The following is a 45,247-nucleotide window of genomic DNA, read 5'->3' on the forward strand; positions in this document are numbered from 1 at the left end:
GTGAAACTCATAAGTGGTTCTTGAGATTCTTGATCAAAATGAGTTTGCCGAAAATATCCGCATTATAAATGCTACATGTTGGGGCTTAGAAAGAAAATAGGAACGCATTACGCTTTGCTAAATGCGCTCCAGAGCCTGCTCGACTGCAACTCTCACCTGGCGTACATATAGCGATAGCATTACGTGTGCAGGTTTAGGAATAGGATTACAACCGTAAGGAATTTTGACGGGTGCAGCAGTTTCTCCATTCTAAGGAGATTACCACGGCTTTTCTGCACTAAACACAGCCATACACAACAGCCCTTGGATACAGTGCCAACTCGATAATGCTGCAACCAGTTAGTACCGAAAATATGAAACAAAACCGGTCCTCATTTTAAAATATCAATCGTCATTAAGGTAAATCTTAAAACTTGGTGAAATGAAAGTATTAAAAATTAACTCCAGTGCAGCAAAAGGAACCTCCATTAGTCGAAATGAGGTAGAGGCCATTATTTCAGAAATACTGGCCAAATACCCCAACGCGAAGGTAACGGATAGAGATGTAGCCTACGATAACTTACCCTTTCCTGATGATACGTTCGTAGATGCTATTTTTCATCAGGGAGAGTTGAATGAAGAGCAACAAAAAGCTATACAATTGTCTGATAACCTTGTAAATGAATTTATGGAGAGTGATATTTTAGTAATAGGCGCTCCTATGTACAATTTTGGGATACCGGCGTGTTTGAAAGCTTATTTTGATTTAGTAGCAAGGGCGGGGAAAACATTTCAATATAGTGAACAGGGTTATCCTGTCGGATTAGTTGAAAATAAAAAAGCCATTATCGCGATAACTACCGGAGGTGTCTCCTTAGGAAGTCCGATGGATTTTTCTAAAGGCTATATTTCCACTTTTTTAGGTTTTTTAGGGATACGGGATATTGAGTTTATAGAACTGGATGAAAATAGATTTAGGTATGAAGAAAAAAGAAAGATGGCCAATGAAAAGTTAGCGTCAATCTTCCAATAAAACGGCCGTGTGTTACAGACATCCCTACATTACTATTACGAGCAATGTTCAAATGGCGGTTGAAAGATTAAAGTTGGCAGTAGGCAATAATCAGTAAGCAACCTACTGATTTTTTTGCCTACTGCTCCTTGCCAACTGATCAAATAGCGTTCATCCTCTAACCCTATACGTCCGTGAGGATTAACCGGACACTTGACTCAAAAGACCATCAGGGTGAGCCACAAGCCTGTAATGTAATAAAGGTAATACCTGATGTACTGGTCTGCCTTATACACTCAAAAATGACCAAGGTTGGTCATTGTATCAGCTTCATGTTATAGCTTACTTTGCGGGTTAGTAATTAAAGACGTCAAAAAAGCCAATAATCAAGTCCGGCATAGCAATTAGTAAAATGTAACCTTCCATACTGATTTTTGTAGAAGTAAGACAAACCAGATTTTGACAAGAAAGGAATTTATACACATTTGCGGACTGTTCGGGCTTGGGTTACCGTTTCATACTGCATTAGCTTCGGGAAGCACCCCATCAAAATCAACCTTTTCAGGAAAGGTCATCATTATCGGAGCCGGGGCAGCAGGGTTATCGGCGGGATATTTACTGAAGCAACGGGGAATTGATTTCAAAATCCTTGAAGCAGCTCCCGGTTATGGTGGTAGAATGAAAACCAACCATGACTTTGCAGACTTCCCTATTCCATTAGGTGCGGAGTGGGTCACCTCAAATACCCTTCCTTTTAATCAAATTGTTGGTAACAGAACTGCAGTTGAAAAAATTGATACCGTAGGATACACACAAAACGATGAATATGGGGTTTGGTATAATGATAAACTGGTTAGAGGAGACCTTGGCAAACTCAATTATCGAAAATTTATCAATAGCTCCTGGCTCAATTTTTTCGAAGAATTTATTATCCCTGCGGTAACACAGCATATTCACTATCAAACTGCAGTCCGGTTAATCAATTATTCTGATAAGAAAGTAATAGTAAAAACACAAACATCTGAATTCACAGCAGATCGGATAATTGTAACCGCTCCAATCACGATGCTTCAGAATGAAACCATACGCTTTACACCTGCATTATCAAAAAAGAAATTAAATGCGATCAACAATGCTTCGATGTGGGACGGCTTGAAAGTGTTTATGGAATTTAAAAAGAAATTTTATCCCGCATTTACAGACCTCATCATTCATCCTGAAACGGATGGGCAGGTATCTTACTATGACGCCTCTTTCGGGCAGAACAGTAAAAAAAATGTGCTGGGGCTATTTGCTGTTGGCAAACCTGCGAAAAAATACGGAGCATATCATCAAGATGATCTGAAGGATCACCTGTTAAGTGAGCTGGATGAGATCTTTGAAGGCCAGGCCAGTCCCAACTATCTCAAACACATTACTCAAAATTGGTCAAATGAACCCTTTATTGAATGTGCCTACCTCAACGATTATGAAGACAGTAAAATAATTCGCACACTTCAGGAGTCAGTAGCAGATAAGATATTTTTTGCCGGAGATGGTTATACTTCCGGTAATGATTGGGGAAATGTACACAATGCGATAGAATCAGCCAGGCAGAGTGTTAATGAAATCCTGGACGAGTATAATTAGTAAGTTACATGAAGCATTTTTTAGCACTTTTTTCGTTCTTTATCACTGGTAATCTATACGCACAAAAAATAGATAAAGAAGACTTGTACAGAACGTGGTATCTGGATAAATATTCCGATGCAACTGAATATTATCAGCCACCCAAAAAGGAAACGGATGACTTTATCACCTTCCATAAGAACATGACATTCAATGCAAAAACGGAAGGTGAATTGAGTTCAGGAACGTGGATGCTGAATACAAATGGTAATTATCTCGAATTGAAATATGAACGTAACGACTCAGAAAAGTTGTACATCTACTTCCTTTCCACAAGGTCTTTAGTGTTGATGTATGATACAGATGAATACAGGATCTGGGAAGTCCATTACGTATCAGGCAAATGACCATTTGAGAATGAAATCGCTTTTTTTATTTATAGCGTTTTTATTAACGCAAGTTAAGGTTTACGCCCAGGAAACTGTCGCACTAAGGGCTGTCGGATTTGATGCAGGCGTACATCGCATTCATGTGGCAGACGTCCTGGATGACCGGGATGAACAGTATTTAGGTACTCATAAAAATCCGAACGGCAATGAAGTGAAATTATACCTGGACAAGGGAGCGGCAAGTTCGATCAAGCAGTTCTATGCTATTTCATTACCCCATCAAGAACATAGCAAACCTATCTACATTAAGATCTTAGCGCTAAATGTCCAGGAATCCAAAAGAAGGATGAACGATGGTATTGCCAGAATTGCCAGAGCACATATAGATGTAGTCTTTCTTGAAAAGAATGGAGGAAAACTTCATGAAGTCTTCAGTATAAAACATAATGAGGACCAGGTTTTTGGACTAGAGGATAAGCAGGGGTTGTATGTAACACACGAGAAAAGGATCAGGGCCGCTCTTGAATACTGCATGTTAGCTTTTTTAAACAATTATCAAGTGAGTGACCAAACAACCAACCATTTTACAAAGCCTGAAGAGGGTTATGTAGTGGATACAAAGTTGGGCCAATGGTTCAACCTGGTAACCATAAAAGGAATGCGGAGTTCGTATTTTGAAGGTTACGGAATAAGCTATACTGGCTTCGTGGACAATAAAAAAGGGCTTATTAAACCTTATGAAGCCTCTTTTGAGGTCACCTGGGCACGCCCCGGGATAGCCGCTGAAAATGGCTTTAAAGATGTTAACTCATTTGTGTTCAGACCGGAGTTGTATTTTATTTACAAAAGGTTGGCACGCGGCATCTACGGATCTTTAAGTGCTAACATACCCATAGGATATGAGATATTGGAAGATTTCGAGCAGAATAACTCATTCAACTTTGTGATCGGCTTAGGGGCAAGTCAAGGCATTCGATGCATACCGTGGGAAAAACAAGGTATTGTTTTTGGCGTAGATTTTTTCCAGCAATTTGAGACATCTAAAGTCTACAGCACCGACTTTGGTGTAGAGCTTGTATTGGGAATTAATTTTTGACGATACGTCAGAACAGAACTGATATCAACTGTAGCAAAGGCCCATTACTTTAAACCGATGTATGGTTCACTTTCCCACCCGATGCAGATAACAACAGCGTAAAGCAAGTTGGTGCAGAAATAAGTAAAATCCAGGTATTTTATATATACATATGCATTCTCTTTGGCGGATGTTTTATCAAGAGACTTTTCCACATTGGTAGTAGAGTTTCGAACAAACCTTGAAATGAAAATTGACAGTCAAACGTCTTTTTAAAAGTACAAGAAAGAGTCATACCAACACCTGAAGAGATAAAAGCATTACACCATCCTCAGTGTTACTATAGCGTATTTAGAAAGTAAGTCAAGAATCTGATCATCGATAGGTCATCAATCCGGAAAAATCTAATGACACCTAATTATGCTTTTAGGCAAAGAAAATGCAGTCCGAACGAAGATTCCATCAAGTTATGAGAGATAATAATGTTACACTGTTTTAATCACCAAAGTGGAATTTGCTGGATTAACTATAAACACACTATGGATGTATGATATATTGAGTCATACATAAATGTCCTTGCTAATTTACACGAATACCTGACTTCTGACTGTAATGGCTACCAAAGTTTCACTTTAGTGCAACAATTATTACCTTTGAATCGTGAGTAATAAACAAAGAACTGTTATTTTCTACAAAGACTATTTTGAATCCTTCTATCTAAAACAAGCAGAAAAGGTTCAAAAGAAAATAGTTTGGACGTTGAGTTTGATAGAAGAACTTAAGGTCATCCCAGAAACTTATCTAAAACACTTGAAAGGTGCGGAAGGGCTATATGAAGTGAGAGTTCAAGTAGGAAGTAATATATTTAGAATCTTCTGTTTCTTTGATATGGGACAATTGGTGGTTCTGATGAATGGATTTCAAAAAAAGACACAGAAAACACCGAAAAATGTGATTTACAAGGCATTGAAAATAAAAAAAGAATATGAGCAAGAAAGAAAATAACACTATGACATTGGATCAATTTAAGGATAAACATATTGGTCAAGTCGGAACATCTAAGCGTGACAATCTGGAAGAGGGGTATGAGAACTTCAAACTTGGCGCATTAATCCATGAAGCGAGACTAGAGAAAGGACTTACCCAGACTCAGCTAGCTGAAAAAATAGGTACTAGCAAATCTTATATTTCAAAGATTGAAAATAACCTTAAAGAGGTTCGCCTTTCAACGCTGAAAAAGATAGTAGAGCTTGGCTTAGGTGGGCAAATTGAGCTATCAATAAAATTCTAGAAAAAAGCTGATAATCGAGCACACAGGTCACCCTGCCCCTGTCTCACTCTGATTATGATTTTATTCTGTCCAAGCTACCTTTAATAGCACCCTATTTAGCCCAAGCAGCTACATACTAACTCTATCGAAACAGAAATCAACTTCAAATGACCAAAAGTACGTACCCCCATAGATGTCTGGAAAGGTTTAATGTCACTTAAGTAACTCTCGCGAAAAAAGAAAAAAACAGTCAAATTGACTATGAACAGCTGGACTTCTCAGATAAGTCATTGAACCTATTAAAAAAGCCAACGAATCTATTTCTCACTTAATTTGTAAAGTGAATCAACTCACTTGATCATTGATGTGTATCATCCGGATTACGGGAAGCCATCCGGGTCAAAAATGAGACCTGGTTATGGAGAAATCTTTATGAAAGCCATTGTATGTACAAAATACGGATCTCCGGCCACGCTTCAGATAAAAGAGCTGGCAAAACCTGTACCTCAAAAGAATGAGGTACTAGTAAAAATACATGCTACTGCAATAAATGACTATGACTGGAGCATGGTACGAGGTAAACCCTATCTATACCGCCTGATGTTCGGGTTGTTCAGCCCCAAAAAACAAATACCCGGTATGGAGCTGGCAGGCAAAGTTGAGGCAGTTGGTGCAGGTGCAACGTCTTTTAAGCCGGGTGACCTGGTCTATGGAGATATATCTGACTACGGTTTCGGCAGTTTTGCCGAATACATTTGCATCCATGAGAAAGCACTTGCCCCTAAACCTGATAAGATGACTTTTGAAGAAGCTGCCTCTATTCCTCATGCCTCTCTGCTTGCCGTACAGGGGCTGATCGATGTTGGGGAGATCCTGCAAGGGCAAAAGGTATTGATTAATGGAGCCGGCGGCGGAATGGGTATCTTTGGCTTCCAGATAGCCCGGCTGTATGGGGCTGAGGTCACCGGAGTGGATACCGGTGATAAGCTCAATCGAATGAAGTCCATTGGTTTCGATCATATCGTTGATTACAAAAAAGAGGATTTTACCAAAAATGGGCAGCGCTATGATCTGATCCTGGATGCCAAGACCAACCGTCAGACATTCGCCTATTTGAGGTCTTTAAAACCTCAAGGTAAATATGTTACCGTTGGCGGATACCTGACTAATCTTCTGCAATTATTCTTCCTGAAGCGATGGGTTTCCTTATTCAGTAATAAAAGTATGCATATCGTAGCCCTAAAACCCAACAAAGACCTCACCTATGTCAGTAAGCTTTTCGAGGGAGGTAAGGTAAAGCCGGTGATAGACGGACCATATGCGTTGGACGAAGTCCCTCAAATACTTCAGTATTTTGGCGATGGGAAACATACCGGAAAAGTAGTGATATCCCTGTTGCACTCCTAAGACACTGTAAAATGAGACTCGAAGCCACCAAACCCTGCATAGTGAAGAACTGAACAGCTACAAGCTTTTAGTAATGATCAACAGAGCAGCGGTGAATTCAATGGTCAGCCAAGCCATTTCCATAGATTTTCCAAAAATATTTGCGTAACCGAACGATTACACTTATACTTATAACCGATAAGCCGCACAACTTATGAGAAGAGACGTTTTTCAAGCGATTGCAGACCCGGTAAGGAGGGACATTATTGATTTGCTGGCAGAGGATTCTTTAACCGTCAATGCCGTAGCGGAAAAGTTCGAGATAAGCCGACCTGCCATATCCAAACATATCAAGATACTCAGTGAGTGTGGTCTGGTAAAAACTATATCCAAAGGAAGAGAACGCCATTGCATCATAGTTCCTGAAGAATTGAGCAGGGTTTCTGCCTGGGTAGAACGACATCGCAAACTATGGGAGCAAAAACTGGATTCCTTTGAAGAATACCTGAATGAATTAAAACGAAAAAATGAAGCAGATGAACGAGACAAATGACATTGAAAAACGGACGCTTACCATTAAAAGAACACTGAAGGCTCCGCGGAAACTGGTTTGGGAAGCCTGGACCCAACCGGAACACATCGCCCATTGGTGGGGACCGCATGGCATGAAAACCACCATCAGGAAACATAATTTCACAGTGGGTGGTGAATGGGAGTACTCCATGACCATGCCGGATGGTAAGGATTTTATCTCACACGGAATCTATTCCAATATTAAAGTGCCCGAGCTTATCGAAACATCTGCCAATTTTATACCTATGACCGAAGGAGTCACCATCGTGGTCAGCTTCATTGACGCACAAGAAAACACCGAATTTGTTTTTAAGGTGATCCATCCTACAGAAGCGTATTGCAGGCAGCAGGAAGAAATGGGTTTCATGAATGGTTGGGGGTCTGTTTTTGATGGAATGGAAAGGTATTTAAGTACGTTGGCAGCATAAAAGGACTGTTGCGAATACTGCACGTAAAATAGCTCCTCCTAAGAACCTGGAAAGGAGAACGCCATACAAACCGGCCCTTATAAACAAGCTATACGTATCTGCCGAAGTGTTGATAAAGGGATAGAACTTACCATCATTGACTGGTCCGGATTACCTGTTACTAACGTTAAGCAAAGATGGGAATCCATTTGCCAACAACTACAAGCATCTAGTCCACGAATAAATGATGAAGCTAAATCTTTTCAAGGGTTGCTAATAATTATTTTAGTGAAGGAACACCTGTTTTATTGTTATTTACCAGTAAGCAGTAGAATTACTATTAAAAATTGGACAAGCTCAAAGAAGTAATCAGACATATGATCAACATTTCAGAAAGTGAGATGGAAAACTTTCTGAAGAACTGCCTATCTAAAAAATTTAAGAAAAAAGAAATACTGAGCTATCCTGGTTCCCTTCCGAATGAGGTCTTTTTTATTGAATCCGGGCTGGTTAGAGTATGCTTAACGGATCAAAACGGAACGGAGCATACCATTCACCTGGCACTTGAAAATGAATTTATTTGTGATTATTCCGCATTCATACGAAAAGAGCTTTCAATTTATTCACTGGAAGTCCTGGAAGACACTCATGCCATTATTTTACCAAGATCATCTATCGATTGGGGCTACACGCATATGAAGGAAGGCAACAAACTAGGCCGATTGATCGCAGAATTTTATTTTATCTACCAGGACAACCGGATCAAAAACCAATTCATTAGAACGCCAAAGGAACGATACGACTCCATTACAGAAGTATTTCCGAATATCCATAACCGAGTACCCCAACATATGATTGCCTCCTACCTGGGGATAACCCCCATTCATCTTAGCCGGTTAAAAAAGTCTGACCGGTCCAAATCATAAACATATGTTATCGTTTTTGTAGCTCCGTGCAGCTGATCTTTGCCAAAGATTAAATGTTATGCTATGGTAAGATCGATCCTGTTTTCAGTAGTTATGTCCGTTTCGTTATGTGGCTGTTACTCTCTGAAAAAATCAGTTGACAATGGAAAGCCCTACAATGATCAAATTGATTGGCCTCCGGCTTACGAGCTCGATAAAACCGTATTTTACATTCACAATCGAATTGACATAAATGCCTCACCTCAGACTGTTTGGAACATTTTAATACAGGCCGAGGCCTGGCCGGATTGGTATCAGGGTATGCATGAAGTTAAAGTACTCAATGGCTTTGAAGGCGCTATCAAATCCAATTCAAAACTTACGTTTAATACCATGAATAGAGATTTCAATGGTATTATCAGGGAGTTCAAACCTTATGAAAGACTGGCCTGGGAAACGATCCATGAAGAGCTTAACGCCTATCATGCCTGGCTGATTATTCCAACCGAAAACGGATGCAGCGTAATCACGGATGAATCTCAGTATGGTAAACTTGCTAAACTTCAAACCATTTTTGTCCCTAACAAACTAAGAAGGTTGCACGATGAATGGTTAGAAGGACTGAAAAAGAAAGCTGAGTTGTGAATCAGTAAACGGACAGAAAAAGGCTATGAAATTTTCAAAAAAACAAAAAGACCTGTTCAAAGATAAATATGGCCCCTGGGCTGTGGTAACAGGAGCATCTTCTGGAATTGGAAGAGAATTAAGTCTTCAAATTGCACAAATAGGTATGAACACAGTAATTGTAGCTCGAAACAAGGAAAAGTTAGAAAGGTTGAAATCGGAAATTACAGAAAAACATTCCGTTGAAGTTCAAGTTGTTTCAGCTGATCTTTCCGACGGGGGAGTGCAAAAAGTGATTGAGGCAATTGCGAACAGGGAGATCGGATTATTTGTGGCATCGGCTGGATTTGGAACCTCAGGCCCCTTCTTAAAAAACTCTATGCACGAAGAAGTGAATATGTTGGATGTCAACTGTTCATCTCTACTGGCATTGACCCATTACTTTGCCCAAACGTTTTCGAATAAGAAACGAGGAGGTATTATCTTAATGAGTTCTATTGTGGCCTTTCAAGGTGTCCCATTTTCCGCAAATTATGCAGCAACGAAGGCTTATGTACAATCTTTGGCAGAAGGTCTTTATCATGAACTAAAACCACATGGTGTAAGCGTGCTTGCAGCAGCGCCAGGTCCGGTCAATAGTGGATTTTCATCCAGGGCAAATATGAAAATGGGTAATGTGTTAAGGCCGGAAGACATTGGTATACCTATTTTAAAAGCACTCGGCAGACAAACTACCGTTTTGCCGGGAAGGCTGACTAAAATACTTGTATATGCTCTCAGAACAGTTCCAAGATGGGGTAAAGTGAGGATTATGAAAATGGTGATGGGTGGAATGACAGCACATCAGGGGGATTGAAACACTTTCCTACTCAAATTGTCTACCATGGCCTCAAGTCTGACAGCGACCAGAACTCAAAATCGAAGCCTTTATATAAACAAATGAAATGTCAGGCCTGTCCAGCTATGGAATGATAGGTATTTGGAAATTTCAGCAACAGTAATGAATTTAAAATATATTGTAGATTTGAAAAATGGGAATTTTCCAATACGGATTCATCACAGTCAGACGTTATAGCTCAATCAAACGTTTTTTAAAAAATAGAATTCTCATATCAGCAGACCACACCCTATATTAATGCCCACCAACAATTGTCTTTTCCTCTTATTGGCGCTATGCTTCCCAAAAATAGTATTATCCCAGGCTGGTACTAAAGCCTATACGGCAGGATTTACCATTCATCGATTAATAGATGAAAGCAGAACTTACAAGCCGAATACAAGGGCTGATGACAGTTTGCATTACAGACCCGTTGATCTGGATATATGGTATCCTTCCTATAAGGTGACAGGTCAGCCGTTGGTTTTTAAAGATCTATTCCAGCTACTTGAAGATCGTGCCGTAAGATATCAGGATGGTGAAGATTATACCGGTTTTACCAATGAAATGGCCCAATTCTTTGTGGCAGAATTGGGGATAGAAGGCAATAGCGAAACCCTGCTGAACATAAAAACGGAGACCTATGCTGACCTGGGAAAATCAAAGGAAAAGCATCCGCTCATTATTTACATGGCTGGATTTAATGGGATGGGATTTGAAAACTACAAGGTCCTGGAAAAACTGGCCCAAAATGGGTTTGTCGTGGTTTCCATATGGTCCGTAGGACGGTATCCCGGAAATATGACCAATGAAATGACCGATATGATGGAACAGGTATATGACGCAGAATTCGCCATGAAATACCTTCGGGAAAGGCCGGAATTTAACATAGATTTTACAAAGGTAGGAGTACTTGGGTGCAGCTGGGGCGGTATGAGCGGAGGAGTATTAGCAGATAGAAATCCCAACATTTCCGCTATGGTTTCATTTGACGGAACAGAGACCACTTACTTTGGTGAACCTGGCGAAGCCGAAAATGATCACTTTTTAAAAGACATTCATGACAAAAACCTATTAAACCCTGCTGCACAAACTCTCAAATACATGTACCTGGAAAGTGGTGATAAATTGGATGAATACACGCCTTCTGCATCCTATAATTATTTTGAAAAACTAAATGCTGAAAAGTATTACCTACGGTATAAAGACAGTAAGCATGTTGACTTCCTGTGCATCCCCTCTATTTTGAATGTATCTGAAAATTCTGTCCGTACGTATTCTGCACTTTCTGAGGCTACCGTTCTTTTCTTTAATAAATATTTCAAGGATAAAAGCGGTTTCAATGAATACTTTGATTATCTGATAACACTGGATAACACAACGGACCAAATCTTTAACAAGAAAAAACCTGAGAACTCCCATATGGGGATTTCAGGTATAATCATAGATTCAAAATCAAAAGCACCACTGCCATACGTAAACATAGGTATCTTGAATAAGGAGGTCGGGACTGTTACCGATACAAGTGGTGAATTTATACTCAGGTTAGAAGATGACATGCTCAAAGATACAATCAGGGTTTCTATGATAGGATATCAGCCTATTGTGTTTGTTGCCGGAGAAAAGGTCGGTCATAATGAATATTGTCAAATCGAACTGGAAGAAAAGATAGATGAGTTAAAAGAAGTAGTAATAACCGCAAAAGCCTACAAAGAAAAAACCCTGGGAAATAAAACCGTTTCAAAATTTTTGAGTACAGGTTTCGGTTACAACCAATTGGGTGCGGAAATGGGAATAAAAGTTAACATCAAAAAGAAACCCACATATGTAGACGCATTTAATTTTAATATTTCATATAACCGGCTAAGTGCGAAATCAATCTTTCGCCTTAATTTCTATACCATCAAAAAAGGTAAGCCCGCATATAATGTCCTCAAAGAAAATATTTTGATCCCATTAGAACCAAAAGAAACCGGAGTTAAACGTATAGACTTAGGAAAGTACAACATCATTCTCACCGAAGACGTGTTTGTAACCCTTGAATGGGTGGACAATGAAGGACAAAATGATAAGGGAGAGGCAATCTATTTTTCCCTGGCTTTACTATCAAATGGCACAATTTACAAAGCGTCCAGTCAGTCAAAATATAAAAAGCATAGCAGCCTGGGGGTAGGGTTTAATATTGATGTGAAATATTGAGATATAAGTCAGGGGGTTTTATCAATATTGCTGGTATAGGTATACTGATCATCAGATGAAGAGCAGCAAATTCTGATAGTACCCTGATCAATAGTTAGTATATTTACACCAAAATAGGAAAGGGAAAGAGTCTTTCAACTTATAAGATGATCAGGTTTATTGTTAAGTAAGAAAATAAAGCTTTGTGCCCTATATTTTCTCATAAAGACGTTATAAGCAAGTAAAATGAGCAGTATAACTTAGCTTAGAGCAATTATTCTTACAAAGTAATCATGTCCGAATATCAAGCCACCTGTAGACCACTCTCATTAAGCAAAAACTACTTATTATTTAGTATAATCTTTTTAATCTGTTTTTGTAACACTTCTGCCTCGGAATTACCGAAACATTTTGTAACAGACTTTGGGGCTGTCGCAGATGGTAAAACCTTGAATACAGAAGCAATACAAAATGCCATTGATGCAGCTCACAAACTGAAAGGCGGCATTGTTGTGTTTACCGAAGGAAAATTTTTATCGGGAAGTCTTGTACTAAAAAGCGATGTGAGACTATTGTTTGAAAAAGGCTCCGTTTTGCTTGGGAGCACCCATCCGGGGCATTATAGGAGATTGGAGATCAAAAACGCGCTAACCTCCCCTAAAACCGATGATAACTCAAAACTAGCTTTACTGGTCGCCTACAATGCAAACAACATTTCCATTACCGGGAAAGGTACAATTGATGGCCAGGGAAGACAACTGGCGTTAAACATCGATAGCCTGCACCATACCGGTATCGTGATTGATCCAAATTATGGCACCAGGCCAAGCGAGCTCATGCGACCAAAAATTATAAACTTTTGGGAATGTAAAAATGTGATTGTTTCTGGTATCACCATTAAAAACTCATCTAATTGGGTTCAGACGTATGAATTGTGTGAAAATGTCACTGTTAAAAATATTGTGGTTAAAAGCCGTGCTTATTGGAATAATGACGGACTAAATATTACAGACAGTAAACATGTCAAAATAAGTAATTGTGACATCAATTCTGCCGATGATGGAATCACCCTGAAGTCTTATTATCCCGGCAGATTTAATGATGATGTCCGGATTTCAAATTGTACGATTCGAAGTAGTGCAAGCGCAGTAAAGTTTGGCACTGCTTCAGTAGGTGGATTCAAAGACATTGTTATCGATAGCATAAGCGTTTTTGATACTTTTCGTTCTGCCATAGCTATCGAAACCGTGGATGGAGGGTTTATTGAAAATGTTGCTGTCTCAAATATCTATGCAGAAAATACGGGTAATGCCATTTTTGTAAGACTAGGGCATAGAAGCGGCGATACGCCCGGCACCATTAAAGGGCTTTCTTTTAAGAACATAAAAGCCCAAATTCCATTCGGACGGCCAGACATCGATTACGATCTAAGAGGACCGGAAGTTTGTTATTTTCATAATCAGTTCCCTGCCTCGATAGCAGGGATACCCGGATCTGATGTCAAAGGCATCTCATTGGAAAACATAGAGATCACCTATCCGGGGCGTGCATCAAAAGGAATGGCTTATATACCTCTTTGGCGGCTAGATGATGTACCCGAAAAAATAGAAAGCTACCCTGAATACACCATGTTTGGAGAATTACCTTCATGGGGCTTTTTCATCCGTCATGTTAAAGGGATCTCATTAAAAAATGTGAAATTAAACCTTCAGGATACAGACTTCAGGCCTGCTTTTGTTTTTGATGATGTTAAAGACCTTACGATTGAGCAATTAAGTTTACCAGACAATGTAATACATCCAGTTATATTAAAGGAAATTAAAAATGCACGGATCGACAATGAAGCCAGGAAATATGTAAAAGAACTTTAAGGCTCTTATAGCCCCGTTATATACAGTATCGTTTTAGGTTACAATGATACCGGTACCTAACGCTGTGTATAAATAATGGCGAAAAAATGTTAAATTCAGTTTCTAAAGATAAATTCAGAAAGCGTTATGTACTACCTTGTATGCAATTCTGAAGGACATTAGCCAGGCACATGGGAAAACATCGCAAATGTCTTCGATAGAAACAAAAACAAAACTACGATGACCTCAACAAAAAACATTTCGTACCAAGTTTTGTTGACCGGATTAATCGCTTTGATAGTAGTTAGTGTGTTAATTTTTAATGTCTTTTATTTTTCAACCTATTACGGATTCGTTCAGGTTAACTATATTAATTCCTTACTTCTAATGCCTTTCCTGGCACTTGTCCTCTCTTTTGGCATTATTCTGGGGCGATCTCAACCACCTGAAAAGTGGACAGACCAGGAAAATGATCCATTAACCGTAAGAGAGACGGAAATTGTTGAATTGATCATACAAGGTAAAAGGAATCAAGAGATTGCTAATCAACTTTTTGTTGAATTGTCGACCGTAAAATCTCATATAAATAATATCTACAAAAAAACAGAAGTGAAAGATCGAAAAGAATTAATCAAAATAACGAAGCGGAAATAACTGATAACAAGTATTCCTATTGAAATTCCACCCTTTTTTCCACCCCTATATTTTGTAGTTCTTGCTGAAGAAAAGTAAACATTTACAGTGTAAATAAAACTTGAATAGCAATGAAACAAAAAGTCCTATCCCCCATCTTATCAGGAGCCTTTATCGCGCTTGCCGGAAGTATATTAATGCTTATATTATTAGCATTGAACTTAGTAGGACCTGAGTCTATTAAAAATGATAACTTAATGTATGGCGGCACCCTATTGTTTATTTCGCTATATGTATTTCTTTTAGTCGGGTTATTTATCAGCATGAAAAAAATCAAAAAGCTCAATGGAGACACTTTAACCTTTTTAGAGGCACTGAAAACAGGTTTTTACACCAGTTTATCGACTGCCATTTTTGGAGTGATTTTTACTATTATATTTTACGAGCTGATCTATCCGAAATACAACCAGGAAATGGCTGAAGTAATCACAGCCAGGTTAAGTAACTCACCATTGAGTCCGGAAGAAATCAATGGAAAGGTAGCAGAACAGACCCAATACTATAGCACTGGTATCCAGGCAAAATTTTCATTTGTGGGGAACCTGATAACAGGCATAGCCTTTTCCCTAGTAATGGGTTTGTTCTTAAGAACAAAAAGAGATCATTGAAATGTAAAAAAGAATAAAATGAATCAAGATAAAGAGGCAACCCATTTCATAGAAAAAGCCGGTGAAGAACAACGGGAAATACTGAAATTATTACGTAATCTAATAGCCCAGGCTGTTCCTGAAGCCAAAGAACAATTCAAATGGAACAGACCTGTTTATGGCACGCAAAAAGATTTTAGCTACTTACAAACTGCCAAAAATTATGTGACCCTCGGTTTTTTTAACTTCAAAAAAGTGGATGACCCGAAGCGCCTGTTGGAAGGAACAGGAAAACAAATGAGACATATTAAAATTTCAAAGAAAGAGGATATTAAAGCTGAACTGTTTTCAACTATGCTCCATCAGGCAGCAAAACAATCCGGCAACTAACATCCTCTTTCTCACTGGTAACTAATGACTTACGCCCACAACCTCTCACCTTTTATCTAAACTCTTTATTTTCTTCGGGAGAACAGTTGACCGGCTTACGTAAGGAAAACCTGTCCCGGTGCACATCCCCTGTAATCAAACATTTTATTGCGCCATAGCCATTTGAGAACCGGATGAAACCGACTTTTCTTTTTTATTCCTCAGTGCGCGGATATTAAATTGGATGACTATAGAGACCACAAGCGCTATAACGAACAATCCGGCAAATATATAGAGCGTTTGCTGGTAACTACCTGTGGTCTGCCTCACATAGGCTGCCAGTTGTGGCCCAACCAGACCTGCTGCTGCCCAAGCTGTTAAAATATTGCCGTGGATCGCTGACAGGTTCTTGGTACCAAATACATCTCCAATATACGCCGGGATAGAAGCAAATCCACCCCCGTAACAAGTAAGGATCAGAAATATGATACCCTGAAACATGATGGCGTTAGTAGTTTGTGGAAGCAGAAAAAACGCAATGATCTGCACAACAAAAAACACCGTATAAGTCATCGGTCTGCCAATAATATCCGAGAAACTTGCCCAACCAATTCTTCCCAATCCATTGAAAAGCCCCATAGCACCTACCATCGCTGCGGCCGCTACGGGAGTCAACCCGGCTATTTCCTGGGAAAGTGGTGAGGCCACTGATATAACAGCAATTCCACAAGTGATATTGATGAATAACATGATCCATAAATAATAGAAACGGACGGTACTCAATGCTTCTATCGAAGAGACCTGCGCCAGGTCCGCTTTGATGACCTTTTTACCTGTCTTGGCATTGGCATCAAATCCTTCAGGGACCCATCCTTCAGGAGGTGGTGATAAGTATTGTGCAGAACTCATCATTACGATGAAGTAAACGATACCCAGAATAAAGAAAGTGGATGATATACCTGCAGTACCTATTAGAAACTGGATAACACTACTGGCCAGCAACGCGCCAAAGCCAAACCCCATAATAGCCAATCCGGTGGCCAGCCCTCTTCGATCCGGAAACCATTTCACCAATGTGGAGACTGGGCAAATATACCCCACTCCTAACCCAATACCACTGATAACGCCATATCCTAGATAAAACAAATAGATGCTCTTAAGACTAATGGCCAGTCCCGCCAGGATCAAACCTGCTCCATAGAAAGATGCTGAGAGCATACCACTTTTCCTGGGGCCCATTCTCTCTACTTTTCGACCCAAAAATGCGGCGGACGATCCCAGAAAAAGAATGGCTATACTAAAAGCCCAGGCGGTTTGCTTGAATTCCCATCCGACACTTTCCAATAATGGTTTTTTTAATACACTATATGCGTATACAGCTCCAATTGACACATGAATACCCACCGCTGAAGCAGCAATTAACCATCTGTTTTTAATTTTTTCCATAGTTTATTTCGTTTCTATCTGTTTAGGGTTTTGGGACTTAATTCCTTTAAATCTTCCTGATGTATTTTTGAGAGCGTAAAGGGAATTTTTTTATTGAGATATCCCAATGATTCTAGTCAGGATTGTAAGTGACGGCTATCATAAATTGGATAAAATCAGTGGTTATATTTGCAGTTCATCTAGAGAAGAATTATGTCAATTGGAGTAGAAAACAACATCAAAGAGTTTGTCAAGGGTACCTGGAATGATACCGTTGACGTCAGAAATTTTGTATTAAAGAACATTGCGCCCTATGATGGAAATGCTGATTTCCTCACCAGACCAACAGACAAAACCAATCTACTTTTTGATATCTGCAAAAAAGCAGTCAAGGAAGAGATAGAGAATAAAGGAGTTCGCTCTATTGATCCCTCTATTATCTCTAGAATCGCCTCTCATCAGGCAGGATACATCTCTAAAGAACATGAGGTGATCGTTGGTTTACAAACCGATGAATTACTCAAAAGAGCGATCAAACCCTACGGTGGGGTGAAAATAGTGGAGAAAGCCTGCCAGGAGCATGGCATAACCTTAGACCCTAAGGTCAAAGACGTTTTTGACAATTACGTAAAATCTCATAACGAAGGAGTATTTGACGCTTACACCACTGAGATAAGAAAATTCAGATCACTGGGTTTTCTCACCGGTTTACCTGACAATTATGCTCGCGGACGCATCATTGGCGACTATAGAAGATTAGCTCTTTATGGTACTGAAATGCTTATTCAAGCTAAACTGGACGACTTGGAGGGCTTAGTGGGTCCAATGAATGACTCCCGTATCAGGTTAAGAGAAGAAGTCAATGAGCAGATCAAGGCATTAAAAGAGATCAAAGTTTTAGGAGACGCGTATGGCCTGGACTTAAGCCGACCCGCCACAAATGCACAAGAGGCGGTCCAATGGGTATACATGGCTTACCTGGCGGCCGTCAAAGAGCAGGATGGAGCTGCCATGTCTTTGGGTAATGTATCTTCATTCATAGATATTTATATCAACCGGGATATGGAAGCCGGCGTGCTTACCGAAGGTGAAGCACAAGAGTTGATAGATCAGTTCGTAATGAAATTACGCATGGTGCGTCACCTTAGAATGGGAGCTTACAATGATATTTTTGCCGGCGATCCTACCTGGGTTACGGAAGCCATTGGGGGTCTGAGCCTCGCCGGAGGTCATAAAGTGACTAAAACATCCTTCCGGTTTTTGCAAACCTTGTACAATTTAGGACCATCTCCTGAGCCAAACATGACCGTGCTTTGGTCAGCAGAGTTACCAAAAGGCTTTAAGGAATTCTGTGCGCAGGTTTCTGTAGACACTTCGTCTATTCAATATGAGAATGATGATTTGATGCGTCAGACAAGAAATGCGGACGACTATGGTATTGCATGTTGTGTCTCATTCCAGGAAATAGGTAAACATATCCAGTTTTTTGGAGCACGTTGTAACCTGGCCAAGACACTTCTTCTTGCTATCAACGGTGGTAAATGTGAGAATACAGGCACACAGGTGATCGAAGGAGTACAAGCACTGAAAAGCGACGTACTGAATTATAAAGAGGTTATGGACAACTTCCGTTTCACTATGAAAGAAATGGCAAGAGTGTATGTGGACTCTATGAATATCATCCACTATATGCATGACAAGTACTACTACGAACGAGCCCAAATGGCTTTTGTAGATACTGACCCAAAAGTGAATGTCGCTTACGGAATAGCCGGGCTGTCCATAGTAGCTGACTCTCTTTCCGCCATCAAACATGCAAAAGTAACTGCTATAAGAGATGAAAATGGTCTGGCCGTGGACTTCAAAATAGAAGGTGAATTCCCATATTATGGAAATGACGACGATCGGGTGGATCAAATGGCAGTGGATATCACCAGTCATTTTAACAAGCAATTGGCGGCTTACGAAACCTATAAGAATGCCGAACCTACTATGTCTATCCTTACCATTACCTCTAATGTAGTATATGGGAAGAAAACCGGGGCAACACCCGACGGCAGGGCCAAAGGGGTGGCATTTGCACCGGGAGCAAATCCAATGCACGGCAGAGATACCCATGGAGCCATTGCATCTTTGAACTCAGTGGCCAAACTCGACTACAATGACGCGTTGGACGGTATCTCCAACACCATGAGTATGGTACCAGAAACATTGGGGGCTAATCAAGCAGCCAGGGTCCTAAACCTGACAACCATATTAGATGGGTATTTTGGCAGAGGAGCACATCATTTGAATGTTAATGTACTGAATAGGGAGTTACTCATGGATGCGATGGAGCATCCCGAAAATTACCCTCAGCTTACCATTCGGGTTTCCGGATACGCGGTGAACTTTGTCCGGTTATCAAGAGACCAGCAATTAGAAGTATTATCGAGAAGTTTTTTCGAGAAGATTTAGCACAATGATGATTAGGGCCGGGCATACTTTATGTATGTTCGGTCTTATTTTCATCAGCATAATACATTTGTCGGATAATCATGTTAAACGCGACACCAGATACCATCTTGCCTGAGGATAAACTGAATATCCACAGTATAGAGTCCTTTGGGACCTATGATGGCCCCGGTATTCGTTTTGTTGTCTTTTTGCAAGGTTGCCCTTTTCAATGCCTCTATTGTGCTAATCCGGATACCATGCGTTTTGAGGATGGAAAATCTTACAGCATGCAGCGCATTGTCGAAGAAGCAGAACACATGAAATCATACTTTGCCAATGGAGGAGGGATCACCATATCAGGAGGTGAGCCATGCTGTCAGGCAAAACAATTGATTACATTGTTCAAAAACTTACAGTCCAAAGGGATACACACCTGCCTGGATACCAATGGAAATGTAATGAATCATTACGTGGAAGAAATGCTGGAGTATACGGACCTGGTGTTATTGGATGTCAAACACATTGATTCTGCCATACACAAAAAAATCACAGGCAAACCCAATGAAAAAACCTTAGCCTTTGCACACTATTTAGAGGAGCATCAGAAGCCCTTTTGGCTGAGATACGTATTGGTACCTGAACTAAGCGATGACCCCAAACATCTTCATCAGCTGGGACAATACTTCCAGTCATTTAAACAAGTGCAAAAACTGGAGATCCAGCCCTATCACAAATTAGGAGTACATAAATGGGAACTTCTGGGAAAGGAATACCCATTAAAAGACACACCTGAAAATACCAGTCAACAGTTGGAAGCTGCTAAAGAGATATTCGAGCAATACCTGGATGAAGTAGTGATCAACTAAGTGATTTTAACGCCGTTGACGATGATAATAGCAGGAATAAACTTATCTCCCCGTCAAATGCGATTCAGGATCCCCGTTTATGTCACACTATAGAACAGCTGAAGTCACAAACTCGCTCACAGAGACAAAGCTTTCTTATTTTACCCAAACTGGCAAGAGGTTTTTTCACCCGCCTAACGGAGCATATAGAAATAATACAAATTTCATAACCATTACACATTCAAACTGTTAGAGTCATTGTGTAAACGCCGGATCGAGTGATGGGATCTTCAATAAAAAAGATATTCTTAGGTTTTCTTCTATTTATACTTGCCATAACTGCTCTTGCTTCAGTACTGGGTTATTTCGGCGCAAATAATTGGTTTTTCGACTTATTCAGTCACTTTAAGCTGCAATACCTGGTCATATTCATTATGGGCTGTACGTTCCTTTTTTGGTTTAAGAAGAAGCGTATTATCTTAATTTTTGTTCCTTTTGCACTCCTTCTTTGTGTTGATATAATTCCGTTATTCTTTAGTAAAAACAAGAATACCACGCTCAAAGACACCTTTAAGCTGAATAGCATCAACTTGTTGATTTCCAATAGGCAATTTGACACAGTAGCGTCCTACATCCACAGAAAGGACCCGGACATAATCGTATTTCAGGAAGTCACTTCCTTGTGGCACATCATGTTGGATAACAGATTGGCAAATTATCCACACCGAAAGACGATCATCAGAGGTGATGGTTTCGGGATTGCGCTATACAGTAAGATCAGGTTTACTTCTATTGAAGAGATGAAAACCGGAAGCGATGAAGTACCTTCCTTACTAGCACGTTTTAAGTTTAATCATCAGGATATAACATTGTTAGCATCTCACCCTCCCCCACCCGTCGGTACATATCATTTTGAATATAGGAACGACCAATTAACAAAGTTAGCCGAACGGATCAATTCAACTAAAGGCGAATTAATCTTAACCGGCGACCTGAACACTTCTTCCTATTCAACCCACTTCAAAAAACTGGTAAGCAGTACAGATCTCATAGATACCCGGGCCGGGTTTGGGATCTTACCTTCCTGGCCGACATGGTTCCCTCTGGCTAACATAACGTTGGATCATTGCCTCATCAGTAGCGGACTTGCTGTAAAATCCAGAGAAGTAGGAGACTTTACGGGTTCCGACCACCTGCCGATTTTTGTGGAAATTGGCTTAAACCATGGAAAATTCAATAATTAACATGGATAATAGCTGTATAACAAAGACTTACAGTCCCTGTTTTCATTCGATTCAATACATACCAGTCTTTGATTAATTGATAAAAGACAAAAAGTAAAAATATCCCGTTCAAAGTCGGGTATTTCTTTTGTTTTACAATAGTCCAAAGCTTAAATTAAAGCCATACAAAAGTATCAGTGATTCGATATCTCCATAGGCGGCTTTTCTATATACTTCTGTCTTATTTATTCTTTTTGTCAGATGTAGTCATAGGTCAGGTACTTGACTACTCCACAAAGGTTAAAATAGAAGGCGAGAAGAGAATTACTGAAAAATCATTATTAATTCAGATTAACCGTAAAGAGGAAAACTGGCTTTCAAATGTAACGATCTATTACAGCGCCGATCAGAAATTTGACCTGGTGGAAGCTTATATCATTGACTCAAATGGAAAGACAGTAAGGCAGCTCAAAAAGAAGGAAATTACCACCAGAAGTGATATCTCCAGTGGCTCATTTTATGAGGACGACTTTATAAAGGAATTCACACTCCAATGGAATACATATCCCTATCGTATTAAGTATACTTACCATGTGACGGAAAAAGATTTTGTATATGTAACAAGATGGTATCCTACATTTTTCACCGGTGTGGCAACGTTAAAGAGTTCTCTCACTGTTGAACTTCCTGCCACCTACAAAACCTCCATGGACTATACGGATGATCTTGAGTACAACATCCAAAAGAAGGATAAAAATCAAATACTGCGTTGGGAGAAAAAAACTTCTAAAACTGTAAAATCAGAGGTCTTTTCACCCCCATTATTAGAATTACTATCACATGTGCACATTGTTCCCGTGGAATTTAACTATGGAGTGCCCGGAAATTCTGAATCCTGGGCATCTTATGGCAAATGGCACTATGCACTCAACAGTGGTGCTGACTTACTATCTCTGAGTGAAAAAATGAAAGTGAATGATCTCATTGCCGGCGTAACCGACAAAAAAGAGATTGTGAGAATATTATATCATTATTTACAGGATAATACCACTTACATTAATGTAGCAATAGACGTCGGCGGATTGAAACCATACCCGGCTTCCTATGTATGTCAAAACAAATATGGGGATTGTAAGGCTTTGACAATCTACATGAAGGCCTTGCTAAAACATGCAGGTATCTCCTCATTTTATACGGTTATCAATTCAGGAAGTAACATAAAAAGGGTCAACAAGAATTTACCTGGTCAACAGTTTAACCATGTCATTTTATCTGTTCCTATAGATGGTGATACGCTATGGCTGGAAAACACATCAAATTCATCCCCCTATGATTACCTGGGAACGTTTACTCAAGGCAGGTATGCGCTTTTGGTAGATAAGGACCACAGTCGATTAATTACTACGCCTAAATTAGAACTGAATGATGTTTTGGAAAAAAGGACTTACACATTTGCATTAAATGAAGCGGGCTCAGGAACAGTAAATATTGACAAGAATTTGAAAGGAGGTGCTTTTGAAAGCTACTGCTACTACAAGCGTGAGCTGAATGAAAAAGAGCAAAAGCGTAAGATCATGCAGGACCTTGATGTAAAAAAATGTGAAATAGAAGAGTGGGAAATAAAGCATACCGATCGTGATAGAAAGGACCTGAACGTATTACTTAAAGCACGCTGTTTTGATCAATTTCGAAAAGTCGGCAAAATGAACGTGATCCAACCGGTGCCTATGAAGATCCCATCGTTTGAAAAGCCAAGCGCCAGAAAAAACCCTGTAAGGATCAGCTTCCCGATAAACAGGTCCGACTCAATAATATACGAACTATCGGGTCTTGAACGCTACACTACCGAACTACCAGATAATTCTTATATAGCAACCGAATATGGAAAGTATGAAGAACGGTATGTACAAAATGAGACTGGTGTTATTGTCGTAAGACGTTTCCAGCTTTATGCAGCAGATTATTCCAGGGCCTCTTATAACGACTTCTTCTCATTTATTAAATCAATAAATACTATTCGGAAGCAATCCGCCATCATATTAACCTATAACAAATGAAATCCTCCCTACTCATCCTGCTATTTCTTGTCCCATACCTTCTTTTTTCTCAAGAGTTTCCCAGAGAATTTGGTCGCATCTCACCCGGAGAAATAGAGATGGAATCTTACGAAAAAGACCCCAAGGCTGGAGCAGTTGTTTTGTTTGACATCGGTGAATCAGTTTTTTTTGATATGCAGGGAGGTTATGACATTCGCTTTACAAGGACAAGGCGAATAAAGATCTTTGACCAAACGGCCCTGGACAATGCAGAAGTATCCATACCATATTACGTGGATGGTTATGGGCAAACTGAAATCGTCAGATCCATTGAAGCGTATACATACAATTTTGAAGGGGGACGACTGATGAAAAAAACGCTGGATCCGTCTACGATCTTCGAAGAACGTATCAATAACAGATGGCTGGCAAAAAAATTCGTTTTCCCGGATGTGAAAGAAGGTTCCATTATAGAGTTTAAATATGTGCTGGAGACCCCCTTCCATTTTAATTTACCAGATTGGACCTTCCAGGACAAAATACCCACTTTGTACAGCCAGTATAAAGTGGGAATGATCCCATTTTATGAATATACTTTCCTGGCACAAGGCATCAAAAGGTTTGACTACCAAACATCGGAGTTGGCCAAAACAAAACGTACCTGGGGAAGTGTGGTCAAGAACTACGGTCAAAATATAGGTTCCGGTATCGAATTTCAAGACTATGTTCATACCTACGCTTTGAAAAATGTCCCGGCATTTACAGATGAGTCTTATATCACCTCTAAAAATGATTACATCATTAAAATAGACTTTCAGCTGGCTAAATTTCACAGGCCTGATGGTAGTTCAAGTGAGATTATATCCACATGGCCCAAGTTAAATGAGGCGTTTTTAAAAGATGATAAGTTTGGAAAATACATTAAAAGTTGTGGGCGTTTGGCGAAAAAGATCTTTGACACAGCTATAGTATTAACCGGTAAAAGCGAAAAAGAAAAGAATGAGATGATCATAAATTATGTCAAATCTAATTTCTCCTGGAACGGGCATTATGCCCGGTATGTCTCAAAATCAGCTAAAGAATTTTTCGCCCAAAAAACCGGTAATTCTGCTGATATAAACCTATTTCTGACAGCGTTACTAAAGCACGCAGGCATGGATGCCCACCCTGTATTGTTAAGCACCAGAAGTCATGGAAAAATAAGAGTAGATTATCCTTTCGAACACTTTTTCAACTATGTGATCGTATTTGTAAACGGTGAACGTCCATTTCTCACCGATGGCACTACCAGTTACCTGTCTTATGATAGAATACCTCCACGGTGTATCAATGATAAGGGGTTATTAGTTAAAAATGACGAGGTCAACTGGATTATGCTTAACAATAACATACCCTCCCTGGAAAAGAAACACATTGCCATTGAACTCAATCCTGACCAGCTGACTGCAAATACTAATATCTCCATTCAAACAACAGAATATGAGGCATACAAACACAAATCAAATCATCAAAATGACACTATTTCATTAAAAGAGTTTTTTTCAAAGAAAATCGGGACCATCAAAAATATTAAAACCTCCAACTACAACAACCCTAAAAGACCCTATACTATTAATCTGCAAGGAGAAACAGGCATTGAAAAAATTGGTAACAACATTATATTATCTCCCTTTTTAAACCTTGGGATATCTAAAAATCAACTTATCCAAAAAAAGAGGACCTACCCTGTTGATTTTGTTTATTCAACAGTGGAAGAGTTCAATATCTATGTAAAAGTACCTGATGGATTCAAAATCACAGAACTGCCAACTCCTTATAACATGAATAACGATCTTGCCGAAATTCGACTCGATTATCAAATGAACCAAAATACTATTTCGATCACAGGGAAATATGTTTTCAAAAAATCGATCTATTCCCCGGAAGAGTATCCAAAAGTGAAGACTTATTTAGATACTATTGTAAAAAGATTCAATGCAGAACTCGTCTTTGAAAAAATATAATGGAACAGTCCTGCCATCACTTTGCCAGAACTATCGTAACCTTTTTACAAAGTGATAAATATCAAGCAATAACCTTAAGAAGAAAACCCCTACCCTATTAATTGAAAATAAATGTAGAACAGCAGTAAACCGGCCCCAGCTCCGGTAATAGCATACCGTTGTTTTGATCGGCTAAATTTTTCACTCGACCCATGTCTTGAGCTGATCAGGGTAATCAGTAAAAAGAATTGCAGAGCGCTATTGCATAAATAAATGGTATACTCAATAAAAGAAGGAATATACACCCTTAAGGGGACCGTATAGAATAAGGAGAAAAATATCAATGTCCCCATAAGGGTGAGGATCAGCAGTTCTATCCTTTTTGATTTGGCTTCTCGCTGCTCACGAGCCGCTTTTCGCATCTTGGAAGAAATCCTCTTGACTCTTATGAAATGATAAAGGGAATACAACAAAACAATCCCGATAATAAACTGAAACGAGAGATGGACCTTCACTTTCCTGAAGAGCAAATGATAGGAAGAATAATGATACCCTATCATATAAAGTGTCATCAGCAATCCGGCAACTTGACCAACACACAGCGTATATGCCAGTAATAACCTGTTTTTCAAATTAGTTTTGATTCACCATGAGAATAAGAAACATCAAAGTTCTGTTTTTTCCCCACCTAATTACTATCCATCCTGGTATTCCCTCTCAGGGCATAGTTGTCCAAGGTTTACTATCAAAAACGTAGTGTAGTATTTTCAATACTACTTATTCATACTTCAACGTTTCAGCAGGGTTCAATAAAGCTGCTTTTAACGTCTGAAACCCTACAGATACAAAAGCGATCAGAATAACGCCAAGACCTGCTATCGGAAACAGTATCAGGTCAATATCAATGCGATAAGGAAACGATTCCAGCCAGCTGTTCATGAGCCACCAGGCCAATGGCCAGGCGATCAGGTTAGCTACTAAAACGAGTTGGATAAACCCTTTAGAAAGTAATAAAACAATATTCGGAACAGTTGACCCCAATACTTTACGAATGCCAATTTCCTTGGTTCGTTGAATGGTTAAAAATGAAGCTAACCCAAACAGCCCTAAACTAGCTACAAAAATTGCCAGCATCGAAAATAAACCAAAAACCTGCCCAAACTGACGATCGCTCTCATATTGCTTGTTGAAGTAAGCATCTAAAAAGAAGTAGTCAATAGGGTTTCCCGGAAAGAAAGTATTCCAGGGTGCCTCTATAGCTGCCAGAATATCGCGATGATTACCGGCCTCTATCTTAAAAGAATAGAAGGAACTGCTTGTGGTCAACCGGAATGCCAATGGTGCCACCTTATTTTTCAATGACATCTGGTGATAGTTTTCGAGGACACCGGCTATCTCCACCGTGTCCCCACCTAACCTTACTTTTTCTCCAATGGCCGCTTTCGGATCTTCAAATTCCAGTGACTCTACCAATTCTCTATTGATCAATATCCGGGTGTTATCGTTCACAAATTCCTTACTGAAATTACGTCCGGCGATAAGCTCAAGGTCGAAAGCCGGGACATAATCATGATCAATCCCCACATTATAAATGGTCAGGCTGCTCTCCGGCCCTCCCTGAACTCTTCTTATCCCTCTTGTCCAGAATATTTCGCTCCCAGGCACATTTGATGCCGCAGTCATTTGCCTTACTCCGGAAACCCTCAACACCTCCTGTTTAAAAGCCTCTAATTTATTATCATAAAGCGAATCCGTTATCCCGGGCCCTTCTATCACCAGCGTTTTATGAATGTCAATTCCCAGATCACGGTTTTTCATGAAGCTCAATTGCTGGTATACCACTACCGTACCACTTATTAATACTACAGAGGCAATAAACTGAAATACCACCAACCCCTTGCGCATAATATTCCCTCCTGAGGTTTTCATCATTTTGCCCTTTAATACGGAGATTGGTCTAAAAGAGGAAAGCACCAAGGCCGGATAGACTCCTGAAAGTACAGTCCCCACCAACAATAAAGTAGTGATAAGCACCCAAAATTGCTGGTCCAGTATGTAAGAAATGGGTATATCACGACCGGCAAGGTTGGAAAATGACTGCCAGCTTAACGTGACTGCTATCACCGCCATAATAGCTGCCAAAAGATTGATGAGAAAAGACTCAGACATAAACTGATAGATCAATTGGTTCTTTTCCGCTCCCATGACCTTCCTGACACCTACCTCATTTGCCCTCTCAAATGACTTGGCTGTGGACAGGTTTATATAATTGACCCAGGCTATGATCAATATGAATAAGGCTATGATTGTGAGAAAATACACGGCCTCTCCATCCCCCTGTTCATCAGGCTCAGATTCCTGGAGCAGGTTGGAATACAAGTGAATATCTCTTAATGGTCTAAGAATGAATTCTTGCTTGTAATTGTATTTGGTCCATTCCTCACCTCGCTGCTCGGTTAAATAACTGTCCCATTTTTGTTGAAGTTCCGTTACATCTACCCCTTTATCCACTAGCACATAAGTATTAAAATCATACCAACCCCAGGAAGTTTCAGAGTGATTATCTGAATTGTTGTTAAGGGTTTGATAGGAAAACAAAAAATCGAACTTAATATGTGAGTTTTCAGGAAGGTCTTCAAAAATTCCGGTAACCTCAAATTCTGACTCACCATCCCATGCTATTCTTTTCCCCATCGGCGGTTCATCCTGAAAATATTTTTTTGCCGCTTTTTCTGATATTACTACCTTATTAGGACCTTCCAGGGATGTTTCCTGATCTCCTTCCAGCAGTTTAAAATCAAATATTTCAAAGACCCTGGGGTCCGTAATTTGCATCTTCTCCTCTCTGAAAGAGATAAACCCCCTCTGAGGGCTCTCATACGATACTACACCACTTACCGGGAACAACCGTGTAAAGGAACGGATCTCGGGAAAATTATCCTTAAGGGCAGGACCAACAGCAGGTACGGCCGCCGCACAAGCCACGGTCATTTTACCATTTTGAATGACATTATATTGTACCCGGTATATTTCGTCAATATCCGCGTGGAATGTATCATAGCTCTGCTCATACTTTACGAATTGAAGAATTAAAACACTGGCTGTAAGACCTAGCGAAAGCCCTGTAATATTGAGAAAAGTGAATGTTTTATGCTTCAAAAAATTCCTTAAAGCCGACCTGAAATAGTTTTTCAACATAGCGCCATGAGTTAAAATGAAGGAAAAAGATACTTAAAACCACGCTATTATCATCAAATTAAGGTCAATTACGTATCCGATTAAGGTCTTAAGCGCTATTACTCTGACCTCTTTCGGACTGGTCATATACCGTTGACGACTCTGACCCATCATAACTATCTGATCATTTGATCTCAGGTTTTCCTATCTCTTGAGTATATCAATGAGTAGATAAAAGAATACTTATAACAGGTTCAAATACAAAAAAGGCTGGAAGTTGAACTTCTCAGCCTTTTTCACTCTGATTGAAAAATTGGTTTTATTATTCTTTTATTTCACCCTCGGTATCATCTCCTACCACCAAATGAGCACCGGCATTCAAGTCTTTTTCTACAGTAATATTTTCTTCTTCACATGAGGAAAAAACGATCAGTCCAAATAATAAAAGAAATGCCGGAAACAACTTCTTGTGTTTCATAAAACTGATTTTTAGCTTATTAAACTATAATTTTAGATGTAATGTAATGAACATTTGGTTTTCAACCGGGACAACTTTTAGTCTATTTATTATTTCCGTCATTGAATTTATTATTTGTCCTGTGTCACTCCTTTAATCCAGATTTTTTGAAGGGTTAAAAATCAATAACTATCCCAATAGTGGGTAAAACCGAACTGGCGCTGATATCTTCAATTTCAGTCAATGTCCTGGGCGTTATTTCCTGCCCTTCATCATCCCTTTCCAGTCCAAACAAAGGTTCTGACGGTGTATCCTGAGAAAATAAATTCTGGAATTCAAGGAACACATCCAGCGTGATACCCTTTAGGTTCCATTTTTTGTCGATCCGAAGATCCGTTTGGTTAAATGAGTCAAGGGTTAGTACACCTAACCTGGAATAATCACGGATAATAGCGGGATAGCTGGCCAGCGTAGCTTCCTGATCTACCGGGGCTATTGGTGTTTCTCCTAAATACCTCATCCGTGCGCTTAGCTCCCAGTTATTTCCAAACTTATACCCTCCGGTAAAGGTGAGTAACGTACCATTGTCCCAGGTGGAAGAGATGTAATTGCCCTGATCAAATGCCGTATACTCGCTCTTGTAAAAAGTACAAGCCAGTATACCGTAAAAATGCCTGGTAAACTTTTTTTGGACCAGAAATTCAAGGCCATAGGTTCGGCCTAACCCTACGCTGGCAACAGGCTCATTTCCTAACACCGAAAAATCTCCGCCCAGGTTAGCCAATGAAACACTATCCACTAATGAAACCGGATAGTTATCATACTTTTTATAAAACCCTTCAAACGTCACCCTTGTCGTTGGGTTTAAAAGGCGCTCAACTCCCGCTACCAGGTGATCACTTTGAATGTACTCAGCGTCTTTATTGATGAAATTATCAGCATTATCCGTAAATCCAAGGATGGTATAGGGAGGTATCTTGAAATAACGGCCTACGGAAGCATTAGCGGTCCACTTACCTTTAGTGTCCATTTGATAAGAAAGAGAAAATCTTGGACTAAATGTTTTGAGTAATTCATTGCCGGTAGTCGTAAAGGAGTTCCCATCTACACGAAAACCTCCGGACAGCCCCAGGCGTTCTCCCAGAAAACTCCTGGAAGCCTGGGCATAGACACCATATCGCCAGAAATTAAGATCACTACTAAATTGAAATCCGTTCACGATATCATCCGTTTCATTAGAATAATCAGCGTTCTGGACCACTGCCCCGCCGGTTAGCGTCCAGTCTTCCAGAAATCGTGTATAGGCATATCTCAGTTTTGTTTCCTGCTCACGCGATACATTTGCCAGGTATAACCCTTCTTCATCAGCAGGTGAGTCAAACTGCTTAAAATCATTATTCAAAATATTAGTGCTCAATGCCGTGGTCATGAATCCCGTACCATTTTTAAAGCGCTTCTTCCAGCTTACACCGGCTGTGGTACTCCATTGTCGTATGATGGGCAGTTGGTCCAGGGTAGCTTGTTGCTCTTCATCAAAATCATCAGGCACATTCACAGAAAAATCATCAATAGAACCGACACCTGTTATGGTGAGATCATTATATGCATCAATTTTATGGGAAACCTTGTATTGATAATCCCAGTAATCCGGTAAGAAAGGAAGGTCCAGCGCCTGGAAGAGAAGCTGTAAATAGGAGCGGCGCGCTGAAACAATAAAGGACGTATTGCTTTGCTCCTTGCCTTTTCTAAACAGAGGGCCTTCAAAAGTCAGCGCTGCCTCACTACTGCTTACTCTGACGTTTGTTTGATAATTCCGATTATTACCATTTCGCTGATCGAATTGCAGCACTCCCGAGAGCACATTATCATATTGAGCTCCGAAAGAACTTGTAGTCAGTGTGACCCCTTCAAAAAAAGAAACATTTAATAACCCTACGGGACCTCCTGCACTCCCCTGCGTGGAAAAGTGATTGATATTGGGTATTTCTATGCCGTCAAGGTAATAAACATTTTCATTGGGCGCACCCCCGCGAATAATGACGTCATTCCTAAAGCCTCCCACAGACCCACCTACACCTGGCAGAGATTGTACCACTTTTGCAATATCGTTATTGCCTCCGGGATAGGTCGCTATCTCCTCTTGTGACAGCCGCTGCACGGAAAGCGGGGTCTCTTGTAATTTTTCAAAAGGGTTAGCCACTACCACTACACCCTCCAGTTCTTCGGCAGCCTCGGATAAGGTGAAATTCACATCAGGGTTGCCTCCTGAACGGATAACAATGTTATAAGTTACTTCCGTTTTATAACCTATGTAAGAAGCTTGAATAGCATAGGTGCGGGGAGAGATATTTTTGACCTGGTAGAAACCATTAATATCCGTGACGGCCCCTATTTCCGTTCCTTCCAATTGCACGGTCGCACCAATTAAAGGTTCTCCTGTTTTGGCGTCTTTAATATAACCTGAAAGTGCTGCCTGATTTTGCTGGTAAGCAAACGTGCTAGTGGTCGTCAGAAACAAATAACAAAATTGTAATATATTTTTCATTTTATTGTAGTTAATCATAAGCTAGAACATTATTGAAACAACATTGTTTTAGTATTACTATTTTTTTTTAGTAATTTCTCATCATGGATGATATCATCAGGTTATTACAATATTGGAAGCGGTATTCGGAGCAGGGGCTGGGTAATGATCTAAGCCGATTTGGCATATGGCTAAATAAAGAACTCAACGAACAAAAGACCGAAGAAATAGGGGATGAGTATAAAGTCTCGAAAAACGTACAGATCGGTTTTCTTTTAGGCCATATGATGGCTTTCGGGGAGATGTGGACCAAACTCGCTTTTCGCGATCTACCCATACAGCACTTTCACGATTTTGGTACTCTCAAGTTCATAGAGCACCAGGTAAATCCTACCAAAAAGGAAATAGCCGATGACAGTATGGTGGAGCAAAGCAGCTGTTTCGAAGCCTTGAAAAGACTGAGCAAAAACGGCTTGTTGGTAGATGAAGTAGATAAAACCGATAAAAGAGCAAAGCGGGTGAAACTCACCAAAAAAGGGAAAGAAACCATCCTCCGGGCCATGCAGCAATCTTATGCACTATCCGATCTACTGGTCGGTGATTTGATCGATGAGGAAAAGGATCGGTTGATCGAGTTACTGGGAAAGCTTAATCATTTCCACGAAGACCTCTACAGGGCAACGGACAAGGCAAGGGTAATAGAAGGTTTTAATCTCTGATCTATACAACGGCTCTAATGTCATAGATCCTAACGTCATCCACAATCAAAATAAAGTAGAGAAAAAGATTACAATGTACAACCAACCCAGGTAGAGCAAAGTATAGCCCAGTGCATAAACAAAGCTTTTGCCTATGCGATCAGTACATTCCGCTGACTTTGAAAAAATTAGTTTTAAAGCACGAATAAACACCCAATACACTAAAAAAACAACCCCCATTAACCCCATCCATACTACATAATCCAGCAGAATTAAAAGAATAATAAAAGCCACTGAGACTACGATCCAAATTACAATCGATAACAGGACCCCTTCAATACCATCTCCAACCGACGGAAGGTTCGAAAATGGAATATCCGATGTATTGGATAAAAGGGGTTTCGGTTTACTCCAGATAAGACGCAACTTACCGGTAAGATCATCACGGACCCGCATCCCATAAAGTAGTCCAAGCCATAAAAAAAGAAAGAAAATAACCGCCAAAATACTTAAGGACAGCAAAGCATTGTTCACTATACTTCTATGAGAAGTAAGTCCGGTAATATAAACAAGTAGCAACGTGGTAGCGATCGTCAGGACGGCTGCAATAAATATGGATTGACCGTTAAATCGTTTTTTGGAATTTGCCATGGAATAGATGTTGCCAGTTAAATACTTCCCAATATCCTGTCCATTACCCAACTGGTATGTACTGCTGCTAAACCCATGGATGGATGCTCTGACATTTCCAAGAGGTGCTCCTTCATCAGCGCGACATGCGGTAACTGCACGTTTTCAGGATGCTTAATGAAAAGCTCCTGCTTTCCTGAGCCGTTATCCAGTAGTATGGGGCGTTCCTCAAAAACAGAAAATGTGATTTCTCCGCTACTCCCAAAAATCTCCACGCGGTCCTCTTTAGCATTACTTCCGAAATTCCAATTTCCTACGCCGGTGATATTGTCTTCGTGACACCAGCAGGCAGCGATGGCATCTTTAGCCGTATATAACCTTTGCTGATTAAAGTTTACACCGAAAGCTTCCCTTATATCCCCCAGCAAGTATGTAAAAAGATTAAGCCCATGACTGGCCAGATCATCAAAATATCCCCCGGGAGCAACGTTGGCATCTGTGCGCCAATTATACTTTGCAGATAAGTCCAATACACTGGGAGGTTGACTTAATTGCGAGCTAATATGCCTTACCTGACCAATTTCATTATTATCCAACCATTCTTTTACTTGAGTAAATCTTGGTAACGAACGCCTGTAATAGGCCACAAACAACGGCAGCTCTTTGGCTTTAAACGCTTCGTAAATCGCCAGGCTGTCCGGATAATTCGGAGATAAAGGTTTTTCAATACAACAAGGCTTACCGGCGGCGGCTACTTTCAATCCATATTGCTTATGACTATCCGGTGGAGTAGCTATGTAAACTGCATCTACTTCACTGTCTTCAATTAACGCATCTGCGTCTGTATAATATTTTTCGATACCGTGTCTTTTAGCATAATCCCGGACTTTATCCGGCGAACGCCTCATGACTGCAGTTATGGTAAAGCCATCGGTTTTTTGGTACGCCGGGCCACTTTTCACTTCGGTAACATCACCACAGCCTATAATTCCCCAGCGTATACGTTTCGGATTGCTTTTTTGTATCATGTCAGCCCTTTTTTCGTTATTAGTTCTAAGTTAAAACTATTTTGATGTCGGGTTTGCTGTATACCATATGATTTAGCCGTATGAAAGCCATTATAACGGATCGAAGGAGGTTTTGACATAAAAGAAAAAGCTGGAGCTATTCCTTATCTTTATCCTAAAACACCCAAAGAATACAATATGAAAACTCTTTATTTCATTATTCTTTGCCTGTTATGTCACCCCAGTTTTGCCCAACGGTACATTATTTTTCATGGAAAGGTAAAGGCCCGGTCCACAGATGAGCCCATACCTTATGCTAGTGTGTACCTGGACGGTACAAGTATCGGTACCACCACCAATAAGTTGGGAGAGTTTGCCATAAGCCTGTCCTCCAAAATCCAAGCACAACATCTGGTTATTTCCCACTTAGGCTATCAGCCGCAAAAGATAGAAATAGAAAAAGCCATAAATGTCTACCAGAATATATCTCTGACCACCGAATCACTTCACCTGAAGGAAGTCGTGGTCAAACCACTAAATGCAGTGGAAATCGTTTATTCAGCTCTTGACAGAATTCCCGAAAACTATTATACCTCTCCTTATACCATCCAGGGTTTTCAAAGAGAGTATGTTACCCATGAAGATAACTTCATCCAGCTCCTGGAAGTGGCTTTCCAGACCAAGGGGACCACCGTATTACAATCTTCAAAAGTATTAAAGGCACGATACATCGAAAATAAACGTGAAAAAGAATCACTTTGGGATCCGTCCAGGGGAGGTTTTTATACCTTCGGCTGGACGAGCATTTCAGGCATTGAACAGCCTGCTCAAACCACCTTTTTGGGAGTAGAACTTAAAAAGAAAAGTGATTTGCTCAATTATTATGAGTTTGAGTTAAAAGAATCTGTCAGCAGAGCAAACCAGGAAGTGTATGTCATTGCATTTGATCAAAAGAAAAAAGTAAGAAAGCCTTTATTGAACGGTAAGATATATATAGATGCATCGTCCAGGGCCATTGTCAAACTGACTTTCGGGTTGAGTCCCAGGGGAGTGAAGTTTCTCAAATCGCACAAGACATGGGCAGGGAAAAGACTTAGTAAGCCACCTAAAAAGATTGATGTCAAGCAAGACCTTGTTAAGATCAATTATAAAAAGTATGGCGAAAAGTGGTTTATGAATAGCATGATCATGGATACCGAATTTGATGCCTCCCTCGTGTTATTTGGTGTAGTATTATCTCAAAAGCGCGGCTTAAAATTTCATTCCGAGCGTACAATTACCGCAATAGATACTACCAACCTGGAAATAACAAGTGATGCAACGTCGATATCAGACATTGGACGTATCCCTACCTTGCAGAATTTCATTAAAAAGAATTATGAAAATTATGATGAACATAGTGATGAAAAATGGACCTATTTTAATGTTATAAAATCAGACACCTCCTTTGCTCAAATTGCCGCTCAACTTAGAATGAGCAATCAAGCATGGAAAAATGATAAGGTCAGAAAAGCAACGTCAGCTCATTACAGTCCGAAGCAAGTCAGGGAAGACCTGGACTATTTAGCAGAGTCCCTGGAAACCATACACCCAGGATTGTATTGGTACATGAACAAGACCCACTTTGATGATCAGGTAGCTGACATAAAAAAGAAGTTAGCGAAAAAAACGAATGAAACAGAGTTGTTCCAGTTGCTCAGTCCGCTCATAGCACAAATAAATTGTGGACATACACAGATTTATCCCTCTGTCCCCATGTCAAAATATCATGGATTTCATAATATATTCTTCCCTTTAAAATTATGGATTGCCGGAGATAGCGCTTTTGTGATAAAAGACTATCATGAAATCTCCAAAGGGTCAAAGCTGGTTTCCATCAATCATATACCCATTTCAGTTATCATCCATCAGCTAAAGGCCTGTATCCCGACAGATGGTTATAATCAGACCTACAAAGAATTTCATCTGCAAAAAGAGTTCTCCCGTCTATATGCTCAATATTATGGAGTGATAGATACTTTCAATATTGAATTCAAAGGCCCTTACGATCAAAATCAAACTATACGTTTATCAGGGGCAGAATTAACATCAGCTCCGGAAAATAAGGTCGCTACATTGAATACCTATAACCCATTATCACTCGGTGTATTGACGATCCCTTCTTTCAGCACTTCCCAGGATTTCCCTTCTTTTCTTAAAGATGCATTCCAGCGTATTAAAGATCAGGAAGTAAGTAGCCTGATCATTGACCTCAGAAATAATACGGGAGGCAAGGATGAATATGCAGATCTTTTATATGCCTACTTAGCTTATAAGCCCTACAAGATCTATCAAAGTATCAAAGTGGCTTCAATAGACACAGTGTTTTTAAATCGTTTATCCTTCGGAAATCTCCGGTTCAATCAGGCGTTACCCAATTATGCTGCCTCCACCACAATAAAAGATGGTCATTACCTGTACATAAAACATCAAAATATGGGTGTACGGACCGCCCGGTCCGACGCTTTCAAAGGCCGGGTCTATATTCTCATTAATGGAGGCACCTTTTCAGCAGCTGCTGATTTTGCAGCCATTGCAAGGTCCAACAAAAGAGCAACTTTCATTGGTCAGGAAGCAGGCGGAGGGTATTATGGAAACTGTAGCTTTGGCAACCCCTTTCTCACATTGCCAAATTCAAAGATCAGAGTGACCATTCCATTGGGGCGATATGAATTGGCTGTACGTCAAGATGTACCCGCAGGTCACGGTGTAATTCCTGATTATTATGTCAGCTATGGCCTGGGAGATATACTACATGGAAGAGATAAAGAAATGGAGCTGTGCCATCAGATCATTAAAGAAAATATAAAGTGAAACATCCTAATTGCTACAACCAAAATGTAATCGTACAACCTCATAATGTGCTGTGACAACGTTTGATCAAAGAAGGTTTAGGTAACTAGATTAGTATTACAGATAATCACTAATTTAATGGGGCTGCTTGATATATACTATTATGGTACCAACTACAGTTCCGGGCACTACACTGCCCTCTCACCCCTCAACCGCTTAAAAATCACACCATGTCAAAAAGTAACCTTTTTTTATTGCTTATAAAATTGGCCCTGGTCCTACCCGCTACGCTTAGTGCGCAGCCCGGTACCATCAACGCTCACCAGGAAAACAGCCAGGTGGTACGCGATTTCAGCGGGATGAGGTGGAAGATGAAGATGATGCTGCCCGGAGAGGGCGTTAAACAAGGGTTACATCAATTACCTCCCGGAGATATTGAAACATTGGTTTGGAATGCTGCTGAGGTACCAGGCGATGTTTATACAGATCTGTGGAAAATAGGGGCCATCGAAGATCCTTATTTTGGCCGCAACAGTGTAAAAGCCCAATGGGTACAACAATATGAATGGTGGTATGCCATACAGTTTAACGTCACCGAAGATATCACAGACCAGATCATCAGGCTTGATTTTGAGGGAGTCGATTATAGTTGTGACGTGTGGCTGAACGGGCATCATTTAGGAAGTCATGAAGGAGCTTTCTCCCCATTCTCGTTCGATGTCAATGAAGCGCTGCGGGTTTCAAAACACTGGCTGGAAAGCACTAATTTATTAGTGGTGAAGCTTGATCCTCCTCCCCAGGTAAATGCAAAAGTAGCCGGAAAAAAAACGCCGTGGTTTGGAGATTACTGGCGTGACCTGATCCCCTTTGGGATCTGGCGACCTGTAAAAATGGTAGCTACCGGAAAAGTCCGTATTAAGGATGTTTATGCGAATACTACCCTTCATAAGGATAAAACAGCCCGGGTTGATTTGGAAGTAACCTTAGAGAATACCACCGACACACCCAGACAGATGACCTTTATCGCTTCCATAGAAGGGAAGAATTTTGAATCAAAACCATTGCAGGCAGAAGTAACTAAAACTGTAAAGCCCGGAGTACATACTTTCATCCATACCCTACCGGTAGACCAGCCAATGCTTTGGTGGCCCTGGGACCTGGGTGAACCTAACCTGTATCTTGCCAAAGTATCGCTGAAAGAGGACAAATTGAATCATGACTTTTCAGAAGTGACTTTTGGCATACGTGAGGTAACTATGGCCTGGAACCCCGGATTTACAAAAGACGAAGTAAGCTTTCCCCGAACTACCCTCATCAATGGAAAGCATCATTTCATTCGTTCCGCCTGCTGGGGTGGCCCACCCGATATTTTTGTAGGACGGACTTCACCAAAAGAATATGCCAGGCTAATACAAATGGCTAAAGAGGCCAACATGAATAACATCCGGATTTTCGGCTGGCATCCACCGGAGATCCCTGAGTTCTATGAACTGTGCAACGAAGCGGGTTTAACCGTTTGGCAAGATATGATTCCCTTAGGTACTGGTAATCTTCCTAAAGACAGAAAGCTCATGGATGAGATCATTCATGAAGCCGTACAGGTGATCAAAGTGCGCCGAAACCATCCCTCTTTGATCATGATGGAAGGTGGAGAAGAGATGTTGCTACGTGCAAGCGATCCTGTTTTTGCCCGTAATTTCCTGGAGACTCTGGGCGATTCTTTGCAGAGTTATGTCAAACTACCCTATGTACCTGACTCTCCTCTTACCTGTGAAGTATCCCAAAAGGCCGGCTACAAACCTAAAGAAGCCGTTCATGCCTTACGGTATTTTTATGACATGGGATTTGCGCTGATGGAAGACTGGTATCAATCCCTCGACTACCCTATCGTACCTGAGTTTGCCATTACTTCAGTACCTTCCATCAAAAGCCTTAAGAAGTTCATTCCTGAAGATGAAATGTGGCCTCCCGGTTTAAGCTGGGGACACCACTGGGCTGACCTGGATCGATTGAAAATGCAGAATTTTGATGTATTTGGTGAAGAAAAGATCAGCTCCTGGAAGAGTTCGTGAATGCCTCGCAGGATGCACAGGGTATTATTTTTCAAAACGGCATTGAGTATTTCCGTCGTCAGAAACCCCGGTTAAGCGGTATTGCGTTATGCCATTTCATTACTTATTGGCCCGATATGAAATGGGGAATAATAGATAACTATCAGCAACCCAAACGCTCATACAATTATGTTAAAAAAGCCTATCAACCCCTTTTAGTTAACCTCCATTTTAAGAAACGTCGCTGGTCGAATAGTGAGGCTTTCGCAGGTGAGGTATGGGTGGTGAACGATCTGTACAAAGCGTATACATCATGCGAAATAAAACTTGAAATAAAAGACCACAACGGAAAAGTGATTAACTCGAAGCGCTATGCAGTGGAAACTATTGAAGAAAACAGCGCCAAAAAATTCTTCGATATAGAAGCGAATGTCTTGAAAAAAGTAGAAAAGCAATTTTTCGTAACCCTGCAATTACTGGATAGCAAAGGTCAGGCGCTATCCTCCAATGACTATCTGTTTTTAATTGGCGACCAGGAAAAGGCCACCGCTCAGTTTAACCAAATGAGAGATGCTATGAAAAAGAAAAACAGCAAATACACCTACGGCAATTACTTTCGCTTTTACGATAAGATGGCACGTGAAAATGGAAAAGACTATGAAAGTGAAGTGGTACACCCAAAGGCAGAAGGATATTAATACACATTAATTTAAAACCACCCGTTTTTAGCCACTATATTCACATTTGCGAAAAAGCCCGGAATTAAGATGGCAAAACTAAAATGACCCGGAATTTAAGCACAGCCCTTACAGGCATTATATCAGATGACAAGTGGATGCTTGAAACTTTAAAAACAGTTCGAAGTTTAGCATTGAATGACTGCTGGATTGGCGCCGGGTTCGTCAGGAACAAAATCTGGGACTACCAACACGGCCTGGAACGACAGGCGCTGAATGATATTGACGTCATTTACTTTGACCGGCTCAGGCTTTCCAGGCAGGATGACCTGTCCCTTGAGCGCACTCTTAATTCCATAAACCCAGCACTTAACTGGTCGGTAAAAAATCAGGCCAGGATGCACCTCAGAAACGGTCATAGGCCTTATAAAAATTGTGAAGATGCCATGGCTTACTGGCCTGAAACTGCCACGTCGGTTGCAGTCAGGCTAAATACAAAAGGCAGCATCGAATATATCGCCCCCTGTGGGTTAGAAGACTTGTTCAATCTGGTCGTTGCCCCAACGCCAAATGCTGACCTGAAGGTTTATCAGGATCGACTTGAAAGCAAAGCGTGGAAGAAAAAGTGGCGTAACCTTGTAATACAATCCGGTTACCGTGACCCATGCGATAAGTAGTAAATTGGTGTTTGATTAAGTGTGATTCAAACTTCACCAGACAGATCGATGTATCTTCTGTCTATGTCTCTGCACCGATTGATTCACTTACTTGTAAAAACCGTTATTCTCAACCCAATCAATCCGGCGAAGATCGGGGAATTGCTTTATCTCATGAACGAGTTCTCCTATCGTGAATTCCAGCTCATCAAGCACCTGTTTAACAATGTAGCGGATTCAGTCTCAGCAACATTCCGGTCTCCGATGATCAACCAGGGTAACAACCATTTTTTATCCAATTTATACTAATTGGCACGCCCCATGCTCTCTCACTTAACTTTTTTAAAAAAAAATCTCCATGTAATTGAGTCAATGCGCCTTACCTTCCTAGTAAAGGTCAACATTGTATCAAGCCCTTTAAGCTTAACAACATCATCGGATCAGGTTATATTTTTACTTTAAGTAACATCTGTTTAAAACCTTACATCGCTTTTTACAGCATGGTTTGTTCACACGGAAAGGCGGTTTTTATTCATAACTGTTTTTTCTTTTATTGCCGGCATCAATCAAATTTTTTATCAAATCAATCTAAACCCAAACATGAAAAAAGTGAATGTTATTGCGGCAATTGCACTACTGTGTGCTGCCGCATGTAATGATGAATCAGAAGCGCCATCAACCGCAAATTCAGAAGCAAGTTTTGTACAGGGGGAGCTGGCAGTTCCAGATGTAAAAGGTGAAGTAGTAAGCGCCTACTACCTGGGGCAGTTGGTAGAGTTGGAACTTGTAAATGGTGTATATGTTTTCCAGGGAGATATGCAGATCCCCGAAGATCAGCTGTCCTTTGTAGCACCGCCGGAAGCTGACGGCCCTGTTACGGAAAGTGTAGGTAGAACCGGCGGCAGATGGGCAAACAATATTGTCTATTATCAGGTTGCTTCTAACCTTCCAAACCAAAGCAGAGTTACGAATGCGATAGCACATTGGGAGGCCAATACTTCTCTGAGGTTTGTGGAGCGCACTAATCAACGTGACTACATCTATTTTCAGCCCGGTGGTGGGTGTTCATCCTTTGTTGGCAGAATAGGCGGCAGACAAGCCATCAACCTGGCCAGCGGATGTAGCACCGGAAACACCATCCATGAAATAGGACATGCCATAGGCCTCTACCATGAGCAGTCACGCGCTGACCGTGACGATTTCGTCAATGTACTCTTTCAAAACATCACTCCCGGAAGAGAGAACAACTTCAGAACCTATGTAGAGCGTGGAAGCGACGGAAGAGATTATACTAACACCCTGGATTTTGGCTCCATCATGATGTATGGCCCATATTCCTTTTCCAGAAATGGAAACCCTACGATCACCCGAAAAGACGGCAGCCTGTACAGCACACAGCGTAACGGCCTTTCCGCAGACGACAAAACCGGGATCTCGATCATGTACCCCGGAACCGGCGGCGGTGGTGGCGGTGACCAGTATGTCAATGGACAATGGTACACCATAGACGGACTGCGCGTATACAGATATAACGACCTATGGTACTGGTATGGAGACGGACGAAATGGTACCCAATGGTACCAGGTAGTCAATAGAAATGGACAATGGTTTTATGCCTAAACGCTAAATAGCGGCTGTCAAAAGCAACCCTTTAGTTGAACCCTACCTGACATATTTAAACGTATGCCAGGTAGGGTTCTAAAGGAAAACAACTAAGAAAAGAATACATATCATTCCTTCCTCAAACGTATTAATAGCGCCACTTCTGCAGGCATCCCTAAAAATACGCTGGTCGTCTCCTTCATCACCTTGCCCCCCTACAGTTAACTCTCTTGCTAAGTGGATCAAACCGTAGTTCTGTAGCTAAATATTCAGTATTTCCAGTACCGTTTTTAGCACCTTTATACTTAAACAGAAAGTATCTAACGTATAGTCACCGTCCCAGACAAAAAATTGTGCTACTCCCATCACCACTAAAAATCCATGCATCAACCTGGTATTTTAGTATATTTAGGAATTAAGACAATACGATACACCACTGACATAAGGGGACAGACTACCTACATACATGGTAGAGTATGAAACAACACGAAAAGCGATGACAAAATCTGCAAGCATAGAAGTCCAGGACTTCATCCACAAAGTTATGGCGCTTGATAAGCCCAAGTATCAGATTTTAGAAGAGCTACGGAAAATTGTCTTTATGAATTATCCGGAAGTAAAAGAACGAATGATGTATGGCGGGATCATGTTTTCACTTGAAGATGATTTCGGAGGGGTTTTTGTCTATAAAAATCATGTTTCTTTTGAGTTTAGCTATGGGTACATATTTAACGATCCTGATAAACTATTGGAAGGCAACGGAAAGTACCGCCGTCATTTAAAAATAACGTCTTTGGACAGTATGGATATGAAACAAGTAGATTTTTTTGTAAAACAAGCGACACAGGTGGATGATTGAATACTTCAATGGCTTATCATTTGCAAAGTGGATCAACCCATAATTTGGCAACGCGACCTCCACTCCGGCATCTCCAATACATCATTTAGTACCATCAACCCCGGAAAAGCGTTTCTTACTGATCTTTTATAGAATACTTTACTGCCTTAATCTAAAGTCACAACTCATACATATTATATGCATAGATTATATTTATCTTATGAGTTAAACACAATCATAATACCAATGTTAGTGAATAACTCCAACCCAGGGCTACCTGAAACAATGATTAAATGAGTGAGAAAAAAAAGTGTAAATATTGCGATTCAGAGATGGGGGTTAATGCCGTTTATTGCACCCATTGCAATCACTATCAGAATTAGAGGAAGTATATTAATTTTGGGAATTCCTTTTTGGCATTGACCATCGCCTTAATCACGGTTCTCTCTACTTTTTTACCCATCGTTAAAAAATCACTGGAAGAAAAGAAAACCATCTTGACAGTGTCTTTTTTAGAAAGTTTAAATAGTGGGTTCTTGGTTTTAGTTACCAATGAAGGCAATCAAAGAGGAGTTTTAGCCAATACGGAATTAAAACTGAACACAGGAGAAAGCCGGGAACAATTTCAAATGGCAACTTTACGGAACCAATCGGGAACAAGGATCATTGAACCCGAAAAGGCCATAGAGTTTTTACTGGAACCTCCACAGGCTAATAAATTGGAGTTGGAAAAGTTTAAATACCTCCTGAAGCTGATGCATAATGATGGAAAAGGAAGCCCTCAGTTAGCAACTCTGAATCGAAATTACCTGGTAATAGGTTTAATAGATCATGAAGGAGGCAAGCGAAATGTCGAGATCGAGATTCCCCAGGAACAATTCAAGAAATGGTTGGATAGTATATTTCCGGATAGAAACACACCGGAGGGGTTTAGAATACTATAATGGACCAGTATCCAATTTGGCAATCTTTTCCAAGAGTGCTAAACTAATGAGATGTTCAGCGGATATAGTAATCTGAATACCTCACGGTCAAGAAGTAAAAGGTCCCTCCAACATTTCCGCACCTCAAACGAAAAATTGTGAACTCATCTAACCTAAGGTTCAGGTAAACTTCCATATGCCTCAGTGCATTTTAGTATATTTAAGTTGAATAAATGATTAACTGCAAAGGGATTTTTCCAGTTGTCGTTGGTTGCAACGGCTTCAGCAACATAACCTCATCGATGATATGAAACCGACCTTATTCTTTGTCCTTATACCTTTACTAATAACAACTTCGGTCAATGCTCAGGCTTCTAAAAAATATCAGAAGTTGAGAAAAAACTACCATTATCGCGAAGGTTATATAATAACAAAAGACTCAACGAAAATCACGGGACTAATTAAGTACAGCATTTATTTCGAAGCAAAAAAATATGGTCTGGTGAACTTTGTCCATACGGATGGAAAGAAAAGAAAGTACTACCCGAAGGATCTTAACGGATATGGGCATTCTATTCACAAGTTTGTGTCGGACAACTCAAGGTTTTACGAAATTGTTCAAACCGGAAAGAACATTGGTCTTTACAAGAATATTTCGGTAACATCCTGGAGTACCCCCGGCCCTAACGGGACAGGTCCAATGACATATTCCTCTTCTGATGAAAGTCTTTATGTAAAACGATCAATGGACAATTCATTCAAATTGGTCCGAAAGAAGAAGTTTAAGGAAGAGTTTTCCAGATATTTTGAGGATTGTCCGGCGCTTTCATCTGAAATACAACACGGAAGGCTAACCCATGAAGACATTAGCAGAATCGTAATACAATACAACCATTGCAAATAATGTCATTTGATTGAAGATCTGTAAATCTGTGGACTGAAAGCCAGATTAATTGACGCCGTTCATGAAAAGATCAATGATCATTCAGCTATGAGCTAGCTGGACAGCACGGGTTGCAACAATATTTGTGATAATCTTCATGTCAACAATTCTGAATCATCCGGTGGCTAAAATCTAAATTTATTATTCTGATGTTCAAAGACATAGAGTTTGATTAATCATTTTTTCTCAAATTAAACGGACATTAAATCGCTTTATTCATGATAAATAGACACATAAAATCATTATTTTATTTAAAATATTTTAAAAAATAACTATAAAAGACCACATTGTAAGTAACTCCTAAATTTATAAAACCAAATTATTATGACTAGAAAAACACTCAGGTTCAGCATGGCGATCACTTTGCTTATGCTGTTTTTTTGTATCCATCCGAAGAACCGCATATTTCAAAGTTGGCCTAAACCCTGTAATCTTGCGTGATGAAAAGACACGACGCTTCAAAGATGCAAGAGCATTACGAAGAGTGGCTGCTATCGGGCAAG

41 protein-coding genes are annotated in these 45,247 nt (G+C 40.3%); 31 read left to right on the plus strand and 10 right to left on the minus strand.

Translation table 11 applies throughout. The annotated features are described in order from the left end of the window. Positions 1 to 421 precede the first annotated feature (421 nt). From FNH22_RS28460 to FNH22_RS28540, 17 genes are all read left to right on the plus strand, one after another. Complete coding sequence (locus tag FNH22_RS28460; RefSeq protein ID WP_185154469.1) at positions 422 to 1,012, plus strand: FMN-dependent NADH-azoreductase; 591 nt, start codon at positions 422 to 424, stop codon at positions 1,010 to 1,012. Between the two features lie 438 nt (positions 1,013 to 1,450). Continuing rightward, positions 1,451 to 2,620 carry an FAD-dependent oxidoreductase gene (locus tag FNH22_RS28465; RefSeq protein ID WP_143401926.1) on the plus strand — a complete coding sequence of 390 codons (1,170 nt, stop codon included), beginning with the start codon at positions 1,451 to 1,453 and terminating at the stop codon, positions 2,618 to 2,620. Between the two features lie 8 nt (positions 2,621 to 2,628). Next, positions 2,629 to 3,006, plus strand: coding sequence for a lipocalin family protein (locus FNH22_RS28470; protein WP_143401927.1), 378 nt, complete (start codon positions 2,629 to 2,631; stop codon positions 3,004 to 3,006). Positions 3,007 to 3,016: 10 nt separating this feature from the next. Beyond that, on the plus strand, positions 3,017 to 4,084 hold the full coding sequence (locus tag FNH22_RS28475) for a hypothetical protein (protein WP_143401928.1): 1,068 nt from the start codon (positions 3,017 to 3,019) through the stop codon (positions 4,082 to 4,084). A gap of 639 nt (positions 4,085 to 4,723) precedes the next feature. Then, positions 4,724 to 5,068, plus strand: coding sequence for a type II toxin-antitoxin system RelE/ParE family toxin (locus FNH22_RS28480; RefSeq protein ID WP_221420372.1), 345 nt, complete (start codon positions 4,724 to 4,726; stop codon positions 5,066 to 5,068). Next, positions 5,049 to 5,354, plus strand: coding sequence for a helix-turn-helix domain-containing protein (locus FNH22_RS28485; protein ID WP_143401930.1), 306 nt, complete (start codon positions 5,049 to 5,051; stop codon positions 5,352 to 5,354). The genes FNH22_RS28480 and FNH22_RS28485 overlap by 20 nt, the downstream gene beginning before the upstream one ends. A 384-nt stretch (positions 5,355 to 5,738) precedes the next feature. Then, positions 5,739 to 6,740, plus strand: a complete 1,002-nt coding sequence (locus FNH22_RS28490) for an NAD(P)-dependent alcohol dehydrogenase (protein WP_255518180.1) — start codon at positions 5,739 to 5,741, stop codon at positions 6,738 to 6,740. 193 nt (positions 6,741 to 6,933) lie between these two features. Continuing rightward, complete coding sequence (locus FNH22_RS28495) at positions 6,934 to 7,272, plus strand: helix-turn-helix transcriptional regulator (protein ID WP_143401931.1); 339 nt, start codon at positions 6,934 to 6,936, stop codon at positions 7,270 to 7,272. Further along, positions 7,256 to 7,720, plus strand: a complete 465-nt coding sequence (locus FNH22_RS28500; RefSeq protein ID WP_143401932.1) for an SRPBCC domain-containing protein — start codon at positions 7,256 to 7,258, stop codon at positions 7,718 to 7,720. Before FNH22_RS28495 ends, FNH22_RS28500 begins: the two co-directional genes overlap by 17 nt. A 326-nt stretch (positions 7,721 to 8,046) precedes the next feature. After that, the gene (locus FNH22_RS28505) at positions 8,047 to 8,625 is read left to right on the plus strand and encodes a Crp/Fnr family transcriptional regulator (protein ID WP_143401933.1); all 579 of its coding nucleotides are present in this window, start codon (positions 8,047 to 8,049) and stop codon (positions 8,623 to 8,625) included. A 63-nt stretch (positions 8,626 to 8,688) separates the two neighbouring features. After that, a complete protein-coding gene (locus tag FNH22_RS28510; RefSeq protein ID WP_143401934.1) occupies positions 8,689 to 9,249 on the plus strand; it encodes an SRPBCC domain-containing protein in 561 nt (186 codons plus the stop codon). Between the two features lie 25 nt (positions 9,250 to 9,274). After that, positions 9,275 to 10,084, plus strand: coding sequence for an SDR family oxidoreductase (locus FNH22_RS28515; protein ID WP_143401935.1), 810 nt, complete (start codon positions 9,275 to 9,277; stop codon positions 10,082 to 10,084). A gap of 279 nt (positions 10,085 to 10,363) precedes the next feature. Further along, positions 10,364 to 12,304 carry a carboxypeptidase-like regulatory domain-containing protein gene (locus FNH22_RS28520; protein ID WP_143401936.1) on the plus strand — a complete coding sequence of 647 codons (1,941 nt, stop codon included), beginning with the start codon at positions 10,364 to 10,366 and terminating at the stop codon, positions 12,302 to 12,304. Positions 12,305 to 12,576: 272 nt separating this feature from the next. After that, entirely contained in the window at positions 12,577 to 14,154 is a 1,578-nt protein-coding gene (locus FNH22_RS28525) for a glycoside hydrolase family 28 protein (RefSeq protein WP_143401937.1), read from the plus strand. 219 nt (positions 14,155 to 14,373) lie between these two features. Continuing rightward, entirely contained in the window at positions 14,374 to 14,787 is a 414-nt protein-coding gene (locus FNH22_RS28530; RefSeq protein ID WP_143401938.1) for a LuxR C-terminal-related transcriptional regulator, read from the plus strand. A gap of 110 nt (positions 14,788 to 14,897) precedes the next feature. Next, positions 14,898 to 15,434 carry a DUF4199 domain-containing protein gene (locus tag FNH22_RS28535; RefSeq protein ID WP_143401939.1) on the plus strand — a complete coding sequence of 179 codons (537 nt, stop codon included), beginning with the start codon at positions 14,898 to 14,900 and terminating at the stop codon, positions 15,432 to 15,434. A gap of 18 nt (positions 15,435 to 15,452) precedes the next feature. Further along, positions 15,453 to 15,803, plus strand: coding sequence for a DUF1801 domain-containing protein (locus FNH22_RS28540; protein ID WP_143401940.1), 351 nt, complete (start codon positions 15,453 to 15,455; stop codon positions 15,801 to 15,803). A gap of 144 nt (positions 15,804 to 15,947) precedes the next feature. On the opposite strand, the gene FNH22_RS28545 is transcribed toward FNH22_RS28540, so the two are convergent. Continuing rightward, complete coding sequence (locus FNH22_RS28545; protein ID WP_143401941.1) at positions 15,948 to 17,228, minus strand: OFA family MFS transporter; 1,281 nt, start codon at positions 17,226 to 17,228, stop codon at positions 15,948 to 15,950. A gap of 192 nt (positions 17,229 to 17,420) precedes the next feature. Between FNH22_RS28545 and pflB the strand changes: the two genes are divergently transcribed. The 5 genes from pflB (at position 17,421) to FNH22_RS28570 (ending at position 25,750) form a co-directional block, all read left to right on the plus strand. Continuing rightward, on the plus strand, positions 17,421 to 19,664 hold the full coding sequence (gene pflB / locus FNH22_RS28550) for a formate C-acetyltransferase (protein ID WP_143401942.1): 2,244 nt from the start codon (positions 17,421 to 17,423) through the stop codon (positions 19,662 to 19,664). 80 nt (positions 19,665 to 19,744) lie between these two features. Next, positions 19,745 to 20,509, plus strand: a complete 765-nt coding sequence (gene pflA / locus FNH22_RS28555; RefSeq protein ID WP_143401943.1) for a pyruvate formate-lyase-activating protein — start codon at positions 19,745 to 19,747, stop codon at positions 20,507 to 20,509. 260 nt (positions 20,510 to 20,769) lie between these two features. Next, positions 20,770 to 21,732: an endonuclease/exonuclease/phosphatase family protein gene (locus FNH22_RS28560; RefSeq protein WP_143401944.1), complete on the plus strand. Its 963-nt coding sequence runs from the start codon at positions 20,770 to 20,772 to the stop codon at positions 21,730 to 21,732. Between the two features lie 233 nt (positions 21,733 to 21,965). After that, positions 21,966 to 23,768, plus strand: a complete 1,803-nt coding sequence (locus FNH22_RS28565; RefSeq protein ID WP_185154470.1) for a DUF3857 domain-containing protein — start codon at positions 21,966 to 21,968, stop codon at positions 23,766 to 23,768. Continuing rightward, on the plus strand, positions 23,765 to 25,750 hold the full coding sequence (locus tag FNH22_RS28570; RefSeq protein WP_143401946.1) for a DUF3857 domain-containing protein: 1,986 nt from the start codon (positions 23,765 to 23,767) through the stop codon (positions 25,748 to 25,750). Before FNH22_RS28565 ends, FNH22_RS28570 begins: the two co-directional genes overlap by 4 nt. A gap of 89 nt (positions 25,751 to 25,839) precedes the next feature. Here FNH22_RS28570 and FNH22_RS28575 read toward each other — a convergent pair whose 3' ends face one another. From FNH22_RS28575 to FNH22_RS28585, 4 genes are all read right to left on the minus strand, one after another. Continuing rightward, positions 25,840 to 26,361, minus strand: a complete 522-nt coding sequence (locus FNH22_RS28575) for a hypothetical protein (RefSeq protein WP_143401947.1) — start codon at positions 26,359 to 26,361, stop codon at positions 25,840 to 25,842. A 145-nt stretch (positions 26,362 to 26,506) separates the two neighbouring features. Beyond that, positions 26,507 to 28,927 carry an ABC transporter permease gene (locus tag FNH22_RS28580; RefSeq protein ID WP_143401948.1) on the minus strand — a complete coding sequence of 807 codons (2,421 nt, stop codon included), beginning with the start codon at positions 28,925 to 28,927 and terminating at the stop codon, positions 26,507 to 26,509. A gap of 301 nt (positions 28,928 to 29,228) precedes the next feature. After that, positions 29,229 to 29,384 carry a hypothetical protein gene (locus tag FNH22_RS32205; protein ID WP_185154471.1) on the minus strand — a complete coding sequence of 52 codons (156 nt, stop codon included), beginning with the start codon at positions 29,382 to 29,384 and terminating at the stop codon, positions 29,229 to 29,231. Positions 29,385 to 29,538: 154 nt separating this feature from the next. After that, the gene (locus FNH22_RS28585; protein WP_143401949.1) at positions 29,539 to 31,908 is read right to left on the minus strand and encodes a TonB-dependent receptor; all 2,370 of its coding nucleotides are present in this window, start codon (positions 31,906 to 31,908) and stop codon (positions 29,539 to 29,541) included. Between the two features lie 83 nt (positions 31,909 to 31,991). Here FNH22_RS28585 and FNH22_RS28590 point away from each other — a divergent pair, with 83 nt between their 5' ends. Further along, on the plus strand, positions 31,992 to 32,606 hold the full coding sequence (locus FNH22_RS28590) for a MarR family winged helix-turn-helix transcriptional regulator (protein WP_143401950.1): 615 nt from the start codon (positions 31,992 to 31,994) through the stop codon (positions 32,604 to 32,606). Between the two features lie 45 nt (positions 32,607 to 32,651). Here the strand turns inward: FNH22_RS28590 and FNH22_RS28595 are convergent, their stop codons facing one another. Together FNH22_RS28595 and FNH22_RS28600 are read right to left on the minus strand one after the other, a co-directional pair. Further along, complete coding sequence (locus FNH22_RS28595) at positions 32,652 to 33,236, minus strand: hypothetical protein (RefSeq protein WP_143401951.1); 585 nt, start codon at positions 33,234 to 33,236, stop codon at positions 32,652 to 32,654. A 17-nt stretch (positions 33,237 to 33,253) separates the two neighbouring features. Next, positions 33,254 to 34,243 carry a Gfo/Idh/MocA family protein gene (locus FNH22_RS28600; protein ID WP_143401952.1) on the minus strand — a complete coding sequence of 330 codons (990 nt, stop codon included), beginning with the start codon at positions 34,241 to 34,243 and terminating at the stop codon, positions 33,254 to 33,256. 177 nt (positions 34,244 to 34,420) lie between these two features. Between FNH22_RS28600 and FNH22_RS28605 the strand changes: the two genes are divergently transcribed. From FNH22_RS28605 to FNH22_RS28620, 5 genes are all read left to right on the plus strand, one after another. Then, positions 34,421 to 37,075 (plus strand): S41 family peptidase, encoded by a 2,655-nt coding sequence (locus FNH22_RS28605; protein WP_143401953.1) that lies wholly within the window; start codon positions 34,421 to 34,423, stop codon positions 37,073 to 37,075. 209 nt (positions 37,076 to 37,284) lie between these two features. Further along, entirely contained in the window at positions 37,285 to 39,126 is a 1,842-nt protein-coding gene (locus tag FNH22_RS28610) for a glycoside hydrolase family 2 protein (RefSeq protein WP_221420374.1), read from the plus strand. Between the two features lie 116 nt (positions 39,127 to 39,242). Further along, positions 39,243 to 39,803: a hypothetical protein gene (locus FNH22_RS32495; protein WP_221420375.1), complete on the plus strand. Its 561-nt coding sequence runs from the start codon at positions 39,243 to 39,245 to the stop codon at positions 39,801 to 39,803. Between the two features lie 83 nt (positions 39,804 to 39,886). Continuing rightward, entirely contained in the window at positions 39,887 to 40,459 is a 573-nt protein-coding gene (locus tag FNH22_RS28615) for a nucleotidyltransferase family protein (protein ID WP_143401954.1), read from the plus strand. A gap of 579 nt (positions 40,460 to 41,038) precedes the next feature. After that, on the plus strand, positions 41,039 to 42,058 hold the full coding sequence (locus FNH22_RS28620; protein WP_143401955.1) for a M12 family metallopeptidase: 1,020 nt from the start codon (positions 41,039 to 41,041) through the stop codon (positions 42,056 to 42,058). 78 nt (positions 42,059 to 42,136) lie between these two features. On the opposite strand, the gene FNH22_RS32210 is transcribed toward FNH22_RS28620, so the two are convergent. Together FNH22_RS32210 and FNH22_RS32770 are read right to left on the minus strand one after the other, a co-directional pair. Beyond that, positions 42,137 to 42,286 (minus strand): hypothetical protein, encoded by a 150-nt coding sequence (locus tag FNH22_RS32210; protein WP_185154472.1) that lies wholly within the window; start codon positions 42,284 to 42,286, stop codon positions 42,137 to 42,139. Between the two features lie 15 nt (positions 42,287 to 42,301). Further along, the gene (locus FNH22_RS32770) at positions 42,302 to 42,427 is read right to left on the minus strand and encodes a hypothetical protein (protein ID WP_255518181.1); all 126 of its coding nucleotides are present in this window, start codon (positions 42,425 to 42,427) and stop codon (positions 42,302 to 42,304) included. Between the two features lie 109 nt (positions 42,428 to 42,536). Between FNH22_RS32770 and FNH22_RS28625 the strand changes: the two genes are divergently transcribed. From FNH22_RS28625 to FNH22_RS28635, 3 genes are all read left to right on the plus strand, one after another. Further along, positions 42,537 to 42,899 (plus strand): DUF1801 domain-containing protein, encoded by a 363-nt coding sequence (locus FNH22_RS28625; protein WP_143401956.1) that lies wholly within the window; start codon positions 42,537 to 42,539, stop codon positions 42,897 to 42,899. A 515-nt stretch (positions 42,900 to 43,414) separates the two neighbouring features. Beyond that, complete coding sequence (locus FNH22_RS28630; protein WP_185154473.1) at positions 43,415 to 43,822, plus strand: hypothetical protein; 408 nt, start codon at positions 43,415 to 43,417, stop codon at positions 43,820 to 43,822. A gap of 286 nt (positions 43,823 to 44,108) precedes the next feature. Continuing rightward, entirely contained in the window at positions 44,109 to 44,705 is a 597-nt protein-coding gene (locus FNH22_RS28635) for a hypothetical protein (RefSeq protein WP_143401958.1), read from the plus strand. A gap of 345 nt (positions 44,706 to 45,050) precedes the next feature. On the opposite strand, the gene FNH22_RS32500 is transcribed toward FNH22_RS28635, so the two are convergent. Next, a partial coding sequence (locus FNH22_RS32500) for a hypothetical protein (protein ID WP_221420376.1) occupies positions 45,051 to 45,247 on the minus strand: 197 nt, incomplete at its 5' end.

Origin of the sequence: Fulvivirga sp. M361, from assembly GCF_007097395.1 — a bacterium.
Classification (GTDB): Bacteria; Bacteroidota; Bacteroidia; order Cytophagales; family Cyclobacteriaceae; genus Fulvivirga.

What these genes read in the sequence shown, in the direction of transcription:
- FNH22_RS28545 (WP_143401941.1), bottom strand. Translation starts at nt 17,228, where the DNA reads ATGGAAAAAATTAAAAACAGATGGTTAATTGCTGCTTCAGCGGTGGGT.
- FNH22_RS28625 (WP_143401956.1), top strand. Translation starts at nt 42,537, where the DNA reads ATGACAAAATCTGCAAGCATAGAAGTCCAGGACTTCATCCACAAAGTT.
- FNH22_RS28585 (WP_143401949.1), bottom strand. Translation starts at nt 31,908, where the DNA reads ATGAAAAATATATTACAATTTTGTTATTTGTTTCTGACGACCACTAGC.
- FNH22_RS28570 (WP_143401946.1), top strand. Translation starts at nt 23,765, where the DNA reads ATGAAATCCTCCCTACTCATCCTGCTATTTCTTGTCCCATACCTTCTT.
- FNH22_RS28600 (WP_143401952.1), bottom strand. Translation starts at nt 34,243, where the DNA reads ATGATACAAAAAAGCAATCCGAAACGTATACGCTGGGGAATTATAGGC.
- FNH22_RS28495 (WP_143401931.1), top strand. Translation starts at nt 6,934, where the DNA reads ATGAGAAGAGACGTTTTTCAAGCGATTGCAGACCCGGTAAGGAGGGAC.
- FNH22_RS28485 (WP_143401930.1), top strand. Translation starts at nt 5,049, where the DNA reads ATGAGCAAGAAAGAAAATAACACTATGACATTGGATCAATTTAAGGAT.
- FNH22_RS32495 (WP_221420375.1), top strand. Translation starts at nt 39,243, where the DNA reads ATGAAATGGGGAATAATAGATAACTATCAGCAACCCAAACGCTCATAC.
- FNH22_RS32770 (WP_255518181.1), bottom strand. Translation starts at nt 42,427, where the DNA reads ATGCATGGATTTTTAGTGGTGATGGGAGTAGCACAATTTTTTGTCTGG.
- FNH22_RS28500 (WP_143401932.1), top strand. Translation starts at nt 7,256, where the DNA reads ATGAACGAGACAAATGACATTGAAAAACGGACGCTTACCATTAAAAGA.
- FNH22_RS28580 (WP_143401948.1), bottom strand. Translation starts at nt 28,927, where the DNA reads ATGTTGAAAAACTATTTCAGGTCGGCTTTAAGGAATTTTTTGAAGCAT.
- FNH22_RS28560 (WP_143401944.1), top strand. Translation starts at nt 20,770, where the DNA reads ATGGGATCTTCAATAAAAAAGATATTCTTAGGTTTTCTTCTATTTATA.
- FNH22_RS28620 (WP_143401955.1), top strand. Translation starts at nt 41,039, where the DNA reads ATGAAAAAAGTGAATGTTATTGCGGCAATTGCACTACTGTGTGCTGCC.
- FNH22_RS28490 (WP_255518180.1), top strand. Translation starts at nt 5,739, where the DNA reads ATGAGACCTGGTTATGGAGAAATCTTTATGAAAGCCATTGTATGTACA.
- pflA (WP_143401943.1), top strand. Translation starts at nt 19,745, where the DNA reads ATGTTAAACGCGACACCAGATACCATCTTGCCTGAGGATAAACTGAAT.
- FNH22_RS28635 (WP_143401958.1), top strand. Translation starts at nt 44,109, where the DNA reads ATGAAACCGACCTTATTCTTTGTCCTTATACCTTTACTAATAACAACT.
- FNH22_RS28530 (WP_143401938.1), top strand. Translation starts at nt 14,374, where the DNA reads ATGACCTCAACAAAAAACATTTCGTACCAAGTTTTGTTGACCGGATTA.
- FNH22_RS28520 (WP_143401936.1), top strand. Translation starts at nt 10,364, where the DNA reads ATGCCCACCAACAATTGTCTTTTCCTCTTATTGGCGCTATGCTTCCCA.
- FNH22_RS28475 (WP_143401928.1), top strand. Translation starts at nt 3,017, where the DNA reads ATGAAATCGCTTTTTTTATTTATAGCGTTTTTATTAACGCAAGTTAAG.
- FNH22_RS28615 (WP_143401954.1), top strand. Translation starts at nt 39,887, where the DNA reads ATGACCCGGAATTTAAGCACAGCCCTTACAGGCATTATATCAGATGAC.
- FNH22_RS28515 (WP_143401935.1), top strand. Translation starts at nt 9,275, where the DNA reads ATGAAATTTTCAAAAAAACAAAAAGACCTGTTCAAAGATAAATATGGC.
- FNH22_RS28460 (WP_185154469.1), top strand. Translation starts at nt 422, where the DNA reads ATGAAAGTATTAAAAATTAACTCCAGTGCAGCAAAAGGAACCTCCATT.
- pflB (WP_143401942.1), top strand. Translation starts at nt 17,421, where the DNA reads ATGTCAATTGGAGTAGAAAACAACATCAAAGAGTTTGTCAAGGGTACC.
- FNH22_RS28605 (WP_143401953.1), top strand. Translation starts at nt 34,421, where the DNA reads ATGAAAACTCTTTATTTCATTATTCTTTGCCTGTTATGTCACCCCAGT.
- FNH22_RS28470 (WP_143401927.1), top strand. Translation starts at nt 2,629, where the DNA reads ATGAAGCATTTTTTAGCACTTTTTTCGTTCTTTATCACTGGTAATCTA.
- FNH22_RS28535 (WP_143401939.1), top strand. Translation starts at nt 14,898, where the DNA reads ATGAAACAAAAAGTCCTATCCCCCATCTTATCAGGAGCCTTTATCGCG.
- FNH22_RS28525 (WP_143401937.1), top strand. Translation starts at nt 12,577, where the DNA reads ATGTCCGAATATCAAGCCACCTGTAGACCACTCTCATTAAGCAAAAAC.
- FNH22_RS28540 (WP_143401940.1), top strand. Translation starts at nt 15,453, where the DNA reads ATGAATCAAGATAAAGAGGCAACCCATTTCATAGAAAAAGCCGGTGAA.
- FNH22_RS28590 (WP_143401950.1), top strand. Translation starts at nt 31,992, where the DNA reads ATGGATGATATCATCAGGTTATTACAATATTGGAAGCGGTATTCGGAG.
- FNH22_RS28510 (WP_143401934.1), top strand. Translation starts at nt 8,689, where the DNA reads ATGGTAAGATCGATCCTGTTTTCAGTAGTTATGTCCGTTTCGTTATGT.
- FNH22_RS32205 (WP_185154471.1), bottom strand. Translation starts at nt 29,384, where the DNA reads ATGAAACACAAGAAGTTGTTTCCGGCATTTCTTTTATTATTTGGACTG.
- FNH22_RS28595 (WP_143401951.1), bottom strand. Translation starts at nt 33,236, where the DNA reads ATGGCAAATTCCAAAAAACGATTTAACGGTCAATCCATATTTATTGCA.
- FNH22_RS28610 (WP_221420374.1), top strand. Translation starts at nt 37,285, where the DNA reads ATGTCAAAAAGTAACCTTTTTTTATTGCTTATAAAATTGGCCCTGGTC.